Origin of the sequence: Streptomyces sp. NPDC102360 (assembly GCF_044766085.1) — a bacterium.
GTDB lineage: Bacteria > Actinomycetota > Actinomycetes > Streptomycetales > Streptomycetaceae > Streptomyces.
The window spans coordinates 295,421-353,091 of record NZ_JBIWLG010000001.1; the positions used below are offsets into that span (position 1 = coordinate 295,421).

Genomic DNA, 57,671 nt, shown 5'->3' on the forward strand with positions numbered 1-57,671 from the left:
GGGGCCGCCAGCGCACCCGCGCGGGCGCTCCCCCGCGCCACCGCCCCCGGTGCTGGGCGGGGGGGGGGGGGTGGGCGGCCCCCGCCCCCGGGGCGGGGGGGGGGCCCCCGGGGCGGGGCCCCGGCACCCCGCCGCTCAATCGCCGCGGGGGCTTGATGGGCCCGGGGTGCTTGATGGGCCCGGGGAGCTTGATGCGCGGGTGTCCCGTGGTTCCACGTAGGGCTCCGTGTCCTTCGGGAGGCCCGCGCTGATGGCTCGCTCCCGCGCGAGCTCCGCGTCGAATTCCAGGCCGAGCAGCAGCGCCAGGTTCGACAGCCACAGCCACACCAGGAAGATGATGGCGCCGGCCAGCGCGCCGTACGTCTTGTTGTACGAGCCGAACCCGGCCACGTACAGCGCGAAGCCGCCCGAGGCGAGCAGCCACAGCAACACGGCGAGGAGACTGCCGGGGCTCAGCCAACGGAGGCCGGGACCACGCACGTTGGGGGCGCGCCAGAACAGCAGCGCCACCATCAGGACCATCAGGGCGAGCAGTACGGGCCACTTCGCGACGTTCCACGTCATGAGCGCCGCGTCGCCCGCACCCAGCCGGCCGCCCGCACGCTTGGCCAGCGGGCCGGTGAACACGACGATGGTGGCGCTCGCCGCGAGCAGCACCATCAACGCGACGGTCAGCGCGAGCCGCAGCGGTGTGAGCTTCCACAGCGGCCGGCCCTCCTCCGTGTCGTAGACGGCGTTCGCGGTGCGGATGAACGCGCCGATGTAGCTGGAGGCCGTCCAGAGGGCGGCCAGCAGGCTCACCGCCGCGATCACCCCGCTGGAGCCGCCCCGGTCCTGCAACTGCCGCACGGCATCGTTCAACAAGTCCCGTACGGGGCCCGGCGTGAGGTGGCGCAGGCTGTCCAGGACGCCCTCCGTCGCCCGCTCGCCGATCACGCCGAGCAGCGACACGAGGACGAGCAGCGCGGGAAAGATCGAGAGGACGCCGTAGTACGTCAGCGCGGCCGCCCGGTCGGGCAGGTCGTCGTCGAAGGCCCCCTTGGCGGTGCGGCGCAGCACCGCCCACCAGGACCGGGCAGGGAGATCCGTCGGGTCCTTCGGGCCCGGCTCACTCGTCGCCATGGGCCTGTTCCTGCGCCTGCTTGTGGTGGGTCATGGCGCTCCCTCAACTCGGGCTGTAGGTCAGGGGGTTCAGATGTCGCGCTGCGCGAGCGACCGGGTGGCCGGGCCCTGTACGACCCGCCCGTCCGTGTCGAAGCGGGAGCCGTGGCAGGGGCACTCCCAGGCGCGTTCCGTCGCGTTGAACGCGACCAGGCAGCCCAGGTGGGTGCAGCGCGCGGACACGGCGTGCAACTTGCCGTCGGCGTCCCGGTAGACGGCCGCGCGCCTGCCCTCGGTGCGCAGCACCGCCCCGGAGTCCGGGGGCAGTTCGTCGGCGGATCCCGCGCCCGGGGGTCGCACCCGGTCGCCCACGAAGTGGTAGGCGACATCCGCCTGGTGTTTCAGGAAGCGGGGTGCGTCGCGCAGCACCGAGCGCACCCGGCGCGGATCGTAGAGGCCCGTCCACTCGGGCTCCTCGCGGCCGGTGATGAGCGCGGTGAGCAGCCGGCCGGCCATGATGCCGCCGCTCAGCCCCCAGCCGCCGAATCCCGTGGCGACGTACGTGTGCTTCGCCGCCGGGTGCAGCCGGCCCACGAGCGGTGTCGTGTCGCAGGGGAACGTGTCCTGAGTGGCCCACCCGTAGGCGGGCTCGATGCCGGGGAAGTGGTACTCGGCCCAGGTCACGAGGCGCTCCAGGCGCTGCGGGGTGCTCCCGGTGCCGGGGGTGAACTTCTCGCCGGTGACGATGAGCAGCCGCTGCCCGTCCTTGTAGGGCGCGGTGCGCACCGAGCGGGTGTTCTCCTCCGGCGTGATGTACATGCCGTCCGGGTCGCGCTCCGCGTCGATCGGCGCCGCCACCACCAGCTCCCTGCGGGGCGTGAGCCGGGCGAACAGCAGGGCCCGGTCGAAGATGGGGTAGTGCGTCGCGACGACCACGTCGCGCGCGGTCACCCGGGCCCCGGTCTCGGCCGTCACGTGGCAGGCGTGGTCCTCCTCCAGGCCGAACACTGACGTGTGCTCGTGCAGCAGCGCGCCGCGCGCCCGCAGGTCATCGGCGAGCCCGAGCAGGTATTTGCGCGGATGGAACTGGGCCTGCCCGGTGACGCGCACCGCCCCGGCGACGCGGAACGGAAGACCGGTCTCCGTCACGAACGACGCGGGAAGACCGGCGGCCCGCGCCGCCACGGCCTCGGCGCGCACCGCGGACAGATGCTGCCCATCGGTCGCATAGGTGTAGGCGTCACGGCGCTCCCACTCGCAGTCGATGCCGAGGAGTTCGGACACCTCGAAGGCGTGCTCCACGGCCTCGGACTGGGAGCGCGCGTACAAGCGGGTGGCCTCGGCGCCCCGCGTGCGCCGCAGCCGTTCATAGGTCAGCGTGTGCAGCGCGGACAGCTTGGCCGACGTGTGCCCGGTGACACCCTCGGCGATCCGGCCCGCCTCCAGGACCGCCACGCTCAGCCCGGCCCGCGTCAGCTCCCACGCGGTGCTCAGCCCGGCGATCCCCGCGCCGATCACCGCGACGTCCACGGTCACGTCCCGCTCGAGCGGCGGGAGATGCGGACCCGGCGCGGACTCGATCCAGTACGAACCATGCACGGATGCACTCTCGGTCATGGCGCACGAGTCCCCCTGAACGGGCTGCTCAAGCCTGGGATCCGGGTACCCGTCCGGTGTCCCTTACAAGGAGCTGCATGAAACCGCGAGGAGCTTCGATGACCGCGGATATGCGCCTGCGCGCGCTGACCATGAACGTTCTCGCCCCCGAGTACGCCGACGGCCCCGGGCGCCGCCGCGTCCTCGCCGCCGCGCTCGCCGACGCGGCCCCCGACGTGCTGGCCCTGCAAGAAGTGGTGCGGGACGACGTGCGACGGCTCGAGGCGGACGGCTGGCGGGTCGTGCCGCACCCGCGCAGCGGACCCGACGGCGTCGGCGCGGTGCTCGCCGTCCGCGCGCCGCTCGGCCGGGTGCGCACCGATCCGCTGCAGGTCACCGAGCGTACGGCGGGTACTCCGTGGTGCGGGGTGGCGGCCGCCGAGGTCGCGTACGAGGAGCCCCTCGGCGGCGTCCTCGTCGTTCACCACAAGCCCAGCTGGCCCTACGGCTTCGAAGCCGAGCGGGAGCGGCAGGCGCGGGCCGCCGCCCTCCTCGCGGAGCGGATGCTCGCCGAGGGGGCCGGGCGGCTGAGGCACGTGCTCGTCCTCGGTGACTTCGACGCGGGGCCCGACGCCGCGAGCCTGCGGTTCTGGCGCGGTCTGCAGTCCCTGGGCGGGACGAGCGTCTGCTACCAGGACGCGTGGGAGGCCTGTCACGGCACCGCGCCGGGACACACCTTCAGCCCGCACAATCCGCTGGTGCGCGCGGGGGACATGCCGCTGGAGCCGGGGCGCCGCATCGACCACGTGCTGGCGCGCTGCGGACCCCACGGGCCGACCCTGCGGGTCGAGGCGTGCGAGCGGTTCCTCGTCGAACCGGTCGACGGGGTCCAGGCCAGTGATCACTACGGGGTGTTGACCGACTTCGCGGTGCCGGAGCGGGAGTCCGGGGCCTGGGCGGAGTGATCCGTCGTGACGTGTGGCGGCTGCGGGCCCAGGTGCCGGTGGACTGCGCCCGGCTGGTGCGGGCCCGGCGGGCGCGCGGCTGATTTGGTTCCTCCGCTGGACCCGACAGGAGGCAGGTGGCATGAACAGGCCCGATATCCGGTACCCGGCTCCCATGGATCACACCGCCGCCCCCGTCCTGGAAGCCATCGACTCGTATCACGCGCACGGCAGGCTCGCCTTCACACCACCCGGCCACAAGCAGGCGCGCGGCGCCGACGAGCAGGCCAGGAGAGTGCTCGGCGACGCCTTCCACGCGGACGTCCTCGCCAGTGGCGGCCTCGACGACCGCCGGATGCGCGGCCGGGTCCTGCGGCGCGCCGAGGAGCTGATGGCCGACGCGGTCCACGCCGACCACACCTTCTTCACCACGTGCGGCAGCTCCCTGTCGGTCAAGGCCGCGATGCTGGCCGTCGCAGGTCCCCACGAGCGGCTGCTCATCGGGCGTGACGCGCACAAGTCCGTGGTGAGCGGGCTGATCCTGTGCGGCATCGACCCCGTGTGGGTCGAACCGCAGTGGGACGCCGAGCGGGGCCTCGCGCATCCGCCGTCCGCGCAGTCGTACGAGGAGGCCTTCGAGCGCCACCCGGACGTGCGCGGAGCGCTGATCACCAGCCCGACCCCGTACGGGACGTGCGCCGACCTGGAGCGGCTCGCCGAGGTCTGCCACGCGCGCGGCAGGCCGCTGATCGTCGACGAGGCGTGGGGCGCGCATCTGCCGTTCCACCCCGACCTGCCCAAGTGGGCCATGGACGCGGGCGCCGACGTGTGTGTCACCAGCATCCACAAGATGGGCAGCGGCCTGGAGCAGGGCTCGGTGTTCCATCTGCGCGGCGACCTCATCGACCCGGACACGCTCGCCTCACGCGCCGACCTGCTCGGCACCACCAGCCCCTCCGTCCTCATCTACGCGGGCCTCGACGGCTGGCGGCGCCAGATGCGGCTGCACGGCCGCGAGCTCCTGGGCGATGCCCTCGACCTCGCGGCGCAGGCGCGGCGGGCCATCGACGCGATCGACGGCATGCACGTGTACGGCCGCGACGCCCTCACGGGTCGCGGCCTCGCCCACGACCTCGATCCGCTGCCGATCCTCATCGACGTGGCGGACCTCGACACGAGCGGCTACCGCGTCGCCGACTGGCTGCGCTCCCACCGCGCCCTCGACGTGCACATCGCCGACCACCGCAGGGTCGGCGTCCAGCTCACCTTCGCGGACTCCCCGGCGACGCTTGCGGCCCTCCTCGACGGCCTGCGGGACGTCGCCGAACACCGCGCCGAACTGAGCGGCGCACCCACCGTCGCGGTGCCCAAACCCTCCGAACTCCGCTTGGAACAAGCCATGTTGCCGCGCGACGCGTACTTCGGCACGGTCGAGGACGTGCCGCTGGAACGGGCCGTGGGACGCATCGCGGCGGAGCTGGCCACCCCGTATCCGCCGGGCATCCCGACGGTGCTGCCGGGGGAGCGGCTGGGCGAGGAGGTGCTCACGTATCTGCGCACGGGCCTCACCGCGGGCATGAACGTACCCGACCCCGCGGACCCGGAACTGCGCACGATCCGGGTGGTGGTGGAGTCCGCCTGAAGCGCCCGCTACGGACTCCCGGCCGGCACCTCGCGCCGCGCCTCCGCCACCGGCGCCGGCCCGGGCTCGGTGTCGCGCCGCGAACTCCCGCCGTTGAACGCCAGGTTGAGGCCGAACGCCAGCAGTGTCGCGCTCGTCACCGGCGAGCCGAGGACGATGCCGACGCCGTCGGGGAAGCGTGAGTACAGGTCGGGTGCCACCTCGGGCGCCATGCCGACGCCGATCGACACCGCGACGATCAGCAGGTTGTGCGTGCCGTCGAAGTCGACCTTGCGCAGCGTGTTGATGCCGACCGCGGCGACCGTCGCGAACATCACGAGCCCCGCCGCGCCGACCACCGGCTGTGGCAACCCGGCGACCAGCGCGCCGAGTTTGGGAACCAGGCCGAGGACCACGAGGATGCCGCCGGCGATCGTCGCGACGTGCCGGCTGCGCACCTTCGTCATCGTCACCAGGCCGACGTTCTGCGCGAACACGGTGTCCAGGAACGCGTTCATGACGCCTCCCAGCACCCCGGAGAGCCCGTCGGCCGCGAGGCCGCGCGCCATGTCGGCCGTCGTCAGCTTCTTCCCCGTCAGCTCCGCGACCGCGATCAGATCGGCCGTCGACTCGGCGAACAGGACCAGCATCACCACGCACATCGACAGCACGGCGACCGCGGGGAACTCCGGAGCGCCGAAGTGGAAGGGGGCGCTGACCCCGATCCAGTCCGCCGTCCGCGCCGCCGAGAAGTCGACCAGGCCGAGGGGAACGGCGACCGCCGTCCCCGCCAACAGGCCGAGCAGAACGCCGGTTTGTGCGAGGAATCCCCGCCCGAACCGTGCCACCAGCAGGATCACGATGACGACGAACGCGGCGAGCGCGAGCCGCGAAGGCGCCGCGTGGTCGGCGGCCTTCGGATCGTTCCCGACGACCAGATTCACGCCCACGCCGATCAGCGCGAGCCCCACCACCGTGATCACCACGCCGCTCACCAGCGGCGGGAAGAAGCGGACCGCCTTCGCGAACGGGTAGGCGACCAGCAGTCCGAACACACCGGCCGCGAGCATCGACCCGTACACCGCCTGAAGGCCGTACTCCCCGGCGATCAGGATCATCGGCGTCACCGCGGTGAACGCCGCTCCCGCCATCACCGGCATCCGCACGCCGAGGATCCGGCCGACACCGGCGCCCTGGATCATCGTGACGACGCCCGCGACGAGCAGATCGGCGTTGATCAGGACGGCGATCGTCGCGGCGTCGAGACCGGCCGCGGCGCCGAACACCAGCGGCACGGTCACACACCCCGTGTACATCACGAGCACGTGCTGGAGCCCCAGCACCGCGAGCCGCCCGAAACCGGCCCGCTGTCCGTCCTTCGCAGGCATCGTCACGTCAACCACCTTGCCTATCGACTGAAGTTGGCAGCGATCCGCTGCTGGATGTAGTCGGCCGCGGTGATCGGCGGGTAGCGGCCCTCCGGGCCCTCGATCACCACGTCACGGTCGGCCTGCGCGAAGAACGCGATGCTGTGGCGGGCCGACCGGTCGTCGCCGGGGCCCGGTGCCTTGACCCGGTGGAAGTTGGACGGGAGCCGGTCGTCGCTCCACCGCATCAGCATGTCCCCGATGTTGCAGGTGATCACGGAGTCCGCCGGCTCGACGGGCGTCCACTCCTGCGCCTCGGCCTCCATGCCCGGACACACCTGAAGCCCGCCCTGCCCGTCCCGCTGGAACAGCAGCGTCAGACAGTCGAAGTCGGTGTGCGCCCCGGCCCGCCACACGTTCGCGGGGAGCACGGCGTCGTCGGGCACGGCGAAGTAGTGCAGCATCCGCAGCGTCGACTGGTACCGCGGGCTCGCCGGGTCGTGGGCGCGCGCGAAGAACCCCTCGGGCAGACCGAGGCGGTCCGCGAAGCAGGACAGCACGCGCATCGCCAACTCCCGGCAGCGCGCCTCGAATTCAAGTGTCCGCTCCCGGAAGCCGGGCAGTGCGTCGTCCGGCCACAGCCCTTCCATGTGCGGCCGGGTCAGCTGGTACGACTCCTTCTGGTCGGGCGTCCCGATCGACGGACGCACCTGGGTCATCGACTCCCAGCCGGAGTTGAGCCCCTTCTTCAGGCCGTTCCGCGCCTTGGTCTCCTCCGGCAGTGCGAAGAAGGCCTCGGCGTCGGCGAACGCGCCGTCCACGGCGGCGGGTTCGATGCCGTGGTTCACCAGCTGGAAGAAGCCGATGTCGGTGGCGGCGGCCCACAGCTCCTCGGTGATCTCCGCCTTGCGGTGCTCGAAGTCGGCGAGGTCGATGCGGCGGATCTCCCGGGCGGAGGTCTCCGTCCCGGCCCCGCCCATGCGGGTCTCTTTGGCCAACTCGTCGAGTGTGTACGTGGTGTTCGTCATGGCGGCTGTCGCTCCTCGGGCACGGAGTGGCGTACGGGATGCAGTCACCGCCCCTGCGACCCCCAGCGCGGGCGCTCAGAGGCCCGCGTGCACGGTCGCGCCGTACCCCTTCGTGGGGCCGGGCGCCGTGGGCTGGCGCGGGCCCCTGGGCGGGGCCCGCACGCGATGGGGTCAGCCTGCACGGTGTGTGTTACCGGTGGGGATCGCGGTGTTACGCAGCGGTAAAGCCGAGCCCGGCCGCCAACTCCCGCGACGGCAGCCGGACATGCTCCCCGTCGCGCACCAGGACCTCCCCGTCGATCAGGACGGCCGCCACGGTCCTGCTGCCCGCACACGTCAGCAGCGTCGCCCCCGGGTCGCGTACCGGAAGGCAGGCGTAGTCCCGGTCGAAGCGGTGCAGGACGAGGTCCGCCCGCATCCCGACCCGCACCCCGCCGTCCGGGTTCTCCTCGATCCCGAGCACCCGGTTCGCGCCGCCCGCCGCCATCGCGAACATCTCGGGGAACCCGAGCAGATCCGCCTTGCGGTGCGCTGCCCGCTGCAGGTACGCGCCGATGCGCAGCGCCTCCAGGATGTCCTGCGTGTCGTTGCTCGCGGCCCCGTCGACCCCGAGCCCGACACTCAGGCCGGCCTCCACCATCTCGGGCACCGGCGCGATCCCGCTGCCGAGCCGCATATTGCTCAGCGGGTTGTACGAGACACCGACGCCGTGCCGGGCGAGGGTGGCCCGCCCCTCGGCGCCGAGCTCCACACAGTGCACGGCGAGCAGCCGCTCCCACAGGAACCCGGCCCGCTCCAGGTACTCGACGGCGCCAACTCCCGTACGGTCACGGCACATCGAGTCGTCCGTGGTGGTCTCCAGCAGATGCAGCGAGACGGGCAGCCCGCGCTCCTCGGCGTACGCGCGCACGGCGCCCATGCCCTCCGGCGTCAGACACCGGGGGTTGGGCACGGCCACGCCGATGTCCACCCGGCTGCCGCGCGCCTGCGCGATCAGCTCGTCCGTGTGCGCCAGGGACTCCTTCAGCGGCTGCATCAGCCGCGGGTCGAAGCCCCACTTGCGGCTCCGGTCGGCCCGGTCGGCGACACCCCGGCACAGCACGGCCCGTACACCGCTGTCCTTGAGGGCCCGCAGCACCGCGTCGTGCACCTCGGGCGACGGATGCGGCCACATGTGCTCGACGAGTGTGGTGGTGCCGCTGCGCAACGCCTCGGCCGCGCCGGCCGCGGCGGTCGCGTAGGCCCGCTCGGGCGTGAGCAGCGCCGCCTCCTCGCCGACGGCGCTCAGCCACGCGAGCAGTCCGAGACCCTCACCGATGCCGCGCAGTCCGGCCTGGAAGAGGTGGGTGTGGGTGTTGACGAGGCCGGGCGTCAGGTGTCCGCCGCCGCCGTTCAACGTCTCGCCACTGCGGGGGAGTTCACCGTGCGGCACGAGCGCCGTGACCTGTCCGTCGGCGATGTGCACATCCATCCCGGGCAGCCAGCGGCCTCCGCTGTGGACGGTGACGTCCGTGATCGTCCGAAGTGTCATCGGGCAGGCTCCTTTTGGAGACGGGCCGCGCCCGTGTGGTGGAACAGCAGATTGAGCAGGAACGCCACGATCCCGGTGACGGCGATACCGCTGTCCAGGACGGTGCGTACGTACGAGGGGAGCGGCGCGTAGAAGTCCGGCGCGCCGAGCGGGATCATGCCGAGCGCGAAGGCGAGGGCGACGGTCAGCAGATTCCGCGGCTCGGTCAGATCGGCGCGCGCGAGGATGCGCAGCCCGACGGCGCCCACGGTCCCGAACATGACGAGCGACACCCCGCCGAGCACGGGCCCCGGCACGGCGGCGACGGCCGCCCCGAGCACGGGCACGAACGCGAGCACCACCATCAACACCCCGGACAGCGCCACCACATGACGGCTCTTCACACGCGTGACGCTCACCAGGCCCACCGACTGCCCGAACGTCACGATGGGGAAGGAGGCGAGCGCCCCCGACAGGACGGTGGCGGCCCCGTCCGCGCGCAGCGCCCGTACGACAGTGGGCGCGTCGTCGCCGCGGCCGATGATCTGGCCGACCGCGAGGGTGTCACCGACGGACTCCACCATGTTCACGAGCTGCACGACGAGCATCGCCGCGATGGCGGGCACCACGAACGTGGGCGCCCCGAAAGCGGTCGGATCGGGCGCCGTGACCACGCGCGCGTCCGCGACCCCCGACCCGTCGAACAACCCCAGCGGCAGCGCGGCCACGGTCCCCACGGCCATGGCGAGGAGCACCGAGAACCGGGCGAGCGCGGGCGGCGCGACGCGCTCCACGACCACCACGAGCAGCACCGTCCCTGCGGCCAGCGCGAGCCCGCGCCCACCGCCGGCGCCCGCCCCCTCCCCGGCGATCAGCCCGGCCGCCGAAGGTACGAGTGAGAACCCGATGACAGCGATGACCGTCCCGGTGACCAGCGGCGGAAACAGATGCAGACAGCGCCCGAACCACGGAGCGACGGCCAGCGTCACCAGGCCGGACACGACGGTCGCCCCGAACACGGCGGCGAGCCCGTGCTCCTGCCCGATGAGGATGGCGGGGGTGATCGCGGTGAACGTGGAGCCCATCACGATCGGCAACCGTGCCCCGAACCACTTCAGACCCAGCGACTGCAACACCGTGGCGACCCCGCTGACCAGCAGATTGGCGCTGATGAGCAGCCGGATCCGGTCCTCGGGCAGATGCAGCGCGGTCCCCACAAGGAGCGGCATCGTGGCCATGCCCGCGTACGCGACGAGCAGATGCTGCAGGCTCAGCGGCACGAGCCGCCGCCACGGCGGCCGTACGTCGACGGGGTGGGGTCCTTGGTGTGCGGGCGCGACGGCATGCTCGACAACAGCCATCGTTCCTCCTGACAACTCGGCGGAAGATGGCTGGTTAGCGTCCCGGCAGCCCCACACCCGGACACCCACCGGCCGTTGCAGCCATGACCGGTGTGGGGGCGACGGTAGGGAGACGGTGTTTCGGCGGCGTTGCGCTCAGGAAACCGCGACGTACCCGAACGGCAGGACCTAGGTACGCGTCCGTGCCCGGCCCTCGTCGGAGGGGGACGGCTCGGGTTTGAAGGCCCAGCGCATCTCGGGCTCCATGGCCCAGTGGAACAGCCATCGCACGGGGCTGGTGCACAGGGCGGTGATGACCGCCGCCGCGATCACGGTGACGGTGATCTCGCCGAGCGGAGTGTGCACCCAGTCGTGGTCGTACCAGCCCCAGAAGCGGGAGCCCTTCGCGAGGAAGCCGTGCAGCAGGTAGCCGTACAGGGTGCCCGCGCCGAGCGCCGTGCACCACAGCCTGCGTCCGGGCACCCAGGCGAAGAAGCAGGCCATGAGGATCACCGAGCAGCCGAAGAGGGCGAGTGTCATCACCACGCCCGTCCAGCCGGGAGCGCCCAGCTCCTGCGCGCTGTCGCGGCGGTAGAACCATGCGGCGGTCATCCGCGGCGAGGCCCAGTACGCGACGAGCAGCGCGCTCAGGAACACGGGCGCGGCGAGGACGCGGGCCCGGCGGCTCCGCACCAACTGGAAGTGTTCCGGTTTCAGGCAGAGACCGAGCACGAAGAACGGCAGGAACTGCAGCACCCGCTGGAGGTCCAGGTCGTCACCGATGTCGGGGGAGACGGCGGCGAGCACGGCGACCGCGAGGGCCAGCGGCAGCGGCCAGCGGATGATCTTCCAGAGCGGGGTGGTGAGCCGCCAGATGAAGAGCGCGATCAGGAACCAGGTCAGATACCAGGGGTCGAGCAGGCTGATCGGGTAGTCCGGGGCGTCGCCCACCGTGCGCTTGAAGAACGTGTACGCGAGCTCGAAGATCACGTACGGCACCAGTACGCCCGTGACCAGGCGCTTCATCCGCCGGGGGCTCGCGTCGAACGACCGCGAGAAGTAGCCGGAGATCACGATGAACGCCGGCATGTGGAACGTGTAGACGGTGAAGTACAGCGCCGAGGCCGCCCGGCTGTCCCCGCGCAGCGGCTCCCAGGCGTGCCCGAGCGCGACGAGGACGATGGCCAGGTACTTGGCGTTGTCGAAGTACGCGTCACGGCCGTCCGCCTTCATACGCCCTCCGTCCCGGCCGGTACCCGTCCCGATCACGCTTCCCGGCCCTTCACGATTGCGCAAGCGAAAGGGCTACGGAGGGTGCTGCTAGACGGGCAGCAGGCGGCCCACCAGGGCGCTCAGTTGGCGGGCGTTACGGCATTCGTGGAGGGGGACCACCTCCGCGTACGTGGAGGCCGCGGAGTCGCCCGTGTCCCATTGGGAGCGGGGTTCAGGGTTGAGCCAGTGGGTGCGGCGGGCGGCGCGGGTGATGCGGCGCAGGGCCGGAAGGTTCGGGTTCTGCTGGTTGTTGCGGGCGTCGCCGAGGATGAGGACCGTGGTGCGGGGGCCCACCGCGGACTCGTAGCGCTCCACGAACTCGCCGAGCGCCGTGCCGTAGTCGCTGCTGCCGTGCCAGCCGGTCAGCGTGGCCTCGGAGGCGATGCGGGCGCCGAGGCCCTCCGCGTCCGCCGCGCCGTGCGCGATGAGGTCGGTGACCTCGTCGGTCCGGTTGACGAAGGCGAAGACGCGGATCTTGCTGAACTGGTCGTGCAGGGCCTGGACCAGCAGCATCGTGAAGTTCGCGAAGCCGGCCACCGAGCCCGACACGTCGCAGAGCAGGACCAGCTCGGGGCGGGTCGGGCGGCGCTTGCGCAGGACCGGTTTCATGGGGACGCCGCCCGTCGACAGCGAGCCGCGCAGCGTGCGGCGCAGGTCGATGTGGCCGCGGGCCGCGCGGCGTCGGCGGGCCGCGAGTCGGGTGGCCAGCTTGCGGGCCAGGGGATGGACGGTGCGGCGCAGCTCGGCGAGCTGGGCCTTGTCCGCGTAGAGGAACAGGGTGCGGTCGGGTGTCTGCACCGGCATCCGGCGGGCCAGCTCGTCGCGGTCGCGGGCCTCCGCGACCCGGCGGCGGGCCTCGCCGCGCACCCCTTCGCGGAACTCCTCGATGCGACGGCGGATCTCGTCCGCCTCGATGCGGTCGGTGAACGCTCCGGACTGGCCGCTGCCGCCCGCGCGGATCGCGGACATGACGGGCGCGAGGAGTGTCTGCGGGCGCAGCCGGTCCAGCGTCTGCTGCGAAGACCAGCCGTTCTGGTCGTAGCCGCCGAGGGAGTCCACCGCCTCGGCCGCCAGGCGGGCAAGCGCGGCGCTGTCGTTCGCGGCCAGGGCCTCGGTGAGACGTTCGCGCAGGCTCTCCCGGTCGGTGGCGCCGCCCTGGCCGGGCGCGCCCACGGCGTGCGGGAAGTACACATCGAAGACCGGGTCGAAGACGGCGCGCTGGCCCTGGTCGTGCAGGAGCGCGGAGGCAAGTCCCTCGCGCAGGTGCTCCCGGCTGTCGAGGCCGAGCGCCGCCACCGCCTGCGCGGCGTCCACGCTCTCGCCCGTGCCGATCCGGATGCCGTGCGCGCGCAGCGCCCGCACGAGCGAGGTGACCCGGTCCGCGACCGAAAGGGCCGTGCTCACACCGCGTCCAGATCGAGCTTGGCGGCCGCCGTGTTCACGTCCTCCTGATGCTTGAGGACGACGCCGAGGGACGCCCGTACGACCTCCTCGTCCAGCCGGTCCGCGCCGAGCGCCAGCAGGGTGCGCGCCCAGTCCACCGTCTCCGCGACCGAGGGCAGCTTGCGCAGATCCATCGCGCGCAGCGCGCCCACGACCCGGACGAGGGACTCGGCGAGCACCGCGTCCAGCTCGGGCACCTTCAGGGCGAGGATGCGGCGCTCCAACTCCTCCTCGGGGAAGCCGATGTGGAGGAAGAGACAGCGGCGGCGCAGCGCCTCCGACAGTTCACGGCTCGCGTTGGAGGTGAGGACCACGAAGGGGCGCCGGGTGGCGGCGATCGTGCCCAGCTCCGGGACGGTCACCTGGAAGTCGGAGAGGACTTCGAGGAGCAGGCCCTCCACCTCCACGTCCGCCTTGTCCATCTCGTCGATGAGCAGGACCTTCGCGTCGTCCCCGCGGATCGACTCCAGCAGCGGGCGCGTGAGCAGGAACTCCTCGCTGAAGATGTCCGTGCGGGTCTGGTCCCACGTCTCGTCGCGGCCCGCCGTGATGCGCAGCAGCTGCTTGGCGTGGTTCCACTCGTAGAGCGCGCGGCTCTCGTCGACGCCCTCGTAGCACTGGAGGCGGATCAGGCGGGCGTCGCTGATCGCCGCGACGGCCTTCGCGAGCTCCGTCTTGCCGACGCCCGCCGGGCCCTCGACGAGGAGCGGCTTGCCGAGCCGGGCGGCCAGGAAGACGGTGGTCGCCACGGCGGGCGAGGCCAGATAGCCGGTCTCGGCAAGGCGCGTGGTGACTTCGTCCACGGAAGCGAACAACGGGGCCTCCTGCTCGGTGCGTTGTAGGACTCCAGGTGATCAGCCGGGAGCCCTGCCCACAATGGGCCCGCGCCGTTCATGGTGAACGTCACGTCCTGAGTCCTGTACCGAGACCCGCCTCATGTCCGTCCGTATCCTTGCGGTCATGAGGCGCACTTCCTTTGCCGACTGGCCCTGCTCCATCGCCCGCACCATGGACCTCCTGGGGGACTGGTGGACGCCGCTCGTGCTGCGCGAGGCGTTCTACGGCATCACCCGCTTCGACGTGTTCCAGCAGGAGCTCGGCATCGCCCGGACGACCCTCGCGGAGCGGCTGCGCCGGCTGGTCGATGCGGGGCTGATGGAGAAGCGCGCCTACGACACGGCGCCCGTGCGGCACGACTACGTGCTCACCGAGAAGGGCCGTGAATTCTTCGGCGTCCTCGCCGCCATGAACGCCTGGGGAAACCGCTGGCTGTCCGGCGAGGAGGGCGCACCCGTCGTTTTCACACACGACCGGTGCGGGCACGAGAGCGAGGCCGCGGTCGTCTGCGCGCACTGCGGCGAGCCGATGACCGCCGACGACACCCACGCGCGGATGGGCCCCGGCTATCCGGAGAAGCTCGCGCGGCGCCCGGACATCGCGGCGCGCTTCACCCGCTGAACCGGTCCCTTCGGTGGCCGGTTTACTCTTGACGCAGTGAGTCCATCTACGAAACTCTCGTGGTCACAGGCTGTTCTCCGGAGAGGTGGAGCACGATGGAGTGGACGGGCGCGCGCTACGCGGACACGCCGACCGTCGAGGTGCGGCGCACGATCGCGGCGCCTGCGGACCGGGTGTGGGAGCTGATCAGTGATGTCTCGCTGATGCCCCGGTTCAGCGCGGAACTGCAGTCGGCCGAGTGGCTGGACGAGAAGCGAGGTGTCGGCGCCCGCTTTGTGGGACGCAGTCGGCACGAGGCGTTCGGGGCGTGGGAGACCACCTCGTGTGTCGTCGAGTGCGCGCGGGGCCGGGTCTTCGCGTGGGCCGTGGGCGATCCCGAACAGCCCAGCGCGGTATGGCGGTTCAGCATCACGGAGAAGGAGGACGGGGGTACGGAACTGGCGCAGTGGGCGCGAATGGGCCCCGGCCGCTCCGGCCTCTCGTACGCCATCGACCGGATGCCGGAGAAGGAGCAGAAGATCGTTTACGGGCGGCTGCGGGAGTGGGAGCGGGGCATGAACGCGGCGCTCGACGGGTTGAAGGCCCTCGCCGAAGCCGATGCGGAAGGGGCCGATGCCTGATGCGTACGTCGACCACCATCGAGGCCTCCGGAGGGAACTGGCGGGAGACCGTCGACTTCGTCACCGAGGCCGAGAAACTGGGCCTGGACATCTGCTGGGTCGCCGAGGCGTGGGGTTCCGAAGCACCGTCCCCGCTCGGGTACTTGGCGGCGCGCACCGAGCGGATGCTGCTCGGCTCCGGCATCATCCAGCTCGCCACCCGTACTCCGGCGGCCATCGCGCGCGCCGCGATCACGCTGTCGAACATCTCCGAGGGCCGCTTCCTGCTGGGGCTCGGCCCGTCCGGGCCGCAGGTGATCGAGGGGCTGCACGGGGTGCCGTTCGCGCGCCCGCTGGCCCGGATGCGGGAGACCGTCGAGATCGTGCGGATGGCGGCGACCGGCGAGAAACTCGCCTACGAGGGGCGGGAGTTCACGCTGCCACTGCCCGGTGGTGACGCGAAGCCGATGCGCCTTTCGATGCGGGCGGAGCACGAACTCCCCATCTACCTGGCCACGTTGTCACCGAAGATGCTGCGGCTGACCGGGGAGGTCGCCGACGGGTGGCTCGGGACGAGCTTCGTGCCCGAGGGGGCGAAGGAGGCGTACTTCGACCACCTGGACGCGGGGCTCGCGGCGTCCGGCCGGACCAGGGCCGACCTCGACATCTGCCAGGGGGCCGAGGTGAACTTCGTCGAGGACGAGGAGGAGCTGGCCGCGGTGGTGGGCGGCCGCAAGAAGGAGCTCGCCTTCAGCCTCGGCGGCATGGGCTCCGCCTCGACCAATTTCTACAACCAGGCGTACAGCAGGCAGGGCTGGGCGGACGTCGCCGCGGCTGTCCGCGAACGGTGGCAGGCCGGAGACCGCGATGGGGCGGTCGCCCTGGTCACCGACGACATGGTCCTCGCCACGACGCTCATCGGTACGGAGCGCATGGTGCGGGAGCGGTTGGCCGTGTGGCGGGCGGCGGGGGTGGACACGGTCCGCCTGTACCCGGCGGGTGACACGGTGGACGCGCGCCTGGCGACACTGGGCCGAGCGATCGAGCTGGCCCGGGAAGCGGGTTGACGCCCCCGTAGCGAGCGCGCGGCACCGGGGCGCCGCCTTGCCCACCCTGCCGCCCAAGGCGGCAGATTGCCCAAGGCGGCGACGGCACGATCAAGCCCCTGCGGCGATTGAGCAGGCTTTTCAAGCCCCGCCGGCGATTGAGGCGCGGGGTCCGGGGCGGAGCCCCGTGGCGTAGGGGCGGTCGGCCGCCAGATGCAGGGCCGGATGGCCATTCGCCGACCACCCCGCGTCACCCTCGATGCGGCGCAGCAGAATGCCCTCCCGGATCGCCCACGGACACACCGTGAGCTCGCGGATGCCCATGAGCTTCATCGCCGTATGGCCAACGAGCGCCCCCGCAAGGGACTGCGACGCCCGCGGCGCCGAAATGCCCGGCAACTCCGCCCGCCGCTCCGCGGGCAACGCCGCCAGCTCGGTCACCGCGACGCCCAAGGCCTTCCGGCTCAACTGCCTTGGCACAAACGGCCCATGACGCCCCGGAGGGGCCCCGCACAGGCGCGCCAACTGCGTGAACGTACGCGACGTGGCCGCCGCCGTGAGCGGCCCCTCCCAGCGGATCCGCGCCGCGACGTCCCTGAGCTGATGCCGCACATGCCGCCGCAGCGCCTTCAACTCCTGCTCCGTCGGCGGCGCCCCACCGTCCGGCAGATGCTCGCGCGTCAACCGCCCCGCCCCGAGCGGCAGCGAAATCGCGAACTCGGGCAGCCGGCCACGCCCGAAGGCGACCTCGAGCGAACCGCCGCCGATGTCGAGTACCCCGAGCGGACCGGCCCGCCAGCCCATCCAGCGCCGCGCCGCGAGGAACGTCAGCTCGGCCTCCACCTCGCCGGGCAGCACTCGGGGCCGCACCCCGGTGCCCTCCTCGACGGCGTCGAGCACCTCGTCCCGGTTCGGCGCGTCCCGGACGATGGCCGTGGCGAAGACGAACGGCTCGTCGCTGCCCCAGCGTTCGGCCTCAGTGACCGCCGTCCGTACCGCGTCGACCACCCGCTCGACGGCCGCGGAGCCGAGTCTTCGGTCGCCGTCCACCAGCTCCGACAGCCGTAGCCGCCGCTTGGCCGTGTGCACCGGCAGCGGTGCTCCGTCGCGGGCGTCCGCGATCGCGAGACGCACGGTGTTCGAGCCGACATCCACCACACTGATACGCATGATCCGCCGAGTACCCCTCTTGGCGTGCATAAATGCGCGGAAGGGGCGGGTTACGGCCTCGGGGCTCCGCCCCCGCCGGCTCTCGTCCAAGAGCGGGGCTTAAAAAGCCCGCTCAATCGCCGCAGGGGCTTGAAAAGCCGTACGGGCTTGAGAGAGCCGACATGATCCAACTCCTGGAATCCGCCGGGTCGATCACCGCGTCGATCTCCAGCGCCGCCGCCGCGTTCACCGCCTTCCCGTGCTCGTACAGCTCCGCGACCCGCGCCTCGAACGCCCGCTCCCGCTCGGCGGGATCGGCGATCGCCTCCAGCTCGCGCCGGTAGCCGAGCCGCACCGCGCCCTCCAGGCCCATCCCGCCGAACTCGCCGCTCGGCCAGGCCGCCGTGCCGAGCGGCGCCCGCGTCGAACCGCCCATCATGGCCATCGCCCCGAGCCCGTACGCCTTGCGCAGCACGAGACAGACGAGCGGGACGGTGAGGCGGGCTCCCGCCACGAACAGGTCCGCGAACTGACGTACCGTCGCCGTGCGTTCGGACTCCGGGCCGACCATGAACCCCGGCGTGTCGCACAGGGAGAGGACCGGGAGGCCGAACGACTCGCACAGCCGCAGGAAGCGCGCCGCCTTGTCCGCGGCGTCCCGGTCGACGGCGCCGCCGAGGTGCGCCGGGTTGTTGGCGACCAGGCCCATCGGCCGGCCCTCGATCCGTACCAGCGCCGTGACCACGCCCGCTCCGAAACCGCGGCGCAGTTCGAGCACCGAGTCCGTGTCGGCGAGCCCCTCGATCGCGGCGCGGATGTCGTAGGCGCGGCGCCTGTTCTCGGGGATCGCGTGGCGAAGGCGTCGCGGGTCCGGCGCCTCCCAACTCGCCTGCGGTGCCTGGAAGTACGACAGGTAGGCGCGGGCCACGCGGACCGCCTCCGCCTCGTCGGCGACCGGGAGGTCCACCACCCCGTTCGGCACCTGCACCGACAGCGGGCCGATGTCCTCCGGGCGGTGCACACCGAGGCCGCCGCCCTCGATCATCGCGGGGCCGCCCATACCGATGTTCGCCTCGGGCGTCGCGATGATGACGTCGCAGCTGCCGAGCAGCGCCGCGTTCCCGGCGAAGCAGCGGCCCGACGCGATACCGACGAGCGGCACCTTGCCGTTGAGCCGCGCCATTTGATGGAACGTCATGACGTCGAGGCCGGCGATCGACGAGGTGTCGGTGTCACCGGGGCGGCCCCCGCCGCCCTCCGCGAACAGCACGACGGGCAGGCCGCGTTCCTCGGCCAGGTGCAGCATCCGGTCGGTCTTGCGGTGGTTGTTGTGGCCCTGTGTTCCGGCGAGCACCGTGTAGTCGTACGACATCGCGACCACGGGCGCGCCGTCTATCCTGCCGGTGCCGGTGACCATGCCGTCGGCGGGCGTCGAGCGGATGAGGTCGTCCAGCGGGCGGCGGCGCCGCTGCGCGGCCACCGCGAGCGAGCCGTACTCGGTGAACGTCCCCGGGTCGCACAGGTCATCGATGTTCTCGCGGGCCGTGCGCAGCCCCTTCGCGTGCCGCTTGGCGACCGCTTCCGGGCGGTTCTCGTCGAGGCCGAAGGCGTGCCGCGCGACGACCTGCGCGAGGTCGGGACGGACCGCGTCGAGGTCGATCTCGACGGCCGTGTCCTGCTGCGGGCCGTCCCCCTCCATCACGTCGAGGTGTATCACTTCGGCGAATTCTGTAACGGTCTCGCCGACCACCACCCCCACCGCCCGTACGACACCCGCCTGCTCGGCGCGCACGACGTGCTCCATCTTCATGGCCTCGAGGACGAGCAACGTGGCGCCCGCGGCGACGTGTTGGCCAGGGGCGACGTCGACAGAGACGACCGTTCCGCTCATGGGGGCGGCCACCGTGCCCGCTTCCGTCGCGCGTTCGGGTTCGACCGGTGGCGCCAGTTCCGCCAGATGCCGCTGGACGAAGCCCGTGTCGAAGCCGCCCGCCGTAAAGCCGGGATGGTCGAGCAGCCTGGCCAGGAAGGGGATGCCGGTCCGCACACCCTCCACCGTGAACTCGTCGAGCGCCCGCCGCGCCCGCGCGCACGCCGCCGCGAAGTCACCGGCCGGCGCGTGCGCGACGACCTTGGCGAGGAGGGAGTCGTAGCGCGTGCCGACTTCGGTGCCGGTGCGGGCGGCGGTGTCGACGCGCACACCGGGGCCGGTCGGCACGTCGAGGCGCGCGAGCCGCCCCGCCGACGGGCGCACCGCTCCGTCCGGCCCCGTGACCTCCGCGTTCACCCGCGACTGCACGGCGAAGCCGCGCGGCGCGGGCGGCTCCTCGGTGAGGCCGAGGTCGGCCAGGCTCTCGCCCGCCGCGATCCGCAGCTGCGTCGCGACCAGGTCGACACCCGTCACCTCCTCCGTCACCGTGTGCTCCACCTGGAGGCGCGGATTGGCCTCCATGAACACGAACTCCTCGCCCCGGAGCAGAAATTCGACCGTGCCGACCCCCGCGTAGTGGGTGGCGCGGGCCAGGCGCAGGGCGGCGTCGAGGAGCCGGCCGCGCAGGCTCGCGCCGAGTCCCGGCGCCGGGGCGATCTCGACGAGCTTCTGGTGCCGGCGCTGCGCGCTGCAGTCCCGCTCCCACAGATGACTCGCGGTGGCACCGTCGCCGACGACCTGCACCTCGATGTGCCGGGCGCCCTCCCACAGACGTTCCACATACAACTCAGCTCGACCGAAGGCTTGTTGGGCCTCAGATGCGCACCGCTCCCACGCCTCGTCGAGCTCCGCCGCGTCCCGTACGACCCGCATCCCGCGCCCGCCGCCCCCGCCCACGGCCTTGACCATCACCGGGCCGCCGGCCGCTTCGGCGAGGAACGCCCGCGCCTCCTCCAGCGTGGTGTCACCCTCGGTGCCGGGCAGGACCGGCACCCCGGTCTCGACGGCGAGCGCACGGGCGCGTGCCTTGTCCCCGAACAGGTCGAGCACCTCCGGCGAGGGGCCCACGAAGGTGACACCGGCGTCCGCGCACCGCCGGGCGAGCGCCGCGGACTCGCTCAGGAAGCCGTAACCGGGGTGCAGATACGTGCAGCCGGCCCGGCGCGCGGCCGCGACCAGCGGCTCGGCGTCCAGGTAGCCGCCCGCCGCGAGCGGCACGGCCTCGTCCGCCAGGTGCAGGTGCGCCTCGTCGCCCGGCTCGTGCACGGCCACCGTGCGCAGCCCGAGTTCGGCGGCGGCGCGCAGCACCCGGACGGCGATCTCCCCTCGGTTGGCGACGAGTACGGCGGCAGACCCCATGTGCCCCTCCGGGAAGTCGAAGTCGGGTTCGGTTCCAGGATTCCGAGGACCCGGGGTTCCGAACGCGGATTCCGTCATGCTCATTGACACTGACGTCAACGTCAATACTCTGGCGCTGTGGCACGCAGTCAGCAGGCACAACAGGAATGGTCCGTCCGCACCGCCCGCGACCGGACCGACGCACCGGCGCGCGGACGGCTGCTCGACGCGGCCGAGCAGGTCTTCGCGCGGCTCGGCTACGGCCCGGCGACCATCGCCGACATCACCGCGCAGGCGGAGGTGTCACGGGCCGGCTTCTACGTCTACTTCGCGTCCAAGGAAGAGGTCTTCCGGGTGCTCGCGGGGCGCGTACGGGACGCGTTCCTCAGCGCGCAGGACGTGCCCGGGGTGGACACCGACGACGTGGCGGCGGTGGCAGGCGCCTCCACGGCCGCGTTCATCGCCGCCTATGCCAGGCACCTGCCCCTGCTCGTCCTCCTCGAACAGCAGGCGCGGGGCGACGCCGAGGTGCGCGCCCTGTGGGAGGAGATCCGCGAGCGTCCGGTCCGCCGCGCCGCCCGCTACGTACGCCGGGTCGCGGCACAGGGCCGGGCCCACCCGGTCGTCGACCCGCTCACCCTGTCCCGTGCCGTCGGCGGCATGAGCATCGAGTTCGCCCGGCTCGTCGCCGAGCGGCCGGCCACGTACGACCAGGCGGTCGCCGACGCGACCGCCATGTACCTGCACCTTCTCGGTATCGGAGCAGCACCGCAGCAGTAGGGAGCCGCACGTTGTCCACCGGCACAGCCATCCAGGCCCATCTGCACGACCTGCGCGCCCGCCAGGCCAGGTCCAGGTCCGGCCGCCAGCCGTCCGAAACCCGCCATGACGGCGGGGAGCTGACGCTCCCCGGGCATGTGGCCCGCTGGGCCGGTCTCCATCCGGACCGGCCCGCGATCGTCACGGCGGCCGAGACCCTCAGCTACCGGCAACTCGACGACCAGAGCGCCCGGTTGGCGGGCTGGATGACCGAACAGGGCGTACGGCCCGGCGACCGCGTCGGCGTCTTCCTGCCGAACGGGGCCCGCTTCGTCGTCGCGATGCTCGCCGTGCTCCGGATCGGGGCGGTGCACGTACCGGTGAACCCGATGTTCCGCGCGGCGGAGCTGCGGCACGAACTGAACGATGCTGGACCGGAGTTGGTCGTCACGCGGGACGCGTTGCTGCCCGCCGTCGACGAGGTGCGCGCCGACACCCCCGTACGCACCGTGCTCGCGGACGCCGACTGGCCGCGGGCCGTCGCCCAGGCCCGTCACGACACCATCGCCGACGACCTCGACGCGCTCGCCGCCCTCAACTACACCGGAGGCACCACCGGACTGCCCAAGGGCTGCGAGCACACCCAGCGGCACATGGTCTACACGGCCACCGCCATCGACAACGGCAGGGCAGCCACGGACGAGGAGCGCGAGCGCGGCATCGTCTCCGTCTGCTACCTGCCCATCTTCTGGATAGCGGGCGAGAACCTCGGCATCCTCGCCCCGCTCGTCTCGGGTGGCACCAGCATCCTGCTCACCCGCTGGAACGCGGCCGAGGTCCTCGACGCCATCGAGACCCACGGCGCGACCACCATGGCCGGCACCGTCGAGAACTACCTCGAACTCCTCGACCACCCCGACTTCGCGCGCCACGACCTGACGAGCCTGTCGAGCCCGCTCACCGTCTCCTTCATCCGCAAGCTCACCCCGGCCCTGCGCGCCCGGTGGAAGGCGGCCGTCGGCGAGCACAGTGTGCTGCGCGAGGCCTCGTACGGCATGACCGAGACACACACCAGTGACACCAACACACTCGGCTTCCAGGACGGCGACCACGATCTGCTGAGCGACCCGGTGTTCTGCGGACTGCCCGTCCCCGGTACGGACTTCATGGTCGTCGACTTCACCACCGGTGAGCCGCTGCCGCTGGGGGAGCGGGGCGAGATCGTGGTGCGCGGCCCGTCCGTGCTCACCCGCTACTGGCGCGCTCCCGAGGCGACCGCGAGCGCGCTGCGGGACGGCTGGCTGCACACCGGTGACATCGGCGCCCTCGACGAAGAGGGGTGCCTGCACTACCTGGGCCGCGACAAGGACATGATCAAGGTGAAGGGCATGAGCGTCTTCCCTACGGAGGTGGAGACCCTGCTGGCCCAGCACCCCGACGTGCTCGCCGCCGCGGTCGTCGCCGTCGACGATCCGGAGAGCGGCCAGCGTCCGTACGCCTTCGCGCGCACTGTCCCCGGCTCGGCGCTCACCGGGGACGGGCTGAAGGAGTGGGCGGCCGGGAACATGGCGACGTACAAGGTCCCGGGCATCGTCGAGATACTCGACGAGCTGCCGCTCACCCCCACCGGGAAGATCAGGAAGACGGAGCTGAGCGCTCGAGCCACTCGCACGCGGCCCGCGCCGTGAACTCCTCCTGACCGCTCTTGAACAGCAGATCGGCCGTGGTGAACGCCGGGTCGTCCGCCTGCGCCGCGACATACGGCAGCGCGATGCAGCGCATGCCGGCCGCGTGCGCGGCGGCGGCCCCCGGCGCCGCGTCCTCCAGGACCACACAGTGCGAGGCCCGCGCGCCGAGCCGGCGCGCCGCCTCCCGGAACACGTCGGGCGCCGGCTTGCCGTGCTCCACCTCGTCCGCCGACACGTACAGCTGCAACTGCGCCCCGAGCCCCGTACCGGTGAGGATCGAGTCGATGGCCTCCGGCGAGGAGCCCGACGCGACGATCATCGGCACACCCGCCGCGTGCAGCCGCTCGACGAAAAGGCGCATCTGCGGGAAGACATGGGTGTCGGCGCGCGCGAACTCCAGATAGCGGGCGTTCATCTCCTCAAGGAGCTCGCCGTCCGGCGCGTCGATGCCGTACTTCCGCTTCCAGATGCCGATGGTCTCCAGCGTGGAGATCCCGACGTACGTCTCGTGGTCGGCCCACGTGAAGTCCTTGACGCCCTGGCGGGCGAGAGTGGCGAGGGAGGCCTTGAAGTAGTTCGGCTCGCTGTCGACGAGGGTGCCGTCGAGATCGAAGACGACCGCGGTGTCGCCGAAGTGGTACGAGGGGTGGTTCGCGTCGCTCATGTGACCCAGGATGCAGGACCGGGGTCCGCCGATCATCCGCGCGGCTGCGCCGCCGCCTTGCCGATCGCCTCGACCAGCGGCAGCAGCCGGTGCGGGACGCGCTCGCGCAGCGCCACCTCCGTGCGGGTGCGGACCACCCCGGGCAGGCGGTTGAGCTGCTGGATCACATCCTCCAGATGCTCGGCGTCGCGCGCCGCGACGCGGGCCAGGAGATCGCCGCCGCCGGTGGTGGAGTACGCCTCGATGATCTCCGGCACGCCCGCGAGTTCGTCCCCCACGTCCCCCAGGTGGCCCTGCGTGGTCTCGATGTGCACGAAGGCGAGCACCGGGTGGCCGAGGGCCGCGGGGGAGAGGGACGGCTGCACGCCGGTGATCACACCGTCCCGCTCCATCCGGTCGACCCGGGCCTGGAGTGTGCCGCGGGCGACGCCGAGGATCCGGGCGTACTCGCGCATGCTGGTGCGGGGCTGTTCCAGGAGGAGCCGCAGGATGCGGGTGTCGAGCTGGTCCACGGCCATGGCGTCGGACTCCTTCGGTGGCGCGGCGCAACGCCGCCGACTGTACCAATGGCTCAGTGCGGGGCGCCTGTCGCGCCGGACGGCTCCGGCAGGCCGACGAACGTCCCGTCGTGGTGCACCAGCGGCCCCGCCTTCGCGACCCGGTCCGCCCGCACCACGAGCCCGATGACCAGGGCGTGGTCGCCGACCGGGCGCATGCTGACCGGCGTGAGCACGAAGCGGGCCAGTACGCCGTCCAGGGCGGGAAGGTCCAGCGGGTCGCGGTGCCAGGAGGTGCGCGGCCCGAAGCGGGCGTGGCGCGGGCCCGCGAAGACCCGCGCCACCTCCTCCTGGCCGGCGGAAAGCAGCTGCACCATCACCCACGTCGCGTTCCGCACCGCCTCCCACGAACCCGAGCGCAGGCCCACCGTGAACGACAGGAGCGGCGGGTCGAGGGAGAGCGAGGCGAGCGAGGTGACGCAGAACCCGGCGGGTCGCTCCCCGCCGACCGTGACCACGGCGACCCCCTTGGCATGCCGCCGCAGCGCGGACCGTACGAGGTCGGCCCCGGCCGGTTCGACGTGCGGCGGACTCGTCGCCCCTGCGGTCGCGGGTGTGTCGGGAAGCGCTGCCTCGGCGGTCACGCCGCGCCCTCCCGCAGCGCGGCCCCGGCGCGGGCGTGGATCTCCTCGGCGTGCGGCGAGGCGCCGCCGCGTTCGTACGCGGCAAGGTGGGCGCGCCAGTCCGCGAGCGCCCCTGACGGGTCGTCGAGGGCGAAGCGGCTGACGCCCCGCAGGTACAGCAGCTCCGGGTCGGGCGCGCCGTCCGTCGAGTCCACAGCGCGGTCCAGGTCGGCGGCCGCGCGCCGGTGCTCGCCGAGAGACTGCAGTGCCACGGCCCGGTTGGCCCGCAGTTCCGCGTCGTCTTCGAGCGCGAGGGCCGCGTCCAGGTCGTGGACCGCCTCGGCCGCGCGGCCCGTGTCGAAGGCGAGGACGGCCCGGTTCGCCCAGGCGGCGAGGCAGCCCGGGTTCGCCTTCAACGCCGCCGAGTAACTCTCGTACGCGGCTGCCGTGTCGCCCAGTTCGGAGTGCAACGCACCCTGTGCGGCCAGGAGTTGGGAGTTGTCCGGCGCGATGTCCAGGCCGTGGGTGATGTCCGCGCGGGCCCGGTCGAAGTCGCCGCGCTCCAGGGACAGGTCCGCGCGGTGCAGCAGCGAGTCGACGTGCTCCGGTTCGACGGCCAGGGCGTAGTCCAGATCGCGCAGCGCGCCCGCATCGTCGCCCAACTCCCTTAATAGATCGGCCCGGTTGAAGTGCGCCTCGTAGAACGGCGGCGTGAGCCGGATCGCCGCCGCGTAGTCGGCGAGCGCCTCACTCGTCGCGCCGAGCGCGCGGTGCTGGGCGGCCCGCTCGAAGTAGTAGTCGCCGTAGTCCGGGTCGCGGCGGATCACCTCGTCGTAATCGGCCAGCGAATCGGTGTGGTCGCCGCGCGCGCCGCGCACCTGTGCCCGGTTGTACAACAGCACGGAGCGGTGCAGGAGTTGCTCGTCAGGGCCGAAGTCGGCGTCCGTGATCGCCATCGCCTCGTCGACCAGCGCGAGCGATCCGTCGACGTTGCCGCGGTGCAGCTCGACCAGGGCCCGCGCGTTGCGCATGAACGCCCGCACGAGGACCCGCTTGTGCGGATCGGGGTGCACGTCCGCGACCGAGATCGCCGTGTTCACCCAGGCGAGCGCGGCGTCCTCGTCGTGCGCGTCCTTCGGCAGGAACCGGGTGTACAGCATCGCCATGAGGTACGCGGTCCCCATGTGCGCGTCCGGCGAGGTGGAGCCGCGCCGCATCTCCTCGAAGTACGCGAACGCGTCCGCGCCGCGCCCCAGATAGCACAGGCAGGCGCCGGTCTTGTGCGTCAGGTTCCAGTACGTACGGCCGGGTTCAGTGGCGGCGAGGAGGGCCCTGCCGCGTTCGGCGAGGTCCACCACGGCCTCGTAGAACCCCTTGTTGAAGCAGGCGGTGACGGCCTCGACGATCGCCTCGACGCCCGCGCCCCGCGGGTCCGTGCCGTGTTCCAGGTGGTACGGGATCGCCCCGAGGCGCAGCGTCGGCTCGTCCCGGTGGGCGAGGAGTTCGGCGCGTGCGGTGTGCCGGCGGGCCCGTTCGGCGGCGGGTAGCGCTTCGTAGGCCCGGCGCAGGCGCGCGTCGTCACTGGTGCCTTCGCTGTCGATGTAGCGCTGCGCGAGGTCGGTGTCGGGCAGCAGCGCCGCGTCCACGAACGGGAGCCGGGGAACGCGGCGGGTGTGCGCGGCGAGCGCCCTGCCGAGCAGGTCGTCGGCCGCCCCCGCGCCGTCCACGACCACGGTCAACGTAGCGGGATCGCAGCGCCGCAGCAGCACGGCCACCAGATCGCGGTCCGTGGGGTCGGCCTCGTCCAGGCCCCGGAAGGAGAGCGTGAGGCCGCGCGGGTGGGCCACCCGCGCCCAGTCCATGAGGAGTTCGGTGACGCCGTGCGCGATGCGCAGGGCGCGGGTCGCCGGATAGAAGCGGGTGCGTTCCTTGGCGTCGGCGAGGTTGGTGAGGGTCTGCGGCGGCGTCGGCACGATCTCCATCAGCTCGGGGGCGATCGACTCCACCTCGGTCGCCCGCGCGGACGCCACCAACTCACTGTCACGCTCGACCAGTTGGGGAACCGCCTGGTGCAGGAGGAAGTACGCGGCGGTGAACGGGCCGCGTAACCGGCGATGGCAGTTGACCTCCAGGGACGGGGGCGGTGGGGGCTCGGCGGCCGTGGTGTCCGCGGTGGCGGTGGCGTCGAACCACCAGTGGCGCGTGGACAGGAGAGCGGTCATGTCAGGGCTCCTTGCGGTGCGTTGGGACGGGACCGGTTCCGCCGGTCCCGCAGCGTGATGTGGACGAGCAGGCCGATCTGCAGGCCGGACAGGAGCAGGAAGCCCGTCGCGTCGACCAGGTCCCAGAACGGGGTGTGCGGGTCGCCGAGCCGGTCGACGACCGTCGTCCAGAAATGCGTGGCGGTGGGGATCCCGGCCCAGGCGAGGGAGGCCAGCGAGAACCCGTACCCGGCGAAGAGCAGCGGCGCGTACCAGCGGGCCACGGCGTGGTCGCGCGGCGACCACTCGGTGTCCGGCGTCGGCGGCGCGAGCCGCAGCGTCCTGCGGATCGTGGTGCGCAGCCGGAACCGCGACGCGTTCTGCAGATCCGTGCATCCGGTAGCGGTCGACACCACGTAATAGATGTCCGTCTCCAAGTAGAACAGGAATTGCCAGATGAGACGCAGGACGCAGGTGAAGGCGACAGCGAGACAGAGTTTGTGAATCCACGACGGAATGGCGTTCATGTCAAGCGCGAGGGAAAGCAGCGTGAACCCGCACAGCAGGACGACATCCGCCAACATGCCCGCGCAGAAAGGCAGGAAGCGCTTTTGGCGTTCCACGCTGAGCAGTGAATCGAGCCGGGTTTCCGCGACCACGTAATAGAGCCTGCGCCCGATCCCGAGCGTGGACGGCAGGCCGAGCCGCCGCGCGGCGAGTGCGTGGAACGCCTCGTGCACGACGATGCACGGCAGTGCCAGCGCGAAGACGGTCAGCGGGATGAGCGTCAGGTAGTGCGTGAAGAAGACCTGGTGGTACGAGGGCCGCAGCCCGGGATCGCGCACCATCATGGTCACGGCGGCCGCCACGAGGACGGTGTAGGCGAGCCAGGCAGGCCAGGAGAACAGTGCTCTGCCGAGCCCCTGCCAGCGCACCCGCAGAGGCTCAGCGACCGGCTCGCCGGTGTGTAGAAAGCCGAGTTCGGCGAGGGTTTCCAGGAAGTCGTCCATGTCGAGCGGGTCGCCGCACGTGCGCTCGTACCAGTCGGCGACCTCGCCGACGGGCGCCCCGTCGGCGAACATCCGCAGCGCCTGTGCCCCTTCCTCGGGGAACACCGCGTACGAACCGGTGTCGGGCCGGCCGACCATCACGCCGTCGTCCTCGGCGACCATCGTGAGCCGGTGCAGACGAACCGTGCCGTTCATCCGGCACACCCCCTTGTGGGAGACGGGAGTTGCAGGTGACCGGGGCCGGACCCCGAAGGTGGTCCGGCCCCGGCCGAGGAGGCGCAAATTACGCGGCGTCGCCACAGAGGTAGTAGCAGGCCGTGGTCAGGCGGATGGGCCCTGCCTTGCGGACAGAAATCTTCTTCATGGTGTTCCCCCTTCCGGGGCATCGGAGTTGTGCGAATTCCGGAATCGCTGTGCTGGAGCAAGCTTTGGCATGTCAATTCGGGCGTGTCAACGGGGAATCGAAGCATCCGGACATAAATCGCGAAACTGTTTTCGCGGCCCTTTTCCCGCTGTTTTCGGGCAGGGGGAAGCCACGCTCCTTGCGCGGGGAAAAAAGAAAGCAGAGTTCGCTCTGGTCAATCAGGAGAAGAGATCGAAACGGGCGCGGCGCCTTCGGTCGGCCGCGCCACCCGTGATCAGCGGTGCGCTCTGCGTGCCATCCGTACCTCCCGCACGGCCCCCGTGACAGCCCGATGCGCGTCGGGCTCGGAGGAGGATACGGACGACAACAGCGCAGCGTTCAGCACATCAAGCCCCGCCGGTGATTGAGGCGGGGGGTCCGGGGCAGAGCCCCGCGCGGCTAGCGCCGAGCAATGACCCCCGGCCCCGACGCCGTCGACCCGCGCACAACAAGCTCCGGCATGAACACGAACTCCGTATGCGGCGCAGGCGTCCCACCGATCTCCTCAAGAACCGTACGGACCGCCGCCTGCCCCATCGCCTGCACCGGCTTGCGGATCGTCGTGAGCGGCGGGTCCGTGAACGCGATGAGCGGGGAGTCGTCGAACCCGACCACCGAAATGTCGTCAGGTACCTCAAGACCCCGCTGCCGGGCCGCCCGGATCGCGCCGAGTGCCATCATGTCGCTGGCGCACACGATCGCGGTGCAGCCACGGTCCATCAGGTCGAAGGCCGCGGCCTGCCCGCCCTCCAGCGTGTACAGGGAGTGCTGGACCAGCTCGCGCTCGATGTCGTCGGCCGTGAGGTCGAACCGGTCCCGCATCGCCCGCACGAAGCCCTCGATCTTCCGCTGCACCGGCACGAACCGCTTCGGGCCGAGCGCCAGCCCGATCCGCGTGTGGCCGAGCGAGCCGAGGTGGGTGACCGCCAGTTGCATGGCCGCGCGGTCGTCCGGCGAGATGAACGGAGCCCGCACCTGCGGCGAGAACCCGTCCACGAGCACGAACGGGACGCCCTGCGCGCGCAGTTGCTCGTAGCGCCGCATGTCGGCCGTGGTGTCGGCGTGCAGTCCGGAGACGTAGATGATGCCGGTGACACCACGGTCGACGAGCATCTCCGTCAGCTCGTCCTCCGTCGAGCCCCCGGGGGTCTGCGTCGCGAGGACCGGCGTGTAGCCCTGGCGGGTCAGCGCCTGGCCGATGACCTGGGCGAGCGCCGGGAAGATCGGGTTCTCCAGCTCAGGCGTGATCAGGCCGACGAGCCCCTCGCTGCGCCGGCGAAGCCGCACCGGGCGTTCGTAGCCCAGCACATCGAGCGCCGCGAGGACCGACTGGCGGGTCGCCGCGGCGACGCCCGGCTTGCTGTTGAGGACCCGGCTCACCGTCGCCTCGCTCACCCCCGCCTGCGCCGCGATGTCGGCGAGGCGCGCGGTCGCGGGCGGGGCCTGCGCCGCCTTGCGGGCGGCCTGGGCGGGCAGCTGGGTCATCGCACTCCTTGTGAGGGCCAAGAGCTGGGGGAGCTGGCAAGAGTTCCGATGATCCCTGTGACGCGGCCCCGTGGCAAGAGCTTGCAGGGCCTTGCAGCACTGCATAAGCCCATGTAACGGGTGATAACCACCCGCAGAGTGCCGCAACTTGGAGGTCACGAAGCCGTAACCTCCGCCCATCTCTGCAATATTTTTCAGCAAGGTCTTTCCTCGGGCTTGCGGCGCTGTTACGTTCACGTCGCTCAGTCGGGCCCAACCCTCTAGGAGTTCTCATGCGGCGTGGCATTGTGGCCACCGCGGTGGTGGCGTCCCTCGCACTCGCGGCGACGGCCTGCGGTGGAAGTGACGACAGCGGCGACAAGGCGTCGGGCCCGGTCACCATCACGTGGTGGGACACCTCGAACGCGACGAACGAGGCGCCCACGTACAAGCAGTTGGCCAAGGACTTCACCAAGGCCAACCCGGACATCAAGGTCAAGTACGTCAACGTGCCCTTCGACCAGGCGCAGAACAAGTTCGACACGGCGGCCGGCGCCAGCGGCGCCCCCGACGTGCTGCGCGCCGAGGTCGGCTGGACCCCGGCGTTCGCCAAGAAGAGCTACCTGCTGCCGCTCGACGGCACCGAGGCGCTCGCCGACAAGGACAAGTTCCAGGCGTCCCTCATCAAGCAGGCCCAGTTCGACGGCAAGACCTACGGTGTCCCGCTGGTCACCGACACCCTCGCGTTCGTCTACAACAAGGCCCTCTTCAAGAAGGCGGGCATCACCGAAGCACCCGCCTCCTGGGACCAGTTGAAGAAGGACGCGGCCAAGGTGAAGGCCGAGACCGGCGCCGACGGCTTCTGGGGCTCCACGGCCGGCTACTACGCCGAGCCGTTCCTGATGGGCGAGGGCACCGACACCGTCGACCCCGCGGGCAAGAAGATCACCATCGGCTCCGCCGCCGCCAAGAAGGGCCTCACCACCTGGAAGGGCCTGTTCAGCGGCAAGGGCCTGCACAAGGCCGACGCCACCGCGGACGCGTACGCGCACATCCAGGACGCGTTCGTGAACGGCAAGGTCGCCTCGACCATCCAGGGCCCGTGGGAGATCACGAACTTCTACAAGGGTTCGGCGTTCAAGGACAAGAAGAACCTCGGGATCGCCACCGTGCCGGCCGGCTCCGGCGGCAAGCCGGGCGCCCCGACGGGCGGCCACAACCTGTCCCTGTACGCGGGTTCGGACAAGGCCCACCAGGAGGCCTCGCTGAAGTTCGTGAAGTGGATGACGTCGGCGAAGACGCAGGAGCAGGTCGCCCTGAAGAACGCGACGCTGCCCACCCGCCAGGACGCCTACACCGCGAAGGTCACCGCCGACCCCGGCATCGCCGGCTACCAGAAGGTGCTCAGCAGCGCGCAGCCGCGACCGGAGCTGCCCGAGTACAGCTCGCTGTGGACGCCGATGGACCAGGAACTGCCGAAGGTCGCCACCGGCAAGGAGTCCCTGGACCAGGGCGTGAGCAGCCTGGAGACCTCGTTCGCCAAACTGCTGCCCGGCTTCTCCAAGTGACCCGCTAGCAACGGCCGGTTCGCGCCCCGGAGGGGTGGGCGCGAACCGGCACAGCCCTGCCGCAGACCGACATCAGGCAGCCCGATTCAGAAGGTGCCCGCATGACCCTTGCCGTCGACCGCCCGGCCGCGAAGAAGCCCGCGCCGCGCCCAGGCCCGATCCGGCGCTTCAAGGACTCGTACCGCAGGTACTGGTACGCGTACGCGATGATCGCCCCGGTCGTCGTCGTCCTCGGCGTCCTCGTGGTCTACCCGCTGGTACGCGGCTTCTACCTGACGCTCACGAACGCCAACAGCCTCAACTCGGCCCGCACCATCGGCGTCAACCAGATCGAGGCCACCTACGAGTTCGTCGGCCTCGACAACTACGCCGACATCCTGTGGGGGCCCTCCTCCTACGACCGCTTCTGGTCGCACTTCGTGTGGACCATCGCGTGGACGGCGATCTGCGTCGCCCTGCACTACTGCATCGGGCTCGGCCTCGCGCTGCTCCTCAACGAGAAGCTGCGCGGACGCACCTTCTACCGGCTGCTGCTGATCCTCCCTTGGGCGGTCCCGACCTTCGTCACCGTCTTCGCGTGGCGCATCATGCTCGCCGACTCCGGGATCATCAACGTGGCCCTCGGATCGCTGCATCTGCCGCAGCCGAGCTGGCTGGAGGACCCGACCTTCCAGCGGATCGCCGCGATCCTCGTCAACACGTGGTGCGGTGTGCCGTTCATGATGATCTCGCTGCTCGGCGGGCTCCAGTCCATCGACGGGTCGCTGTACGAGGCCGCCGAGATGGACGGCGCGACCGCCTGGCAGCGCTTCCGGCACATCACGCTGCCGGGCCTCAGGCCGGTCGGCTCGACCGTCGTCCTGCTCGGGATCATCTGGACGTTCAACCAGTTCGCGATCATCTTCCTGCTGTTCGGCAACACGGCACCGGACGCGCAGATTCTCGTCACCTGGGCCTACCGCCTCGGCTTCGGGCAACAGCCGCGCGACTTCGCGCAGTCCGCCGCGTACGGCGTGCTGCTCCTGTCGATCCTCACCGTGTTCACGTCCTTCTACTACCGCTGGTTGAAGCGCAATGAGCAGCTCGCCGTCTGACGCAGCAGGAGCCACCATCATGAGCACTACCACCACCAGCTCCGCGTCGCGGGTCCCCGCGCAACGCTCCGGTACCGAGGCCGCTCCCGGGAAGACCCCACGCGTACGCAGGCGCGGCGAGCGCAGCCCGCTCGCGAAGGTCCTCACGCACGGCATCCTCGCCGTGGCGAGCCTCATCGCGCTGTTCCCCGTCGTCTGGCTGGTGTATCTGTCCCTTGGGCCCGACAAGGACGACTATCTGCACCCGGGCAACATCCTCAGCAAGGCGACCCTCGACAACTACGGTGACGTCCTGGAGCACACCCAGTTCTTCTACTGGGCCGCGTCGACGCTGATCGTGGCGCTCGGCACCACGCTCGTCGGCGTGCTGTTCGCGGCGACGACCGGCTACGCCGTCTCCCGGATGCGCTTTCCCGGCTACCGCACGCTGATGTGGGTGCTGCTGCTCACGCAGGCCTTCCCGATCGCCGTGCTGATCGTGCCGATCTACGAGATCTTCTCGGAACTCGGCCTGATCGACACCTACCAGGGCCTCATCCTCATCAACTGCACGACGATCGTGCCGTACTGCACCTGGCTGCTGAAGGGCTACTTCGACACCATCCCCGGCGAGATCGACGAGGCGGGCCGGATCGACGGGCTCAGCCCGTTCGGCACCTTCTGGCGGCTCATCCTGCCGCTCGCGAAGCCGGGCATCGCGGTCGCCGCGTTCTACGCCTTCATCACGGCGTTCGCCGAGGTCGCCTTCGCCAACACCTTCTTGCTCAGTGACACCAAGTACACCTTCGCGATCGGCCTGTCGAGCTTCGTCAGCGAACACGACGCGCAGTGGAACCTGATGGCCGCGACCGCGGTGTTGATCGCCATCCCGGTGACCGCTTTCTTCTACCTTGTCCAGAAGCACCTGGTCACCGGCCTGACCGCCGGCGGAACCAAGGGCTGAACCCGGCTACGCAGCAAGGACATCATGAGCCAGCACTCCACGGACCAGCCGGTGGCGGCCGCCACCACGACCCGAGAGACCTCCGACTGGTGGCGGGACGCGGTCATCTACCAGGTCTATCCGCGCAGCTTCGCGGACAGCGACGGCGATGGCACCGGTGACCTCGAAGGCATCCGCCGACGCCTGCCGCATCTACGTGAGTTGGGCGTGGACGCGGTGTGGCTGTCCCCGTTCTACGCCTCGCCGCAGGCCGACGGCGGCTACGACGTCGCCGACTACCGGGCCGTCGACCCGATGTACGGCACGCTGCTCGACGCCGACGCGGTGATCCGCGACGCGCACGCCCTGGACCTGCGCATCATCGTCGACCTGGTGCCCAACCACTCCTCGGACCAGCACGAGTGGTTCAAGCGCGCGGTCGCGGACGGCCCCGGATCGCCGCTGCGCGACCGCTACCACTTCCGCCCCGGCAAGGGCGCCGGCGGTGAACTCCCGCCCAACGACTGGGAGTCCATCTTCGGCGGTCCCGCCTGGACCCGGCTCCCCGACGGCGAGTGGTACCTGCACCTCTTCGCCCCCGAGCAGCCCGACCTCAACTGGGAACACCCGGCGGTCGCCGACGAGTTCCGCTCCATCCTGCGCTTCTGGCTCGACATGGGCGTCGACGGCTTCCGCGTCGACGTCGCCCACGGCCTCGTCAAGGCGGAGGGCCTGCCGGACCTCGGCGGCGGCGAGCAGCTGAAGCTCCTCGGCAACGACGTCATGCCGTTCTTCGACCAGGACGGCGTCCACGAGATCTACCGCTCGTGGCGCACGATCCTCGACGAGTACGACAGCGATCGCATCTTCGTGGCCGAAGCCTGGACGCCGACCGTCGAGCGCACGGCGAACTACGTGCGCCCCGACGAGCTGCACCAGGCCTTCAACTTCCAGTACCTGGGCGCCCCTTGGGATGCCGAAGGGCTGCGCGGGATCATCGACGGCTCGCTCGACGCGATGCGCCCGGTCGGCGCCCCGGCGACCTGGGTCCTCTCCAACCACGACGTCACCCGGCACGCCACCCGCTACGCGAACCCGCCCGGCGGCACCCAGATCCGCACCCCCGGCGACCGCGCGCTCGGCCTGCGCCGCGCCCGCGCCGCCACCCTGCTGATGCTCGCCCTGCCCGGCTCGGCGTACATCTACCAGGGCGAGGAGCTGGGGCTCCCGGACGTCACCGACCTCCCCGACGAGGTCCGCCAGGACCCCTCGTACTTCCGCGCCGAGGGCCAGGACGGTTTCCGCGACGGCTGCCGGGTGCCGATCCCGTGGACCCGCACGGGATCCTCGTACGGCTTCGGCGACGGCGGCAGCTGGCTCCCGCAGCCCGACACCTGGGGCGAGTTGAGCGTCGAGGCGCAGACCGGCGACCCGGAATCGACCCTGGAGATGTACCGCTCGGCGCTCGCGCTGCGCCGCACCACGCCGGGTCTCGGCGCCGGCGACGGTGTGAAATGGCACGGCGACGCCCCGGAGGGTGTGCTCCACTTCGAGCGCCCCGGCTTCGCCTGCACGGTCAACACGACGGGCACGGCGGTGCACATCCCGGCGCCCGGCACGGTGCTGCTCGCCTCGGCGCCGGTGACGGTGGCGGACGGAAGCCTCGACCTGCCCGCCGACACGACGGTGTGGTGGGAGACCGCCTGACCTCGGGCACGGCACCAGAAAGGGGCGGCACCCGGTCGGGTGCCGCCCCTGCGGCATAGGCTCCCGGATGTGAGGTCACCGGGGAGGGCCGTGCGGGTCGTGGTGTGGGGGCTGGTGCTCGTCGCGTTCGCACTGCCACTGAGGCACGGGTTGATGGCGACACGTGCGTACGTGGACGGGTACTGGTCGACGGCGAACCAGGTCGGCGAGTCGAACACCAGCGAGACGTTCACCTGGAAGTCACCGCAGGGCGAGGCCGTGCACGGAATCGTGCACGGCCTCGGGGAGAAGGGGTACTACGACGAAGCGCTGGAGGAGGGGCAGCGACTGGGCCCGCTGCGCGTCTGGGTCTCCGCCTCCGGTTCGGCACACGTCGACGAGGCACCACCCGAGAGCGCGATGGTGTTCGGCTACGGCGCCGCGCTCGCCGTCGCGGGCGCGACCGCCTACGTGATGTGGGCGATGCGCCGCGCCCGCGACCCAAGCTGAGTGCCCAGGGCCTGTCGTTCGGGTCAGGCCCTACGCGGTGTGGAAGGCCACCGCCCCCTTCGCGGGCACCGTGAGCTCCGCCTTGCCGCCGGTGACGGTCACCGAGCCCTCGCCGACGACGTTGTCGTACGTGCCGTCCGCCAGGCTCGTCGTGTACGTGTGTGTGCTGTCGGACGACGTGTTGTTGATCGCGACGAAGCCGACGTCGCCGCGCCCGAAGCCGATCACGTTCGAGGCGGGTGACTGCCAGTCCGTCACAGCCTTGCCGGCCGCCGCGTTGTGCCAGCCCACCATCCCGGTGACCGCCTTGTCCCGGTCCAGGCAGGACCAGGCGCCCGAGCAGTCGGTGTCGGTGACCGCGCCGCTGCCGTTGTTCGGCGGCGCCGCGTCGCTCTGGTCGAACTTCCAGGCGGCGTAGACCGAGGGCCGCCCGTAGCCGCGCGCCAGCTGGAAGACGTTGGCGAGGGTGGCGGTCGCGCCGTCCTTGTAGCTGAGGGTGTAGCCGTTGCGTTCGGTGTCGTGGTTGGTGACGAACGTGTTGGAGTTCGCCTCGTCGGCGAGGCCCGAACTGCCGCCCAGTGATTCGAGGTTGGCGATGTCGCCGCCGCCGAACTGCGACTTCATGGTGGCGGCGTAGCCAAAGTCGAGGACGTCACCGTTGGCGTAGTAGTCGCCGAGCGCCGGCGGGTTGCCCGGATAGACCTCCTGTGTGATGTAGGGGGCGTCGCTTGAGGCCGTCTTGTGCAGGGCGCCCACGATCGCGTTCATGTCCGCCGTGGGGATGTGCTTGGCGGCGTCGACACGGAAGCCGTCGACGCCCAGGTCGATCTGCTTGTTGAGGAAGCCCGTGATCTTCTCGCGGACGCCCGACTCCGCGGTGTCGAGGTCGGGCATGCCGAGCAGCTCGCAGTTCTGGACCTCTTGCTGGTCCGACCAGTTGGCGATGGTCTTGGTGCAGTTGTCGCTGTCGGCCGGGTCGTAGTCCGTGGTGTCGTACTTGTTGGACATGGTGGTGCCCGCGTAGCCGGTGCCGGTCTGCGCCGCCGTGTGGTTGATGACGGCGTCCGTGTACACCTCGATGCCGGCGCCATGGCAGGTGTCGACCATGTCCTTGAAGGCGCTCTCGTCGCCGAAGCGGCTGTCGAGCTTGTACGAGTACGGCTGGTAGACGTCCCACCAGTAGAAGTCGGCCTGCTTGAGGGACTCCTCGGGAGGGGCGACCTGGACGGCGCCGTAGCCCGCCGGGTCGAGGGTGTCGGTGCACTCCTTGGCGACCGAGGCCCAGTTCCACTGCCACAGGTTGGCGATGACATCGCCGTTGGGTGTGCCGGTGTCGGCGGCTTGCGCCGTCGGGGAGGGCAGGGAGGCCATGCCGCCGAGGGTGAGGGCGCCGAGCGCCATCGCGGTGGCGGCGCGGCGGCGCCGACGAGGGCTTCTGGGGGTGAGGGATGTGCCGTGCTGCATGTGCGGCTCCTGAATGTGGGGTTCTGGTGGCGCGTCGTGAGCGTGGGGCAGACGAGTACGCCCCGTCAATGGGCAGTTGAAAATTCTTGCTACATCTTTCGCAACTCTTGCAGGCGCGTTCCGGCAGGCGTTACCGTCACGCGGCGGACCGGCCCGACCTCCCCACGCGCGCGGCCGGTCCGCCCCAACACACCGCATCCCGCGAGGAGTTCCCGACGTGAGCCGCAGTCCGATTCGCGTACCGCACAGACGCGCCGCCGCGTACACCGCGGCAGCCGCGCTCGCTGCTCTCTTCGGCACGCTCGCCCCGCCCCTGGCGGCCCGCGCCGCCGCGCCGCCCCCGCCGCCCTCCGACGTGAAACTCGCGGCCGAGCAGGACCGCCACGACCTCACCCGCGAGCAGTACTACTTCGTGCTCCCGGACCGCTTCGCGAACGGTGACACCGGCAACGACAACGGCGGGCTCACCGGTTCACGCCTCGCGACCGGCTACGACCCGACGGACAAGGGCTTCTACCAGGGCGGCGACCTCAAGGGCCTGACGAACCGGCTCGACTACATCAAGGACCTCGGGACGACGGCCATTTGGCTGGCCCCGATCTTCAAGAACAAGCCCGTGCAGGGCGAGGGCAAGGACGCCTCGGCCGGCTACCACGGCTACTGGATCACCGACTTCACGCAGGTCGACCCGCACTTCGGCAGCAATGCCGACCTCAAGAAGCTGATCTCCACGGCCCACGGCAAGGGCATGAAGGTCTTCTTCGACGTCATCACCAACCACACCGCCGACACGGTCGACTACGCCGAGAAGAAGTACGGCTACCGCTCCAAGGGTGCCTACCCGTACCTCGACACCGAGGGCCGCCCCTTCGACGACAGCAAGGGTGTGAGGGCCAAGGTCGACACCGACTCCTTCCCGTACACGCCGAAGAACACGGGCGAGATGACGCCGTCGTGGCTGAACGACCCGACGATGTACCACAACCGGGGCGACTCCACCTGGGAGGGCGAGTCCACGACCTACGGCGACTTCTCCGGCCTCGACGACCTGTGGACCGAACGCCCCGAGGTCGTCTCCGGCATGGAGAAGATCTATGAGAAGTGGGTGCGTGACTTCGCCGTCGACGGCTTCCGCATCGACACCACCAAACACGTGAACATGGACTTCTGGACGCAGTGGGCCACGGCGCTCGACAAGTACGCCGCCGCGCACGGCCGCAAGGACTTCTTCATGTTCGGCGAGGTCTACTCGGCCGACACCGACGTGACGTCCCCGTACGTCACCCAGGGCCGCCTCGACGCCACGCTCGACTTCCCGTTCCAGGACGCGGCCCGCGCCTACGCCTCGCAGGGCGCGAGCGCCGACAAGCTCGCCAAGGTCTTCGCCGACGACTACAAGTACGCCACCGACAAGGCGAACGCGTACGAGCAGGTCACGTTCCTCGGCAACCACGACATGGGCCGCTTCGGCACCTTCCTGAAGGCCGACAACCCGAAGGCGTCCGACGCGGAACTCGTCCAACGCGACCGGCTCGCCAACGAGTTGATGTTCCTCTCGCGCGGCAACCCCGTCGTCTACTACGGCGACGAGCAGGGCTTCACCGGCGCGGGCGGCGACAAGGACGCCCGGCAGACGATGTTCGGCTCGAAGGTCGCCGACTACCTCGACGACGACCAGCTCGGCACGGACCGCACGCACGCCGACGCCGCGTACGACACGAAGCACCCGCTGTTCACGTCCATCGCCGCGCTGTCGAAGCTCCGCAAGGACAACCCGGCGCTCGCCGACGGAAGGCAGCAGGAGCTGTACGCGAAGGACTCCGTGTACGCCTTCTCGCGCACCGGCGACGACGACCGCGAGTACGTCGTCGCCGTGAACAACGCGAGCGCGGCGAAGACGGTGGAGCTGCCCGTCGAGTCCGTGAAGTTCCGGACGCTGTACGGGGGTTCGGGCGCGCTCAAGGCATCTGACGGCCGTGTGAAGGTCACCGTGCCCGCCCTGTCCTCGCTCGTCCTGCGCGCCGATGGCAGGCTCCCCGCGCCGGCCGCGAAGCCCACACTGTCCCTGAGGGCGCCCGCCGCCGGGGCCACCGGCACGGTCACCCTCTCCGCCGACCCCGGCGCCACGGCCTCGGCCCGCGTCGTCTTCGCGGCGCAGGTGGGCGACGGCAAGTGGCGCACACTCGGCTCCGTCGACCACGCACCGTACAAGATCACGCAACATGTCCCGGAAGATGTGGCCACCGGAACCGCCCTGCGGTACAAGGCAGTTGTGGTGGACCGCTCCGGACGCACCGCGAGCGCCCTCGCCGACACGACGGCGGGGCAGGCGCCCGCGCCCGAGAAGCCCACGGCCGTGGACCGCGACTACGCGGTCGTCCACTACAAGCGTGCCGACGGCGACTACGACGGCTGGCGGCTCACGTCCGGTGACACCTCCGCCGAGTTCGTGGGCCGGGACGCCTACGGCGCGTTCGCCTGGGTCAAGGTCCCGGACGGCGCGGGCTCGGTGGCTTACACGATCGACAAGTCCGGCACGGCCGACGGGCCGCGGCGCACCGTCGACCTCGGGAAGACCGGCGAGGTCTGGGTCGAGCAGGGCAAGGACGAGCAGTCCGCGACCAGGCCCGAAGGTGCCTACCCGCCGCAGGACGCGAAGAAGGCCGTCATCCACGTGCACCGCCCCGACGGCGACTACGACGGCTGGGGCCTGCACACCTGGACCGGCGCCGCGAGCCCGACCGACTGGTCGAAGCCGCTGCGACCCACCGGCAAGGACGCGTACGGCGTGACCTTCGAGGTGCCGCTCGCCGACGGTGCGACCTCTCTGAGCTACATCCTTCACAAGGGTGACGAGAAGGACATCGCCACCGACCGCTCGCTCGACTTCGCCACATACGGCAAGGAGGCATGGCTCAACTCGGGAGACACCAACTACCTCCTGCCGTCCGCCGGTTCGGGAGCGGACCTCGATCTCTCGAAGGCCGAGGCGCAGTGGATCGACGCCGACACCGTCGTCTGGAAGGTGAAGGCCACCGCCGCCACCAGCCAGCAGCTGGTGTACGCGCCGGAGGGAGGTGTCACCGTGAAGGACGGCGCGTTGAGCGACGAGGGGCACTGGCTGCGCCTGAAGCCAGGCAGCCTCAGTGACGCCCAGAAGGCCAAGTACCCGCACCTCAAGGACTACCCGGCGTTCACCGTCGACCCGCGTGACCGCGACCGGGTGCGTGACGCGCTGCGCGGCCAGCTCATCGCCACGCAACGGGCGGCGAACGGGGCGCTGCTGGCGGCGACCGGCGTGCAGACGGCGGGTGTCCTCGACGCCACGTACGCGGACGCGGCCCAGAAGGTGTCACTCGGCCCGGTGTTCAAGAACGGCAAGGTGACACTGTCGGTGTGGGCACCCACCGCCCGTGAGGTGTCCCTCGAACTCGCCGGCAAGACCGTGTCCATGCGCCGCGACGGCGCGAGCGGCGCCTGGTCGGCGACCGGGTCCGCGGCCGCGTGGCGCGGCAAGGAGTACCGATACGCCGTGCGGGTGTGGGCGCCCAGCGTCCAGAGACTCGTCACGAACAAGGTCACCGACCCGTACTCCGTGGCACTCACCGCGAACTCGGAGCACAGCCTCGTCGTCGACCTCGGTGACAAGTCCCTTGCCCCGAAGGGCTGGTCGGGCCTGGTCAAGCCCAAGTCCGTACCCATGAAGGACGCGCAGATCCAGGAACTCCACGTCCGGGACTTCTCGGTCGAGGACGAGACGACACCGGCGAAGGACCGCGGCACGTACCGCGCCTTCACCGACAGGAGCACCGACGGCTCGAAGCACCTGCGCGTGCTCGCGAAGTCCGGCACCTCGTACGTGCACCTGCTGCCGGCCTTCGACATCGCGACGATCCCCGAGAAGAAGTCCGAACAGGCCACGCCCGACTGCGACTTGAAGTCATCGGCAGCCGACAGCGACAAGCAGCAGGAGTGTGTCGGCAAGGCGGCCGGCAAGGACGCCTACAACTGGGGCTACGACCCGTACCACTACACGGTCCCCGAGGGCTCGTACGCGAGCGACCCGGACGGCACGGAGCGCACCGTCGAGTTCCGCGACATGGTCAAGTCCCTGAACGAGGACGGCCTGCGGGTCGTCATGGACGTCGTCTACAACCACACGGCGTCCGCCGGCCAGGACAAGACATCGGTCCTGGACCGGATCGTGCCCGGCTACTACCAGCGGCTCATGGCCGACGGCTCGGTGGCGAACTCCACCTGCTGCTCCAACACAGCGCCCGAGAACACGATGATGGGCAAGCTGGTCGTCGACTCGATCGTGACCTGGGCGCGCGAGTACAAGGTCGACGGCTTCCGCTTCGACCTGATGGGACACCACCCGAAGGCCAACATCCTCGCGGTGCGCAAGGCCCTCGACGCCCTGACCCTTGAGAAGGACGGCGTCGACGGCAAGAAGATCATCCTCTACGGGGAGGGCTGGAACTTCGGCGAGATCGCCGACGACGCCCGCTTCGTCCAGGCCACGCAGAAGAACATGGCGGGCACGGGCATCGCCACGTTCTCCGACCGGGCACGGGACGCGGTGCGCGGCGGCTCGCCGTTCGACGAGGACCCGGGTGTGCAGGGCTTCGCGTCCGGCCTCTACACCGACCCCAACTCCTCGAAGGCGAACGGCACATCGGCCGAGCAGAAGGCCCGCCTGCTGCACTACCAGGACCTCATCAAGGTGGGGCTGTCGGGGAACCTGGCCGCCTACGAGTTCACCGACACGGCGGGGCAGCGGGTCAAGGGCTCCGACGTCGACTACAACGGCGCGCCCGCCGGCTACGCGGACGCCCCGGGCGACGCCCTCGCCTACGCCGACGCGCACGACAACGAGTCCCTGTACGACACGTTGACGTACAAGCTGCCCGCGTCGACGACCGGGGCGGACCGCTCCCGGATGCAGGTCCTCGCGATGGCGACGGCCGCCCTCTCCCAGGGTCCGGCGCTCTCGCAGGCGGGCACCGACCTGCTGCGCTCGAAGTCCCTCGACCGCAACTCGTTCGACAGCGGCGACTGGTTCAACGCGATCCACTGGGACTGCCGGGCGGGCAACGGCTTCGGCCGCGGCCTGCCGATGGCCGCCGACAACAAAGCCAAGTGGCCTTATGCGAAGCCCCTGTTGGCGTCGGTGAAGATGCCGGGCTGTGCGGAGATCGAAGGGACGTCCGCCGCATACCAGGACCTGCTGAAGATCCGCACCACCGATCCGGCCTTCCGGCTGTCCACGGCGACCGAGGTGCAGAAGGCGCTCTCCTTTCCGCTCTCCGGCAAGGACGAGACGCCGGGCGTCATCACGATGCGGCTCGGCGACCTCGTGATCGTGTTCAACGCGACACCGGAGCGGCAGAAGCAGACGCTCGACGGGGCCGCCGGGGCGGATTACCGGCTGCATCCGGTGCAGGCCGGCGGCGCGGACGACGCGGTGAAATCGGCGTCGTACACGACGGGCACCGGGACGTTCACGGTGCCGGGACGCACGGTCGCGGTGTTCCGGCGGGGGTGAGCGGGCCGGCCCCGAGGCGCTCAAAGGGATCGACAGCCCGGACTGTGCAGCCCAGGTTGCACAGTCCGGGCTGTCGATCTACCGTGGAGGTATGAACGACGACAGTGCAGCGGTCGAGGAGCTCGCGGCCCGGGCCACCGACGAGGTGTGGGTGATCATCGGTCGGCTCCGCCGCAAGCTGATGGCGCTCGACGTGGACCCGGAGGGCGAGCTCTCGCCCGCACAGGCTTCCGTGCTCTCGCGGCTCGACAAGTACGGGCCCTCGACCGCCAGCGAACTGGCGGCCATCGAGTACGTCCGGCCGCAGTCCATGGCCAAGCACGTCATCGCCCTTGAGGAGCGCGGCCTCGTCGAGCGCCGCCCGGACCCCGAGGACGGGCGCCGCCGCGTGGTCGCGCTCACCGACGCGGGGCGTGAGCGCCGTCAGGGTGTGCGCCGGGCCCGGCAGGCATGGCTCGCCGGGCAGCTCGCCGAGCGCGGCAGCGCGGAGCAGTTGCGCGCCGTGATCACGGCGATGGCGCTGCTCGACGAGGTGACGCAGGCGTGAGCGGCATAGCCGAGCGCGTCCGGGGCATCCGCGGGCGGGGCCTGCGGGGGCGCGGCGCGGCCGGCGGGTTCGACCGGCGCCTCGTCGCGCCGATGATCCTCGGGTCGATCCTGAACCCGATCAACTCGTCGATGCTCGCGGTCGCGCTCGTTCCGATCGGCCACGCCTTCGGCGTCCCGCCGTCCCAGACCGCCTGGCTCGTCTCCGCCCTGTATCTCGCCACGGCCGTCGGGCAGCCGGTGATCGGCCGGCTCGTCGACGCGTTCGGGCCGCGCAGGCTCTATCTGCTCGGCACCGCCCTCGTCGGCGTCGCGGGCCTGCTCGGCGTGCTCGCCCCGAGCTTCTGGCTGCTGATCGTCTCCCGGGTGCTCCTGGGCTTCGGCACCTCCGCCGCGTACCCGGCCTCCATGTATCTGCTGCGCACCGAGTCCGAGCGCACCGGCATGAAGAGCCCCAGCGGCATCCTCGCCGCGCTCTCCGTGTCCAACCAGGTCATCGCCGTCATCGGCCCGACCCTCGGCGGCGTGCTGATCGGCCTCGGCGGCTGGCACCTCATCTTCGCGATCAACGTGCCGCTGTCGCTCGCCTGTCTCGCGCTCGGCGCGCTGCGGCTGCCGAAGTCGGTCAGGGCGGGCCGCGAGGCCGACGCCACCACCTCGGCGGACGTGCCCGGCATGCTGCTTTTCGCCGGGTCGCTCACCGCGTTCATGCTGTTCCTCACGTCGCCGGGGACCGCGCACTGGTACCTGCCGGTGATCGGCGCTGTCGCGGGCGCGGTCTTCGCTCGCCGGGAACTGGCCTCCGCCGATCCCTTCATCGACCTGCGCGTACTGAGCGGCAACACTCCGCTGCTCGCCACGTACGCGCGTCAACTCCTCGCATACACCACGTCGTACGCGTTCCTGTACGGCTACAGCCAGTGGCTCCAGGACGGCCGCGGCCTCGGCCCCGAGCAGGCCGGTCTGCTGCTGCTCCCGATGTCCCTGATGGCCATCGGTGTCACCGTCCTCACCGGGCGCCACCCGCAGGTGCGGGGCAAGCTGTTCGTCGGCGGCGTCGCCCAACTCGTCGGGGTGGTCGCCCTGTTGGGCCTGAACTCCGACAGCCCGATCTGGCTGCTCGTTGTCATCGGCGCGGTCTTCGGCATCCCGCAGGGGCTCGTCGGCCTCGCCAACCAGAACGCCCTCTACGCCCAGGCCGATCCGGAGCGCACGGGCGCGTCCGCCGGACTGCTCCGCACGTTCAGCTACCTCGGCGCGCTGCTCGCCTCCGCCGCGAACGCCGCGTTCTTCAAGGGCGGCGCCAACACGGCAGGGCTGCACGAGCTGGCCTGGATGCTGGTCGTCGTCTCCGTGCTGCTGCTCCTGGTGACTGTTGCCGACCGGGCGCTGCGCCGGATCGGCCGGGACTGACTCCCGTATCTCCTCTCTATCGCAACTCCACACCCCTGTAAGGAAGTTCACGTGTCTGTCAGCACCATCGACCCCACATCCGCCCTCGTCGTCGTCGACCTCCAGAAGGGCCTCATGGGCGTGTCCGGCGCCCCGCACACGGTGTCCGACGTCGTCGACCGCAGCGCTCGCCTCGCCGACGCCTTCCGCGCCGCCGGCCTCCCGGTCGTCCTCGTCCGGGTCACCTTCGCCGCCGACGGCTCCGACGCGACGCCCGGCCGCACCGAGACGCCGAGCGGTGGCCGTGCCATGCCCGAGGGCTGGGACGAGATCACCGACGCGCTCGCCGGGCACCCCGAGGACATCACCGTGACCAAGCGGAACTGGTCGGCGTTCTACGGCACCGACCTCGACCTTCAACTGCGCCGTCGTGGCGTCACCCAGGTCGTCCTGACCGGCGTCGCCACCAGCATCGGCGTCGAGTCCACGGCCCGCGCCGCCCACGAGCACGGCTACCACGTCACCCTCGCCACCGACGCCATGACCGACGTCGACCCAGAGGGACACCGCGGCAGCGTCGAGCGGATCTTCCCGCGGCTCGGCGAGACCGGCACGACGGACGAGGTGCTGAAGCTGCTGGCCCCGACTCACTGAGCCGCGCCCGGTCCCTGACGCCCCGTCGGCCGCACCGTACGCTTCGAGTGTTCGAAGCGGCCGACGGAAGGTAGTTGCGGGGCATGGGGTTTCAGGAACGTACGCGGTTCGGGCGGCTGGGGCGGGCGGCGGCGCCGGCCGCGCTCACGGTGCTGTTGCTCGCGGGGTGTCAGGGTATGGGCGGTGGGTCCGAGGACCCGGCGCAGGGCGCCGAACCCTCCACCTCGGCGGGCGCGAGCACCAGCGCCCCCGCGCAGGAGGGCACCCTCCCCGGCGTGCCGAGCGCGGACGACGCCCGCGGCGAGCTGGCCGAACTGAAGGTGGCGCCCCACGGTTCCATGTCCGGCTACAGCCGCGAGAAGTTCCCGCACTGGGCGGAGCAGGGCGACAGCTGCACGACCCGTGAAGCGGTCCTCAAGCGCGACGGCAAGGACGTGAAGACGGACGAGGAGTGCCGGGCGGTCTCCGGGAACTGGGTCAGCGTGTACGACGGCGAGAAGTTCACGGACTCCGGGGACCTCGACATCGACCACACCGTGCCGCTCGCCAACGCCTGGCGCTCCGGCGCCGACCAGTGGTCGCAGGAGCAGCGCAAGACGTTCGCCAACGACCTGAAGCACCCCCAACTCCTGTCGGTGTCCGCCCACTCGAACCGCTCCAAGGGGGACCAGGGCCCCGACGAGTGGCAGCCGGAGGCCAAGGACTACTGGTGCACGTACGCCCGCTCCTGGGTGTCGGTGAAGTCGACGTACGAACTGACCGTCACCGACGCCGAGAAGAAGGAGCTGACGACGATGCTGGGGACGTGTTCGGCATGAGTGAGGAACGGCTTCAGGACGACGTGAAGGCGGGCCCCGGCGGCGCCATGACCGACGAGGTCGGCGTGGTCACCGGGGACCTCACGGTCGCCACGATCGGGGAGTCCGGGGAGCGGGCCCGGATCGCCGTCCAGTACACCGGCGCCGACGAGTGGTACACCCTCACCGGGAGTCCGGCCCCGCTGCCGCCCGCGGGACTTGCCGCCCTGCACGCCGAGGTGCTGCGCCGCGTCGAGCACGGCGGAGGCGCGGTCAGCCCTCCAGGTAGCGCCGAGGATTGACCCGCAGGATCGTGTCGATGTCGTCCTTGGAGACACCCTTGTCGGCGAGCGCGGGCAGCACGTCCTCGCTGATGTGCCGGTAGTTCCAGTGCGGGGCGACCTCGGCGCGGTCGATGTCACCGAACCAGTCGATGACGCACGCGGCGTCGTGCGAGATCGTGATCCGGTCCGTGTAACCGCGGCGTGCGAGCTGGACGATGGTGTCGACGCGCTGCTCGGTGGTCAGTGGTGTGTCGAGCCCGAACCGGTCCATGCCGAGGTACGAACCGGCGTCGGCGAGCCGCGTCAGATAGTCGAGGTCGGCGCTGTCCCCGGAGTGGCCGATGACGACACGTGTGAGGTCGACACCCTCCTCCGCGAGCACGCGCTGCGCGACGAGCCCCGACTCCGAGGCGGCATGGGTGTGCACGGTGATCGGCGCCCCGGCGTGCACGGACGCCCGGCCGACCGCCCGCATGGCCCGCTCGACGCCGGGGGTGAGGCCCTGCTCCTCGATGGCGCACTTGAGGAACGCGGCGCGCACACCGGTGTCCGCGATGCCCTCGGTGAGATCCTTCACGAAGAGGTCGACGAGCGGCTCGGGCCCGCCGAACAGGGTGCCGGGGCCGTTGTAGTGGAACTGGAACGGCAGATCGTCGTACGTGTAGATGCCGGTCGCGGGGACGATGTTGAGGTCCGTGCGCGCGGCGATCTTCTGGATGCGGGGGATGTACCGGCCGAGGCCGAGCACCGTCGGGTCGAGGATCGTGTCGATGCCGAGCCCCTTGAGCTCGTTCAGCTGGGCGACGGCGTCGTCGACGACGGCCTGCTCGTCCCACCGCGCGTAGTTCTGCCGGAACTCCTCGCCGACGATGACGACGTGTTCGTGGACGAGTACGTTCCCGAGTTGGCCGGAGTCGACCGGACCGCGGACCGTCCAGACCTGCGTCATCGGCGCGCCTCTCGATGCGGACGTCGGAGTTGACGTCGGGTTCAAGGTGAGCCGAGCGTCCCGCCGGGTGCCCGCGGGCGTCAAGGTGTGCGACGGGGTGTGATCGAAAGAGGCCCGTCGGCGGAGTCTCCAGGGCGTTGGGGGCCGCCCCGAAGCCAGGCCGACGAGCGACTCAGAGGCGGCGGATCCAGGCGGCGACGCCGTGGCCCACCACGAGATAGATCACCGCGGGCAGTGCGTTGTTGAAGAAGACGCGCAGCCCCTCGGTGTCCATGGTGAAGATGTCCTGCGACCAGCCGGAGAGCCAGTCGGCCATACCGTGCACGAACTCGACGAACACGTTCGACTGGTTCGCGTCGAGCAGGTACAGCAGGATCCAGAGGCCCAGGAAGACCGCGGCGATGTCGGCCAGCGTGTGCACGATCAGGGCGAGACGGTCCGCGCCACGGCCGCTGCGGTTGCGCACCGGGCGGCCGGACGCGGTGAATCCGGAGTTCTGGCCGTAACCGGTGTGGGGGACGGGCTCGTACGGGACGTCCGGGTCCTGGCGGTAGGCGGGCTGCGGAGGCCCGTTGTACGGGGCGCCGGGGCCGCCGTGCATGGGGGCGGTGTCTCCGCCTTGTGGGGGATAGGGGCCCCTATATGGGGGCCTGTTCGGGCTGGATCCGTATGGGGCATTGTTCCCAATGCCGTCGCTGGGGTGAGTCACGGGCGGCATGTTGCCCGTCCCGAGCAGCCGAAACCCGCTTCACCGTCACTTCACAGACGTTGCGCACCGCGGGCTCAATCGCGGTCTGTTGGGACGTCGCGTCAGGAGGAAGCGGAGTGGAGCGCGCAACTTCTGGAAGAGGGGCATGAGTTGTGTCGAATTTGTGCAGGATGGGCGGGACTGGCTGGGGGCATCCTTGCGGCCCCGGCGACCGGACAGACCCTGCTGACGGGAGTGTTCCATGCCACACATCGCCGCGAGCGACGGGGCGCAGATCTTCTACAAGGACTGGGGCACCGGCCGGCCGGTCGTGCTCAGTCACGGCTGGCCGCTGAACTCCGACAGCTGGGAGGCGCAGCAGCTGTTCCTCGCCTCGAACGGCTTCCGCGCCATCGCTCACGACCGCCGTGGGCACGGCCGTTCCTCCCAGACCTGGCACGGCAACGAGATGAACACCTACGCCGACGACCTCGCCACCCTGATCGACACGCTCGACCTGCGCGACGCGACGCTCGTCGGTTTCTCCACGGGAGGCGGCGAGGTCGCCCGCTATATCGGCCGGCACGGCACTGCCCGTATCGCGCAGCTCGTGCTGGTCTCCGCCGTACCGCCGTTCATGCTCAGGGCCGACGACAACCCCGGTGGCGTGCCGATCGAGGCGTTCGACGCGATCCGCGCCGGGTCGCTCGCCGACCGCTCCCAGCTGTACCGCGACTTGGCCGACGGTCCGTTCTTCGGGCACAACCGACCGGGAGCGGATGTCTCCCAGGGCCTCCGCGACGCGTTCTGGCTCCAGAGCCTGCAGGCCGGGCACCGGGCCGCCTACGAATGCATCGAGGCCTTCTCGGCCACCGACTTCCGTGCCGACCTGGACGCCTTCGACGTGCCCACCCTTGTCATCCACGGCGACGACGACCAGGTCGTCCCCTTCGAGGTGGGCGGAAAGGCGTCGGCGGCCCGGATCAAGAACGCGACGCTGAAGGTCTATCCGGGCGCTCCGCACGGCATCACGGACACGCACAAGGAACAGCTCTGCGCCGACCTGCTGGACTTCCTCAACTCTTGACCAGGAAGGGCCCATCAGATGATTCCCGAAGGTCAGCCCCGCCGCCGCGTCGTCGGCGGCTTACTCGCCGCGGGAGCGGTCGCGCTCGCCGCCGCTCCCGCCTCGGCCGCCTCCTCCACTTCCTCCTCCTCCGACGGCGGCAAGAGACCGACCATCGTGCTCGTGCACGGCGTGTTCGCCGACGCCTCCGGCTGGAACGACGTCATCGCGCGGCTGCTCAAGGCCGGCTTCCCGGTCATCGCCCCCGCCAATCCGCTGCGCGACCTCACGGGCGACTCGGCCTACGTCTCCAGCGTCGTGGACACCCTCACCGGCCCCGTCATCCTGGTCGGCCACTCCTACGGAGGCGAGGTCATCACCAACGCCGGGAGCGGCCACCCCCACGTCAAGGCCCTGGTGTACGTCGGGGCCTTCGCGCCGGACAAGGGTGAGAACGCCCTGCAATTGGCAGGCATGTTCCCGGGCAGCAAACTGCAGGACGCGCTGGTGACCCGGCCGTTCCCGTTGCCCGACGGAGGCACGGGCACCGACGGCTACATCGACCAGGCGAAGTTCCACGACGTGTTCGCCGGTGATCTGCCTGCCTCCGTGACGCGGCTCATGGCGGCCACCCAGCGCCCGGGAAGCCTGGACGGACTGTCGACCGCCAGCGGTGCACCGGCCTGGAAGAGCCTGCCGTCCTGGTACGTGATCCCCACGGCGGACAACGTCATCCCGGCCGCGGCACAGCGCTTCATGGCCAAGCGTGCCGGGAGCACGACGGTCGAGGTCAAGGGCGCCTCCCACGTCGTGATGATGTCGCACCCCGACGTCGTCGTCCGCCAGATCCTGGCCGCCCACCGCGCCACCCGCTGACGCACGGGAAGGAACACCGATGACATCGATGAGCCCACCGGACACCATCGTCCTGATCCACGGCTTCTGGGTCACACCCCGCAGCTGGGAACACTGGATCGACCGGTACGAGAAGCAGGGCTACCGGGTGCTGGCGCCCGCCTACCCCGGTTTCGAGGCGGAGGTCGAGTCCCTGAACGCCGACTCGGCACCGATCGAGGAGGTCACCGCCCCGCAGATCGTCGAGAGCCTGGCGAACGTGGTCCGCGGCCTCGACAAGCCGCCCGTCCTGATCGGTCACTCAGCAGGCGGGGCGTTCACCCAGGTTCTGCTCGACCACGGCCTCGGCGCGGCCGGAGTGGCCATCAACTCCGCACCCACCGAAGGCGTGCGGGTGGCTCCGCTCAGCCAGCTGAAGTCCACCTTCCCCGTCCTCAAGAACCCCGCCAACCACCACAAGGCCGTCGGCCTCACCCATGAGCAGTGGCACTACGCGTTCACCAACACCTTCTCCGAAGACGAGTCCAGGGCGCTCTACAAGCGTTACGCGGTCCCCGCGTCGGGCCGCATCCTGTGGAACAGCGTGCTGGCCAACTTCCAGCCCGGCCACCAGGACATCGGGGTGGACTACCACAACGACGACCGCGCGGCGCTGCTCTTCCTCTCGGGCGAGCTGGACCACCTCATGCCGCCCAAGATCCAGCAGTCCAATGCCAAGCACTACAAGTCGAACACCGTCACCGAGGTCGAGGTGTATCCGGGACAGCCGCACCTGATGACGGCCTCGCCGGGCTGGGAGGAGGTCGCGGACCACGCGCTGTCGTGGGCCCTGGCGCACGCCCGCCCCGTGGAGTGAGCCGATGGCTCGGTAGTGGCTGGCCGACCGACGCTTCTGGTGGGCCGATGGATCAGTGATTTCGACCTCTCTTGAACCATCGGCCCCTCAGGTGCTGAGATGAGCACGTCGATGGCGCTGCGGATCCCGAGGGATCTCCGCGGCGCCTTTCTCATGTGTGCGCAGGTCGACCGATCGAAGGGGCGGGGCACTTTGCTGAAGAGGGCGTTCGTGGCGGCGGATCCGGGGCGGATACGGCTGCGGTTCGCGGCGCGGGCCGTGCTGGGGATCGGGCTCGCCGTCGCCCTGTGCGGCGCGGTCGGCCAGTCGCTGACGGGCGCGATCACGGGCGGCCTCGCCGCGCTGCTCGCGCTGTTCACGGTGACCGACGCGACGGTGCGCGGCCAGGCCGTCACGACGGCGCTGCTGCCGGCCGTCGGACTGCCGGTCCTCGCGCTCGCCGCCGCCCTGCACGACATCCCCCTCGCCCGCGACCTCGCCTTCCTCGCCATGGTCGGCGGGGGCGTGTACGCGCGGCGGTGGGGGCCGCGCGGGCACTCGCTGGGCGTCTTCGCGTTCATGACCTTCTTCGCCGCCCAGTTCCTGCACACCGTGCCGCGGCAACTGCCCGAGCTGTACGTCGCGGTGCTGCTGTCGCTCGGTGCGGCGGCGGTCGTCCGGTTCGGGGTGTGGTGCTACGAGCGGCGGCTCCCGGCGCCCGTCGGCGTGCCCGCGCCGACCGGGGGCACGGGGCTCGCGCGGATCACGACGAGGCAGGCCGTGCAGGCGACCGTGGGGGCGGGATTCGCGCTCGGCATCGGGCAGTTGCTCTCCGACCAGCGGTGGTACTGGGCCGTGGGCGCCACGTGGTGGGTGTTCGTGGCGACGACGTCGCGCGGGGAGACGGTGGTGCGGGGCTTCCGTCGGTTCCTGGGGACGGTGCTCGGCATCGTCCTCGGCTTCCTGGTCGCCGTCCCGCTGCACGACCACGCGGTGGCCGCCGCCGTGATCGTCGCGGTCAGCGTCTTCGGGATCTTCTACACCGCGCACGTCTCGTACACGTGGATGATGCTGGCGGTCACGGTGATGGCCAGCATGCTGTACGGGCTCCTCGGCGTGCTCGACCCCGCGCTGCTGGCCCTCCGGGTGGGGGAGACGGCGGTCGGTTCGCTCGGCGCGGTGCTCGCGGTGCTGCTCCTGCTGCCCGTGACCACGCACTCCGTCACCGAGTCGTGGGTCGAGCGGGCGCTGCGGTGCGTGCACGCGTGCACCGCCGAGGCGGCGGCGCGGCTGGGTGGCGACGCGAACGCCGATCCGGCGCCGCGGGTCGCGGAGCTGGAGCACATCCTCGGGCGGGTACGTCTCTCGCTGTCGCCGCTCGTGCATCCGCTGAGTCCCGTGAAGGGGCGTAAGGGGCGGGCCCGGCAGATACTCGCGCTGCTCGACGACTGTGCGCGTGAGGTGCGCGGGCTCGCGTCCGTCGCCGCGGATCCGGAGGCGTCGCACGATGTGCGGCTCGCTGCCGCGTGTCAGCGGGTGGAGGGGGCGGTGGAGGCGCTTACGGCGGGGGCGCCGGGGGAGCGGGTTGTCGTGGTGGCGCCGCAGGTGGCTGACGCCGGGTATCCGGTCCTGTCCCACCTGCACGCGATCGAGCGCGCGTTGGTGGAATTGGCGGTGCCCCTCCGCGGAGCCCGGGGCGCGTAGCCCACGCCACGGGGCTCCGCCCCGGACCCCGCGCCTCAATCGCCGGCGGGGCTTGATTTTGCCGCCCGGGCTTGATGGTGCCGCCCCGCCTTGGGCGGCAGGGTGGGCAAGGCGGCACCCCGGTGCGGCGCGCACGCGGCATCGCGCGCCCCCGGTGCGGTTCCTTGCGCTCCCCGGGGGTGCGTAACCGGTCTCCCAGCGGCGCGTAGGTGTGGTTGTCTCGCAGCGGCGTGGACACCGCCCCACCGTTTGAGGCACGTGTCCGGGGCACATACAGGGTGGATCAGTTCACCCGACGGGTAGACCCCGCGCCATCGAACGTCCATGGCGCACGCCCGTGCGGGAGCGGGCCGCGCGCCGACGACCAGCCGCTGGGGGTGCACCATGCGTAGCAACCTGCGCCGGAACGGAACACGAGCCGCAGAGGACGCGACGAACGCGAGGGGCGCGACGAACGCGCCGGGCGCGGCGGACGCCGCCGGCTGGCTGGCCCTCGCCCCGAACCGGCACACCGCCCAACCGCCCCGCCACGACCGCTGCCCGGTCACCTCCGAAGGCGCCCGCCCCCGGCCCGTCACCGCACCCGGAACCGGCGAAGTCGCGTACGCCGCGGCCGCATTCGTCCGCCAGCACCACGCGGAGGAGGCCCTCGGCGACCCGGCCGCCCGCCTCGCCGAGGTCGACGCCGAGCTCGCGGTCACGGGCACGTACACGCACACCCCGCAGGAACTCGTCTTCGGCGCCCGCGTCGCCTGGCGCAACGCCAACCGCTGCATAGGACGCCTCTACTGGCAGTCCCTGCGCGTACGCGACCTGAGGCACCTCACCACCGCGGAGGAGATCGCCGCGGCCTGCGTCGACCACCTGCGCGAGGCGGCCCCCGGCGGCCGGATCCGCCCGCTCATCACGGTCTTCGCCCCCGACCGTCCTGACCACCCCGGCCCCCGCATCTGGAACGAACAACTCATCCGCTACGCCGGCTACATCCAGCGCGACGGCCACGTGGTCGGAGACCCGCGCGGCACCGGACTCACCGCGTACGCCCGCCGCCTGGGCTGGCGCGGCGGCGAGGGCAGCCCCTTCGACGTCCTGCCGCTGCTCGTCCAGGCCGACGCGCGCGAGCAGCCCCGCTGCTTCGACCTCCCCGCCGACGCGGTCCTCGAAGTCCCCTTGCGGCACCCGGAGTTCGACTGGTGGTCGGGCCTGGGGCTGCGCTGGCACGCGGTCCCCGCGCTCGCCAACATGTGCCTGGAGATCGGCGGCGTCTGCTACGGCGCCGCGCCCTTCAACGGCTGGTACATGGGCACGGAGATAGGCGCCCGCAACCTCGCCGACACCGACCGCTACAACCTGCTGCCCTATCTCGCCGACCGCCTCGGGCTCGACACCACCAGCGACCGCTCGCTCTGGAAGGACCGCGCACTCGTCGAGCTGAACCGCTCCGTCCTGCACTCCTTCGACAGCGCGGGCGTCACCATGGCCGACCACCACACCGAGTCCCGGCGCTTCCTCACCCACGTCGCCCGCGAGGAGTCCCGCGGGCGCGCCGTCGGCGCCGACTGGTCCTGGATCGTCCCGCCGCTCTCGGGCTCGACGACCCCGGTCTTCCACCGCACGTACGACGACGAACCGAGCACCCCCGCCTACGTCCACCACCCCGACGCCCACACCCGCGCCCGCGGCGAGGACCCCGGCGCACAACGACCCGCGAGGCCCTCGCGGGACCTGCTCTGACCTCCTGCGCTGCTACCGTCGGCGGCACGGGCGCCGGGCCCGTACGCCGAAAGGGGACGCAGTGACCGGGAGTCAGGCAGGGCGGGCGTACATCGGATCGTTCACGGCGGCCGGCGGGCGCGGCATCGTGACCGCGGCGCCCGACCCGAAGGACGGCTCGCTCACACTCCTCGACGCCACGGACGAGCTGCCCGACCCCTCGTATCTGACGGTCCGTGGCGGCCTGTTGTACGCGGTGAGCGAGACGGCCGACGGGGCGGTGGCCGTGTTCCGCACGGACTCGGAGCCGCTGACGCCCGCCGCGCCGCCGGTGGCGGTGGATGGCGAGGGTCCTACTCATCTGTCGGTGTGGGGCGGGCAGGTGCTGACGGCCAACTACGGTTCCGGCAGCGTCAGTTCGGTCCCGGTGCGCGGCGACGGCGTCCCGGTCGAGTCCGGGGTCGAGGTGCACCGGCACACGGGCTCGGGTCCGCACCCGCAGCGCCAGCAGGCCCCGCACGCCCACCAGATCCTGCCGGACCCCACCGGCGCCTTCGCCCTCGCGGTCGACCTGGGCACGGACTCCGTCCGCACGTACACGAAGAACCCCGGCGGCAGCGGCCTCCTGCCGCACGAGGAAACGGCCCTGCGTCCCGGCTCGGGCCCCCGCCACCTGGCCTTCCACCCGTCGGGCGACTACGTGTACGTCCTCAACGAACTCGCCCCCACGCTGACGGTCTGCGCCTGGAACGCCGCGGACGGCGCCCTCAAGCCGCTCACGGAGATCCCGGTCCTGACGGGCGCACCGGCCGACGACGCGTACCCCTCGGCGCTCGTCGTCGCCCCCGACGGCCGCTTCCTGTGGACGGCGACGCGCGGCGCCGACGTGATCTCCCTCTTCGCCCTCGACCCGAGCGGCGAGCGGCCGACCCTCCACGGCACCGTCCCCTGCGGCGGCAACTGGCCCCGTGACCTGGCCCTCGACCCGTCCGGCCGCTTCCTCTACGCCGCGAACGAGCGCTCGGGCGACGTCACGTGGTTCACGGTCGACCGGGAGTCCGGGGTACCGGTGCGGGGCGGCAGCGCGCCCGTCCCTGCACCGTCCTGCGTGGTGTTCGGCTGATCCGAACGACAGGCTCTAGACGGCCGGTTCGGCCACACCCACGAGGTAGTTGCGCGCCGCGGGCCGCACGTCCGCCGCCCACCCGAGGGCGGCCAGGTCGCCGGTGAGCGCCTCGGTCTCGTGGAAGATCTTCACGATGCGGTACCGGCTGCCGTCGTCGAGTTCGCGCACCGCCGCCGGGGATGCCTCGCCCGTCAGCAGCTCCTCGTTCGCGGCCATGGGCGGGCCGTCGTCGACGAAGACCACCTTGCCGCCCGGCGCGAGCGAGGCGGCGACGGTGTTCCAGAACCCCGGCATCCGGGCCGGCGGCACGTGCGACAGCCAGAAACCGAAGAAGACGGTGTCGTAGCGCCGCGAGGGTCGCCAGTCGAACAGATCGGCCTGCTCGAAGCGGACGTGGGGCGCGCGGACCCGGTCCCGTGCGATCGCGAGCACTTCCTCCGAGGCGTCGACGGCCGTCACGGACGTGGCGCGAGGCGCGAACAGCGCGGTCCACTGCCCGGTCCCACAGGCCAGCTCCAGCACGTCCCCGCCGACGGGCCACTCGGCGCTGACCCGCAACAACTCCTGCAAGTCCGCCCGTTCCGAATAGGGCCGGTCGTACTCGGGCGCCCGCGCCCGGTAGTAAGCCAGCTGTTCCGTCTCCAGGGCGTCGTCGAGGCTCATCCCCCGACCGTAACGGCCAAAGATCACCCTCGTCAGCCGTTCACCCACCAACCCCAGCCATCGACCCCGCCCGGGGAACAGCCATCAAGCCCGCCCGGGGAACAACTATCAAGCCCGTCCGGCGATTGAGGACGATCAACATCCGCCGCAACCAACAAAAAAACGGGGCCCGGGACACCGCCCCGGACCCCGACCCCCAACCGCTCAGCCGCCGGAGGCAACCGGCTGCGGCGTGATCCCCAGCGCCGTCGCGTACTTGGCGAGCGCGAGCTTCCCCATCGCCGGATACGCCCCCAGCGGCTCCGCGACGGCACACCCCGCATCCTTGGCGGCAGCCTCGAGCACGGTCGGGTCGAGCTCGGGACCGACGAGATACGGCGCGAGCGCCAGCTGCTGCGAACCGGAGCCGCGCAGCTGCTCGGCGGTGGCGGCGACCGCCCCCTCCTCGTCGAGCGCCGCGGCCATCACCGGCACGGCGAGCCGCGCGGCGAGCAGCATGCCGGTGATCCCGGCGGCCTGCACCGCCTCCTCGCCACCTATGGAGGCGAGGATGATCCCGTCCGCGGCCGTGGTCACGGCGAAGAGGCGGGCGCGGTCGGCACGGGCCAGGCCGGCCTCCGAGAGCCGCACGTGCAGCGCCTCCGCGAGCAGCGGGTGCGGGCCGAGCACATCGGTGAGCTCCGCGGCGACCCGGCTGTCGGCGATGGCCTGCCGGATCTGCCGCAGCTGGGCGTTGTCCGGGCCCGCGAGCAGCGGCACGACGACCCCGACGGGCCCGGCCGGCTCCTGCGCCTCGACACCGGCGGCGAGCGACTGCTCGTAGCGGGCGGTGCGCTCCTTCGCGGCGTGCGCGAGCACGGACGCAAGCGAGGGGAACTCCGCCGAGATCGGGAAGTCGGTGAGCTCACCCTCCACGAAGCCGACCCGCGCGTCCAGACCGGGCAGCTCGGAACGGGCGATGCTCACCACCTCGTCGGCGAGCATGCGCGTCGCGGCGCTGGGCGTGCCGGGCACCGCGAGCACAAGAGACGGCGCGCCCTCGGGGGCGGCCACGGGTTCCGGACGACGGTGGCGTCCGGGCTGTCGGGGTCGCGGCATTCGTACGGGCAGGCCGGATGCGGGCCCAGTGGGGGTGCTCATGGCGCCGCATGCTACTGGCTCGACCGGCCTTGTTGTTCGGTCAGGGTGCAGGTGAGCGGTTTCCGTCCGAGATTGTCCTTTCAGTTACGAATCCTGCAAGTGTCCTGGTCCGGAGGGGTGTGCGGGAGATTCGGCGGGGCATTCGAAGTGAATTACGGCACATTCAGCAGGCGTCGGTCGAGCGGCAGCCGGAGTCCGTCCGCGGCGAGGGCGGAGGCGAGCACGAGAGACCCGTGCAGCGGGTCGCCGGCGGCGGTCACGACCGTGGCCTGCGGAAGCTGCTCGGCCAGCTCTTCCCGGAGCGGGCCGAGCAGCGGCTCGCCCATCTTGAAAAGGCCGCCGGTGAGAGCGATGTCACCGCCGTCGACCGGGCAGACCGCCGCGGCGGCCTCGGCGATATGGGCGGCGGCCCGGCG

Annotated in this window: 47 protein-coding genes (1 of these 47 cut by a window edge); 24 read left to right on the plus strand and 23 right to left on the minus strand. The window is 71.2% G+C overall.

The window, feature by feature from the left end:
- Positions 1-135: 135 nt before the first annotated feature.
- Together ACIRHA_RS01340 and ACIRHA_RS01345 are read right to left on the minus strand one after the other, a co-directional pair.
- Positions 136-1,122 (minus strand): YihY/virulence factor BrkB family protein, encoded by a 987-nt coding sequence (locus tag ACIRHA_RS01340; RefSeq protein WP_403838571.1) that lies wholly within the window; start codon positions 1,120-1,122, stop codon positions 136-138.
- A 69-nt stretch (positions 1,123-1,191) separates the two neighbouring features.
- Positions 1,192-2,718 carry an FAD-dependent oxidoreductase gene (locus ACIRHA_RS01345; RefSeq protein ID WP_403838573.1) on the minus strand — a complete coding sequence of 509 codons (1,527 nt, stop codon included), beginning with the start codon at positions 2,716-2,718 and terminating at the stop codon, positions 1,192-1,194.
- A 98-nt stretch (positions 2,719-2,816) separates the two neighbouring features.
- Here ACIRHA_RS01345 and ACIRHA_RS01350 point away from each other — a divergent pair, with 98 nt between their 5' ends.
- Together ACIRHA_RS01350 and ACIRHA_RS01355 are read left to right on the plus strand one after the other, a co-directional pair.
- Positions 2,817-3,662: an endonuclease/exonuclease/phosphatase family protein gene (locus ACIRHA_RS01350; RefSeq protein WP_403838575.1), complete on the plus strand. Its 846-nt coding sequence runs from the start codon at positions 2,817-2,819 to the stop codon at positions 3,660-3,662.
- A gap of 121 nt (positions 3,663-3,783) precedes the next feature.
- A complete protein-coding gene (locus ACIRHA_RS01355) occupies positions 3,784-5,283 on the plus strand; it encodes an aminotransferase class I/II-fold pyridoxal phosphate-dependent enzyme (RefSeq protein ID WP_403838577.1) in 1,500 nt (499 codons plus the stop codon).
- A gap of 8 nt (positions 5,284-5,291) precedes the next feature.
- Here ACIRHA_RS01355 and ACIRHA_RS01360 read toward each other — a convergent pair whose 3' ends face one another.
- The 7 genes from ACIRHA_RS01360 to ACIRHA_RS01390 all read right to left on the minus strand — a co-directional run bounded on the left by ACIRHA_RS01360 (position 5,292) and on the right by ACIRHA_RS01390 (position 14,037).
- Positions 5,292-6,650: a nucleobase:cation symporter-2 family protein gene (locus tag ACIRHA_RS01360; RefSeq protein WP_403842041.1), complete on the minus strand. Its 1,359-nt coding sequence runs from the start codon at positions 6,648-6,650 to the stop codon at positions 5,292-5,294.
- 20 nt (positions 6,651-6,670) lie between these two features.
- On the minus strand, positions 6,671-7,657 hold the full coding sequence (locus ACIRHA_RS01365; RefSeq protein WP_403838579.1) for an isopenicillin N synthase family dioxygenase: 987 nt from the start codon (positions 7,655-7,657) through the stop codon (positions 6,671-6,673).
- A 211-nt stretch (positions 7,658-7,868) separates the two neighbouring features.
- Positions 7,869-9,188 (minus strand): amidohydrolase family protein, encoded by a 1,320-nt coding sequence (locus ACIRHA_RS01370; protein WP_403838581.1) that lies wholly within the window; start codon positions 9,186-9,188, stop codon positions 7,869-7,871.
- Entirely contained in the window at positions 9,185-10,528 is a 1,344-nt protein-coding gene (locus ACIRHA_RS01375) for a uracil-xanthine permease family protein (RefSeq protein ID WP_403838583.1), read from the minus strand. Before ACIRHA_RS01375 ends, ACIRHA_RS01370 begins: the two co-directional genes overlap by 4 nt.
- Positions 10,529-10,696: 168 nt before the next feature.
- Complete coding sequence (locus ACIRHA_RS01380; protein ID WP_403838585.1) at positions 10,697-11,776, minus strand: acyltransferase family protein; 1,080 nt, start codon at positions 11,774-11,776, stop codon at positions 10,697-10,699.
- A gap of 51 nt (positions 11,777-11,827) precedes the next feature.
- Entirely contained in the window at positions 11,828-13,183 is a 1,356-nt protein-coding gene (locus ACIRHA_RS01385; RefSeq protein WP_403838587.1) for a VWA domain-containing protein, read from the minus strand.
- A complete protein-coding gene (locus ACIRHA_RS01390; RefSeq protein WP_403838589.1) occupies positions 13,180-14,037 on the minus strand; it encodes an AAA family ATPase in 858 nt (285 codons plus the stop codon). Before ACIRHA_RS01390 ends, ACIRHA_RS01385 begins: the two co-directional genes overlap by 4 nt.
- A gap of 145 nt (positions 14,038-14,182) precedes the next feature.
- On the opposite strand from ACIRHA_RS01390, the gene ACIRHA_RS01395 reads away from it, so the two are divergent.
- From ACIRHA_RS01395 to ACIRHA_RS01405, 3 genes are all read left to right on the plus strand, one after another.
- On the plus strand, positions 14,183-14,680 hold the full coding sequence (locus ACIRHA_RS01395; RefSeq protein ID WP_403838591.1) for a winged helix-turn-helix transcriptional regulator: 498 nt from the start codon (positions 14,183-14,185) through the stop codon (positions 14,678-14,680).
- 95 nt (positions 14,681-14,775) lie between these two features.
- Positions 14,776-15,300 (plus strand): SRPBCC family protein, encoded by a 525-nt coding sequence (locus tag ACIRHA_RS01400; RefSeq protein ID WP_403838593.1) that lies wholly within the window; start codon positions 14,776-14,778, stop codon positions 15,298-15,300.
- On the plus strand, positions 15,300-16,346 hold the full coding sequence (locus tag ACIRHA_RS01405) for an LLM class flavin-dependent oxidoreductase (RefSeq protein WP_403838595.1): 1,047 nt from the start codon (positions 15,300-15,302) through the stop codon (positions 16,344-16,346). The genes ACIRHA_RS01400 and ACIRHA_RS01405 overlap by 1 nt, the downstream gene beginning before the upstream one ends.
- A gap of 120 nt (positions 16,347-16,466) precedes the next feature.
- Here the strand turns inward: ACIRHA_RS01405 and ACIRHA_RS01410 are convergent, their stop codons facing one another.
- Together ACIRHA_RS01410 and ACIRHA_RS01415 are read right to left on the minus strand one after the other, a co-directional pair.
- Positions 16,467-17,495 carry a Ppx/GppA family phosphatase gene (locus ACIRHA_RS01410; RefSeq protein WP_403838597.1) on the minus strand — a complete coding sequence of 343 codons (1,029 nt, stop codon included), beginning with the start codon at positions 17,493-17,495 and terminating at the stop codon, positions 16,467-16,469.
- Positions 17,496-17,607: 112 nt separating this feature from the next.
- Entirely contained in the window at positions 17,608-20,763 is a 3,156-nt protein-coding gene (locus ACIRHA_RS01415) for a carboxyl transferase domain-containing protein (RefSeq protein WP_403838599.1), read from the minus strand.
- A 117-nt stretch (positions 20,764-20,880) separates the two neighbouring features.
- Between ACIRHA_RS01415 and ACIRHA_RS01420 the strand changes: the two genes are divergently transcribed.
- Both ACIRHA_RS01420 and ACIRHA_RS01425 read left to right on the plus strand, forming a co-directional pair.
- A complete protein-coding gene (locus ACIRHA_RS01420; RefSeq protein WP_403838601.1) occupies positions 20,881-21,522 on the plus strand; it encodes a TetR/AcrR family transcriptional regulator in 642 nt (213 codons plus the stop codon).
- Positions 21,523-21,533: 11 nt separating this feature from the next.
- Complete coding sequence (locus ACIRHA_RS01425) at positions 21,534-23,189, plus strand: AMP-binding protein (RefSeq protein WP_403838603.1); 1,656 nt, start codon at positions 21,534-21,536, stop codon at positions 23,187-23,189.
- Here ACIRHA_RS01425 and ACIRHA_RS01430 read toward each other — a convergent pair.
- From ACIRHA_RS01430 to ACIRHA_RS01455, 6 genes are all read right to left on the minus strand, one after another.
- Positions 23,137-23,853: an HAD family hydrolase gene (locus ACIRHA_RS01430; RefSeq protein WP_403838605.1), complete on the minus strand. Its 717-nt coding sequence runs from the start codon at positions 23,851-23,853 to the stop codon at positions 23,137-23,139. The genes ACIRHA_RS01425 and ACIRHA_RS01430 overlap by 53 nt on opposite strands.
- Before the next feature lie 32 nt (positions 23,854-23,885).
- Entirely contained in the window at positions 23,886-24,371 is a 486-nt protein-coding gene (locus ACIRHA_RS01435) for an Lrp/AsnC family transcriptional regulator (RefSeq protein ID WP_403838607.1), read from the minus strand.
- A gap of 53 nt (positions 24,372-24,424) precedes the next feature.
- Positions 24,425-24,994, minus strand: coding sequence for a flavin reductase family protein (locus ACIRHA_RS01440; RefSeq protein ID WP_403838609.1), 570 nt, complete (start codon positions 24,992-24,994; stop codon positions 24,425-24,427).
- Positions 24,991-27,195 carry a tetratricopeptide repeat protein gene (locus tag ACIRHA_RS01445; RefSeq protein ID WP_403838611.1) on the minus strand — a complete coding sequence of 735 codons (2,205 nt, stop codon included), beginning with the start codon at positions 27,193-27,195 and terminating at the stop codon, positions 24,991-24,993. The genes ACIRHA_RS01440 and ACIRHA_RS01445 overlap by 4 nt, the downstream gene beginning before the upstream one ends.
- Complete coding sequence (locus ACIRHA_RS01450) at positions 27,192-28,379, minus strand: hypothetical protein (RefSeq protein ID WP_403838613.1); 1,188 nt, start codon at positions 28,377-28,379, stop codon at positions 27,192-27,194. The genes ACIRHA_RS01445 and ACIRHA_RS01450 overlap by 4 nt, the downstream gene beginning before the upstream one ends.
- A 607-nt stretch (positions 28,380-28,986) precedes the next feature.
- On the minus strand, positions 28,987-30,072 hold the full coding sequence (locus tag ACIRHA_RS01455) for a LacI family DNA-binding transcriptional regulator (RefSeq protein ID WP_403838614.1): 1,086 nt from the start codon (positions 30,070-30,072) through the stop codon (positions 28,987-28,989).
- 272 nt (positions 30,073-30,344) lie between these two features.
- Here ACIRHA_RS01455 and ACIRHA_RS01460 point away from each other — a divergent pair, with 272 nt between their 5' ends.
- The 5 genes from ACIRHA_RS01460 (at position 30,345) to ACIRHA_RS01480 (ending at position 35,831) form a co-directional block, all read left to right on the plus strand.
- The gene (locus ACIRHA_RS01460) at positions 30,345-31,619 is read left to right on the plus strand and encodes an extracellular solute-binding protein (RefSeq protein ID WP_403838616.1); all 1,275 of its coding nucleotides are present in this window, start codon (positions 30,345-30,347) and stop codon (positions 31,617-31,619) included.
- A gap of 101 nt (positions 31,620-31,720) precedes the next feature.
- Positions 31,721-32,713: a carbohydrate ABC transporter permease gene (locus ACIRHA_RS01465; RefSeq protein WP_403838618.1), complete on the plus strand. Its 993-nt coding sequence runs from the start codon at positions 31,721-31,723 to the stop codon at positions 32,711-32,713.
- A gap of 19 nt (positions 32,714-32,732) precedes the next feature.
- Positions 32,733-33,656 carry a sugar ABC transporter permease gene (locus ACIRHA_RS01470; RefSeq protein ID WP_403838620.1) on the plus strand — a complete coding sequence of 308 codons (924 nt, stop codon included), beginning with the start codon at positions 32,733-32,735 and terminating at the stop codon, positions 33,654-33,656.
- A 24-nt stretch (positions 33,657-33,680) separates the two neighbouring features.
- A complete protein-coding gene (locus ACIRHA_RS01475) occupies positions 33,681-35,342 on the plus strand; it encodes a glycoside hydrolase family 13 protein (protein WP_403838622.1) in 1,662 nt (553 codons plus the stop codon).
- 69 nt (positions 35,343-35,411) lie between these two features.
- Positions 35,412-35,831: a hypothetical protein gene (locus ACIRHA_RS01480; protein ID WP_403838624.1), complete on the plus strand. Its 420-nt coding sequence runs from the start codon at positions 35,412-35,414 to the stop codon at positions 35,829-35,831.
- A 30-nt stretch (positions 35,832-35,861) separates the two neighbouring features.
- Here the strand turns inward: ACIRHA_RS01480 and ACIRHA_RS01485 are convergent, their stop codons facing one another.
- Positions 35,862-37,295: an alpha-amylase family protein gene (locus ACIRHA_RS01485; RefSeq protein ID WP_403838626.1), complete on the minus strand. Its 1,434-nt coding sequence runs from the start codon at positions 37,293-37,295 to the stop codon at positions 35,862-35,864.
- Positions 37,296-37,512: 217 nt separating this feature from the next.
- Here ACIRHA_RS01485 and pulA point away from each other — a divergent pair, with 217 nt between their 5' ends.
- From pulA to ACIRHA_RS01515, 6 genes are all read left to right on the plus strand, one after another.
- A complete protein-coding gene (gene pulA, locus ACIRHA_RS01490; RefSeq protein WP_403838628.1) occupies positions 37,513-42,843 on the plus strand; it encodes a pullulanase-type alpha-1,6-glucosidase in 5,331 nt (1,776 codons plus the stop codon).
- 91 nt (positions 42,844-42,934) lie between these two features.
- Complete coding sequence (locus ACIRHA_RS01495) at positions 42,935-43,390, plus strand: MarR family winged helix-turn-helix transcriptional regulator (protein ID WP_403838630.1); 456 nt, start codon at positions 42,935-42,937, stop codon at positions 43,388-43,390.
- A 5-nt stretch (positions 43,391-43,395) separates the two neighbouring features.
- Entirely contained in the window at positions 43,396-44,802 is a 1,407-nt protein-coding gene (locus ACIRHA_RS01500) for an MFS transporter (RefSeq protein WP_403842043.1), read from the plus strand.
- Positions 44,803-44,853: 51 nt separating this feature from the next.
- Complete coding sequence (locus ACIRHA_RS01505; RefSeq protein ID WP_403838632.1) at positions 44,854-45,435, plus strand: hydrolase; 582 nt, start codon at positions 44,854-44,856, stop codon at positions 45,433-45,435.
- 83 nt (positions 45,436-45,518) lie between these two features.
- Entirely contained in the window at positions 45,519-46,253 is a 735-nt protein-coding gene (locus ACIRHA_RS01510; RefSeq protein WP_403838634.1) for an HNH endonuclease family protein, read from the plus strand.
- On the plus strand, positions 46,250-46,534 hold the full coding sequence (locus tag ACIRHA_RS01515; protein ID WP_403838636.1) for a hypothetical protein: 285 nt from the start codon (positions 46,250-46,252) through the stop codon (positions 46,532-46,534). Before ACIRHA_RS01510 ends, ACIRHA_RS01515 begins: the two co-directional genes overlap by 4 nt.
- On the opposite strand, the gene ACIRHA_RS01520 is transcribed toward ACIRHA_RS01515, so the two are convergent.
- Both ACIRHA_RS01520 and ACIRHA_RS01525 read right to left on the minus strand, forming a co-directional pair.
- A complete protein-coding gene (locus tag ACIRHA_RS01520; protein WP_403838638.1) occupies positions 46,506-47,465 on the minus strand; it encodes a phosphotriesterase in 960 nt (319 codons plus the stop codon). The two genes, ACIRHA_RS01515 and ACIRHA_RS01520, sit on opposite strands and share 29 nt — an antisense overlap.
- Before the next feature lie 172 nt (positions 47,466-47,637).
- Positions 47,638-48,066, minus strand: a complete 429-nt coding sequence (locus tag ACIRHA_RS01525; RefSeq protein WP_403838640.1) for a hypothetical protein — start codon at positions 48,064-48,066, stop codon at positions 47,638-47,640.
- Between the two features lie 349 nt (positions 48,067-48,415).
- Between ACIRHA_RS01525 and ACIRHA_RS01530 the strand changes: the two genes are divergently transcribed.
- The 6 genes from ACIRHA_RS01530 (at position 48,416) to ACIRHA_RS01555 (ending at position 55,449) form a co-directional block, all read left to right on the plus strand.
- Entirely contained in the window at positions 48,416-49,240 is an 825-nt protein-coding gene (locus ACIRHA_RS01530) for an alpha/beta fold hydrolase (RefSeq protein ID WP_403838642.1), read from the plus strand.
- Between the two features lie 18 nt (positions 49,241-49,258).
- Entirely contained in the window at positions 49,259-50,095 is an 837-nt protein-coding gene (locus tag ACIRHA_RS01535; protein ID WP_403838644.1) for an alpha/beta fold hydrolase, read from the plus strand.
- Positions 50,096-50,114: 19 nt separating this feature from the next.
- Positions 50,115-50,930, plus strand: a complete 816-nt coding sequence (locus ACIRHA_RS01540; protein ID WP_403838645.1) for an alpha/beta hydrolase — start codon at positions 50,115-50,117, stop codon at positions 50,928-50,930.
- Between the two features lie 192 nt (positions 50,931-51,122).
- Positions 51,123-52,613, plus strand: coding sequence for an FUSC family protein (locus ACIRHA_RS01545; RefSeq protein WP_403842046.1), 1,491 nt, complete (start codon positions 51,123-51,125; stop codon positions 52,611-52,613).
- 384 nt (positions 52,614-52,997) lie between these two features.
- Positions 52,998-54,347 (plus strand): nitric oxide synthase oxygenase, encoded by a 1,350-nt coding sequence (locus tag ACIRHA_RS01550; RefSeq protein WP_403838647.1) that lies wholly within the window; start codon positions 52,998-53,000, stop codon positions 54,345-54,347.
- A gap of 61 nt (positions 54,348-54,408) precedes the next feature.
- A complete protein-coding gene (locus tag ACIRHA_RS01555; protein WP_403838649.1) occupies positions 54,409-55,449 on the plus strand; it encodes a lactonase family protein in 1,041 nt (346 codons plus the stop codon).
- A gap of 15 nt (positions 55,450-55,464) precedes the next feature.
- On the opposite strand, the gene ACIRHA_RS01560 is transcribed toward ACIRHA_RS01555, so the two are convergent.
- The 3 genes from ACIRHA_RS01560 to ACIRHA_RS01570 all read right to left on the minus strand — a co-directional run.
- Positions 55,465-56,115 (minus strand): class I SAM-dependent methyltransferase, encoded by a 651-nt coding sequence (locus ACIRHA_RS01560; protein ID WP_403838651.1) that lies wholly within the window; start codon positions 56,113-56,115, stop codon positions 55,465-55,467.
- Positions 56,116-56,319: 204 nt separating this feature from the next.
- On the minus strand, positions 56,320-57,255 hold the full coding sequence (locus tag ACIRHA_RS01565; RefSeq protein ID WP_403838653.1) for a sirohydrochlorin chelatase: 936 nt from the start codon (positions 57,253-57,255) through the stop codon (positions 56,320-56,322).
- A 152-nt stretch (positions 57,256-57,407) separates the two neighbouring features.
- Positions 57,408-57,671, minus strand: the end of a protein-coding gene (locus ACIRHA_RS01570; RefSeq protein WP_403838655.1) for an N-acetylglucosamine kinase. The gene runs 705 nt beyond the window's last position; 264 of the gene's 969 nt are visible here — the last part of the coding sequence; its start codon lies beyond the right edge, outside the window; it ends in the stop codon at positions 57,408-57,410.

Coding starts and splice junctions, on each gene's coding strand:
- ACIRHA_RS01340 (WP_403838571.1), bottom strand. CDS start 1,122: ATGGCGACGAGTGAGCCGGGCCCGAAGGACCCGACGGATCTCCCTGCC.
- ACIRHA_RS01345 (WP_403838573.1), bottom strand. CDS start 2,718: ATGACCGAGAGTGCATCCGTGCATGGTTCGTACTGGATCGAGTCCGCG.
- ACIRHA_RS01350 (WP_403838575.1), top strand. CDS start 2,817: ATGACCGCGGATATGCGCCTGCGCGCGCTGACCATGAACGTTCTCGCC.
- ACIRHA_RS01355 (WP_403838577.1), top strand. CDS start 3,784: ATGAACAGGCCCGATATCCGGTACCCGGCTCCCATGGATCACACCGCC.
- ACIRHA_RS01360 (WP_403842041.1), bottom strand. CDS start 6,650: ATGCCTGCGAAGGACGGACAGCGGGCCGGTTTCGGGCGGCTCGCGGTG.
- ACIRHA_RS01365 (WP_403838579.1), bottom strand. CDS start 7,657: ATGACGAACACCACGTACACACTCGACGAGTTGGCCAAAGAGACCCGC.
- ACIRHA_RS01370 (WP_403838581.1), bottom strand. CDS start 9,188: ATGACACTTCGGACGATCACGGACGTCACCGTCCACAGCGGAGGCCGC.
- ACIRHA_RS01375 (WP_403838583.1), bottom strand. CDS start 10,528: ATGGCTGTTGTCGAGCATGCCGTCGCGCCCGCACACCAAGGACCCCAC.
- ACIRHA_RS01395 (WP_403838591.1), top strand. CDS start 14,183: ATGAGGCGCACTTCCTTTGCCGACTGGCCCTGCTCCATCGCCCGCACC.
- ACIRHA_RS01400 (WP_403838593.1), top strand. CDS start 14,776: ATGGAGTGGACGGGCGCGCGCTACGCGGACACGCCGACCGTCGAGGTG.
- ACIRHA_RS01405 (WP_403838595.1), top strand. CDS start 15,300: ATGCGTACGTCGACCACCATCGAGGCCTCCGGAGGGAACTGGCGGGAG.
- ACIRHA_RS01410 (WP_403838597.1), bottom strand. CDS start 17,495: ATGCGTATCAGTGTGGTGGATGTCGGCTCGAACACCGTGCGTCTCGCG.
- ACIRHA_RS01415 (WP_403838599.1), bottom strand. CDS start 20,763: ATGGGGTCTGCCGCCGTACTCGTCGCCAACCGAGGGGAGATCGCCGTC.
- ACIRHA_RS01430 (WP_403838605.1), bottom strand. CDS start 23,853: ATGAGCGACGCGAACCACCCCTCGTACCACTTCGGCGACACCGCGGTC.
- ACIRHA_RS01435 (WP_403838607.1), bottom strand. CDS start 24,371: ATGGCCGTGGACCAGCTCGACACCCGCATCCTGCGGCTCCTCCTGGAA.
- ACIRHA_RS01445 (WP_403838611.1), bottom strand. CDS start 27,195: ATGACCGCTCTCCTGTCCACGCGCCACTGGTGGTTCGACGCCACCGCC.
- ACIRHA_RS01450 (WP_403838613.1), bottom strand. CDS start 28,379: ATGAACGGCACGGTTCGTCTGCACCGGCTCACGATGGTCGCCGAGGAC.
- ACIRHA_RS01455 (WP_403838614.1), bottom strand. CDS start 30,072: ATGACCCAGCTGCCCGCCCAGGCCGCCCGCAAGGCGGCGCAGGCCCCG.
- ACIRHA_RS01460 (WP_403838616.1), top strand. CDS start 30,345: ATGCGGCGTGGCATTGTGGCCACCGCGGTGGTGGCGTCCCTCGCACTC.
- ACIRHA_RS01465 (WP_403838618.1), top strand. CDS start 31,721: ATGACCCTTGCCGTCGACCGCCCGGCCGCGAAGAAGCCCGCGCCGCGC.
- ACIRHA_RS01470 (WP_403838620.1), top strand. CDS start 32,733: ATGAGCACTACCACCACCAGCTCCGCGTCGCGGGTCCCCGCGCAACGC.
- ACIRHA_RS01475 (WP_403838622.1), top strand. CDS start 33,681: ATGAGCCAGCACTCCACGGACCAGCCGGTGGCGGCCGCCACCACGACC.
- ACIRHA_RS01485 (WP_403838626.1), bottom strand. CDS start 37,295: ATGCAGCACGGCACATCCCTCACCCCCAGAAGCCCTCGTCGGCGCCGC.
- ACIRHA_RS01495 (WP_403838630.1), top strand. CDS start 42,935: ATGAACGACGACAGTGCAGCGGTCGAGGAGCTCGCGGCCCGGGCCACC.
- ACIRHA_RS01510 (WP_403838634.1), top strand. CDS start 45,519: ATGGGGTTTCAGGAACGTACGCGGTTCGGGCGGCTGGGGCGGGCGGCG.
- ACIRHA_RS01515 (WP_403838636.1), top strand. CDS start 46,250: ATGAGTGAGGAACGGCTTCAGGACGACGTGAAGGCGGGCCCCGGCGGC.
- ACIRHA_RS01520 (WP_403838638.1), bottom strand. CDS start 47,465: ATGACGCAGGTCTGGACGGTCCGCGGTCCGGTCGACTCCGGCCAACTC.
- ACIRHA_RS01525 (WP_403838640.1), bottom strand. CDS start 48,066: ATGCACGGCGGCCCCGGCGCCCCGTACAACGGGCCTCCGCAGCCCGCC.
- ACIRHA_RS01530 (WP_403838642.1), top strand. CDS start 48,416: ATGCCACACATCGCCGCGAGCGACGGGGCGCAGATCTTCTACAAGGAC.
- ACIRHA_RS01535 (WP_403838644.1), top strand. CDS start 49,259: ATGATTCCCGAAGGTCAGCCCCGCCGCCGCGTCGTCGGCGGCTTACTC.
- ACIRHA_RS01540 (WP_403838645.1), top strand. CDS start 50,115: ATGACATCGATGAGCCCACCGGACACCATCGTCCTGATCCACGGCTTC.
- ACIRHA_RS01550 (WP_403838647.1), top strand. CDS start 52,998: ATGCGTAGCAACCTGCGCCGGAACGGAACACGAGCCGCAGAGGACGCG.
- ACIRHA_RS01560 (WP_403838651.1), bottom strand. CDS start 56,115: ATGAGCCTCGACGACGCCCTGGAGACGGAACAGCTGGCTTACTACCGG.
- ACIRHA_RS01565 (WP_403838653.1), bottom strand. CDS start 57,255: ATGAGCACCCCCACTGGGCCCGCATCCGGCCTGCCCGTACGAATGCCG.